At 74.2% G+C, this 40,495-nt stretch carries 41 protein-coding genes and 2 pseudogenes (1 of these 43 only partly in view); 24 read left to right on the plus strand and 19 right to left on the minus strand.

Features of this window, described 5'->3' with window-relative positions; genetic code table 11:
• The 6 genes from MUU72_RS23615 to MUU72_RS23640 form a co-directional block, all read left to right on the plus strand.
• Positions 1-538: the end of a lantibiotic dehydratase gene (locus MUU72_RS23615; RefSeq protein WP_248015377.1), read on the plus strand. Its footprint begins 2,420 nt before the window's first position; 538 of the gene's 2,958 nt are visible here — the last part of the coding sequence; its start codon lies off the left edge, out of view; its stop codon occupies positions 536-538.
• Positions 538-708, plus strand: a complete 171-nt coding sequence (locus tag MUU72_RS23620; protein ID WP_248015378.1) for a hypothetical protein — start codon at positions 538-540, stop codon at positions 706-708. The genes MUU72_RS23615 and MUU72_RS23620 overlap by 1 nt, the downstream gene beginning before the upstream one ends.
• A 97-nt stretch (positions 709-805) precedes the next feature.
• Positions 806-2,074 (plus strand): lanthionine synthetase LanC family protein, encoded by a 1,269-nt coding sequence (locus MUU72_RS23625; protein WP_248015379.1) that lies wholly within the window; start codon positions 806-808, stop codon positions 2,072-2,074.
• A 74-nt stretch (positions 2,075-2,148) separates the two neighbouring features.
• Complete coding sequence (locus tag MUU72_RS23630) at positions 2,149-2,352, plus strand: hypothetical protein (RefSeq protein ID WP_248015380.1); 204 nt, start codon at positions 2,149-2,151, stop codon at positions 2,350-2,352.
• 81 nt (positions 2,353-2,433) lie between these two features.
• Positions 2,434-3,603 (plus strand): macrolide family glycosyltransferase, encoded by a 1,170-nt coding sequence (locus tag MUU72_RS23635; RefSeq protein ID WP_248015381.1) that lies wholly within the window; start codon positions 2,434-2,436, stop codon positions 3,601-3,603.
• A 148-nt stretch (positions 3,604-3,751) separates the two neighbouring features.
• Entirely contained in the window at positions 3,752-5,236 is a 1,485-nt protein-coding gene (locus MUU72_RS23640; protein WP_248015382.1) for a carboxylesterase/lipase family protein, read from the plus strand.
• A gap of 34 nt (positions 5,237-5,270) precedes the next feature.
• On the opposite strand, the gene MUU72_RS23645 is transcribed toward MUU72_RS23640, so the two are convergent.
• The gene (locus MUU72_RS23645; RefSeq protein ID WP_248015383.1) at positions 5,271-5,759 is read right to left on the minus strand and encodes a hypothetical protein; all 489 of its coding nucleotides are present in this window, start codon (positions 5,757-5,759) and stop codon (positions 5,271-5,273) included.
• 187 nt (positions 5,760-5,946) lie between these two features.
• Here MUU72_RS23645 and MUU72_RS35665 point away from each other — a divergent pair, with 187 nt between their 5' ends.
• The 4 genes from MUU72_RS35665 (at position 5,947) to MUU72_RS23665 (ending at position 9,222) form a co-directional block, all read left to right on the plus strand.
• Positions 5,947-7,107 (plus strand): sensor histidine kinase, encoded by a 1,161-nt coding sequence (locus MUU72_RS35665; protein WP_248015384.1) that lies wholly within the window; start codon positions 5,947-5,949, stop codon positions 7,105-7,107.
• Complete coding sequence (locus MUU72_RS23655) at positions 7,100-7,756, plus strand: response regulator transcription factor (protein ID WP_248015385.1); 657 nt, start codon at positions 7,100-7,102, stop codon at positions 7,754-7,756. The genes MUU72_RS35665 and MUU72_RS23655 overlap by 8 nt, the downstream gene beginning before the upstream one ends.
• Positions 7,757-7,882: 126 nt before the next feature.
• On the plus strand, positions 7,883-8,182 hold the full coding sequence (locus MUU72_RS23660) for a hypothetical protein (protein ID WP_248015386.1): 300 nt from the start codon (positions 7,883-7,885) through the stop codon (positions 8,180-8,182).
• A gap of 215 nt (positions 8,183-8,397) precedes the next feature.
• On the plus strand, positions 8,398-9,222 hold the full coding sequence (locus MUU72_RS23665) for a cupin domain-containing protein (RefSeq protein ID WP_248015387.1): 825 nt from the start codon (positions 8,398-8,400) through the stop codon (positions 9,220-9,222).
• Here the strand turns inward: MUU72_RS23665 and MUU72_RS23670 are convergent.
• Complete coding sequence (locus MUU72_RS23670; protein ID WP_248015388.1) at positions 9,203-10,447, minus strand: MFS transporter; 1,245 nt, start codon at positions 10,445-10,447, stop codon at positions 9,203-9,205. The genes MUU72_RS23665 and MUU72_RS23670 overlap by 20 nt on opposite strands.
• A 55-nt stretch (positions 10,448-10,502) precedes the next feature.
• On the opposite strand from MUU72_RS23670, the pseudogene MUU72_RS23675 reads away from it, so the two are divergent.
• Positions 10,503-11,234, plus strand: a pseudogene (locus tag MUU72_RS23675) (helix-turn-helix transcriptional regulator); the annotation flags it as partial.
• Between the two features lie 563 nt (positions 11,235-11,797).
• On the opposite strand, the gene MUU72_RS23680 reads toward MUU72_RS23675, so the two are convergent.
• The gene (locus tag MUU72_RS23680) at positions 11,798-12,682 is read right to left on the minus strand and encodes a LysR family transcriptional regulator (protein ID WP_248015389.1); all 885 of its coding nucleotides are present in this window, start codon (positions 12,680-12,682) and stop codon (positions 11,798-11,800) included.
• A 141-nt stretch (positions 12,683-12,823) separates the two neighbouring features.
• Here MUU72_RS23680 and MUU72_RS23685 point away from each other — a divergent pair, with 141 nt between their 5' ends.
• Positions 12,824-13,930 (plus strand): YncE family protein, encoded by a 1,107-nt coding sequence (locus tag MUU72_RS23685; protein WP_248015390.1) that lies wholly within the window; start codon positions 12,824-12,826, stop codon positions 13,928-13,930.
• Between the two features lie 222 nt (positions 13,931-14,152).
• Here the strand turns inward: MUU72_RS23685 and MUU72_RS23690 are convergent, their stop codons facing one another.
• Entirely contained in the window at positions 14,153-14,935 is a 783-nt protein-coding gene (locus MUU72_RS23690; RefSeq protein ID WP_248015391.1) for a TetR/AcrR family transcriptional regulator C-terminal domain-containing protein, read from the minus strand.
• Positions 14,936-15,376: 441 nt separating this feature from the next.
• On the opposite strand from MUU72_RS23690, the gene MUU72_RS23695 reads away from it, so the two are divergent.
• Together MUU72_RS23695 and MUU72_RS23700 are read left to right on the plus strand one after the other, a co-directional pair.
• Positions 15,377-16,972, plus strand: coding sequence for an MDR family MFS transporter (locus tag MUU72_RS23695; RefSeq protein ID WP_248015421.1), 1,596 nt, complete (start codon positions 15,377-15,379; stop codon positions 16,970-16,972).
• Between the two features lie 230 nt (positions 16,973-17,202).
• A complete protein-coding gene (locus MUU72_RS23700; RefSeq protein ID WP_248015392.1) occupies positions 17,203-17,757 on the plus strand; it encodes a DUF6924 domain-containing protein in 555 nt (184 codons plus the stop codon).
• A gap of 69 nt (positions 17,758-17,826) precedes the next feature.
• Here MUU72_RS23700 and MUU72_RS23705 read toward each other — a convergent pair whose 3' ends face one another.
• Entirely contained in the window at positions 17,827-18,666 is an 840-nt protein-coding gene (locus MUU72_RS23705) for a helix-turn-helix transcriptional regulator (protein WP_248015393.1), read from the minus strand.
• A 331-nt stretch (positions 18,667-18,997) separates the two neighbouring features.
• Between MUU72_RS23705 and MUU72_RS23710 the strand changes: the two genes are divergently transcribed.
• On the plus strand, positions 18,998-19,222 hold the full coding sequence (locus MUU72_RS23710; protein WP_248015394.1) for a tautomerase family protein: 225 nt from the start codon (positions 18,998-19,000) through the stop codon (positions 19,220-19,222).
• Positions 19,223-19,291: 69 nt separating this feature from the next.
• Here the strand turns inward: MUU72_RS23710 and MUU72_RS23715 are convergent, their stop codons facing one another.
• On the minus strand, positions 19,292-20,431 hold the full coding sequence (locus MUU72_RS23715; RefSeq protein WP_248015395.1) for a DUF1152 domain-containing protein: 1,140 nt from the start codon (positions 20,429-20,431) through the stop codon (positions 19,292-19,294).
• Between the two features lie 251 nt (positions 20,432-20,682).
• On the opposite strand from MUU72_RS23715, the gene MUU72_RS23720 reads away from it, so the two are divergent.
• The gene (locus MUU72_RS23720) at positions 20,683-22,065 is read left to right on the plus strand and encodes an STM4012 family radical SAM protein (RefSeq protein WP_248015396.1); all 1,383 of its coding nucleotides are present in this window, start codon (positions 20,683-20,685) and stop codon (positions 22,063-22,065) included.
• A 112-nt stretch (positions 22,066-22,177) separates the two neighbouring features.
• On the opposite strand, the gene MUU72_RS23725 is transcribed toward MUU72_RS23720, so the two are convergent.
• Complete coding sequence (locus MUU72_RS23725) at positions 22,178-23,110, minus strand: DMT family transporter (RefSeq protein WP_248015397.1); 933 nt, start codon at positions 23,108-23,110, stop codon at positions 22,178-22,180.
• 309 nt (positions 23,111-23,419) lie between these two features.
• A complete protein-coding gene (locus MUU72_RS23730) occupies positions 23,420-24,028 on the minus strand; it encodes a TetR/AcrR family transcriptional regulator (RefSeq protein ID WP_248015398.1) in 609 nt (202 codons plus the stop codon).
• A 61-nt stretch (positions 24,029-24,089) separates the two neighbouring features.
• Between MUU72_RS23730 and MUU72_RS23735 the strand changes: the two genes are divergently transcribed.
• The gene (locus MUU72_RS23735; protein WP_248015399.1) at positions 24,090-25,454 is read left to right on the plus strand and encodes a flavin monoamine oxidase family protein; all 1,365 of its coding nucleotides are present in this window, start codon (positions 24,090-24,092) and stop codon (positions 25,452-25,454) included.
• Positions 25,455-25,838: 384 nt separating this feature from the next.
• Here MUU72_RS23735 and MUU72_RS23740 read toward each other — a convergent pair whose 3' ends face one another.
• Complete coding sequence (locus tag MUU72_RS23740; protein ID WP_248015400.1) at positions 25,839-26,885, minus strand: CPBP family intramembrane glutamic endopeptidase; 1,047 nt, start codon at positions 26,883-26,885, stop codon at positions 25,839-25,841.
• Between the two features lie 238 nt (positions 26,886-27,123).
• Positions 27,124-28,395: an MFS transporter gene (locus MUU72_RS23745; RefSeq protein ID WP_282504504.1), complete on the minus strand. Its 1,272-nt coding sequence runs from the start codon at positions 28,393-28,395 to the stop codon at positions 27,124-27,126.
• A gap of 73 nt (positions 28,396-28,468) precedes the next feature.
• Here MUU72_RS23745 and MUU72_RS23750 point away from each other — a divergent pair, with 73 nt between their 5' ends.
• The 3 genes from MUU72_RS23750 to MUU72_RS23760 all read left to right on the plus strand — a co-directional run bounded on the left by MUU72_RS23750 (position 28,469) and on the right by MUU72_RS23760 (position 31,197).
• The gene (locus MUU72_RS23750) at positions 28,469-29,224 is read left to right on the plus strand and encodes a DeoR/GlpR family DNA-binding transcription regulator (RefSeq protein WP_248015401.1); all 756 of its coding nucleotides are present in this window, start codon (positions 28,469-28,471) and stop codon (positions 29,222-29,224) included.
• Between the two features lie 2 nt (positions 29,225-29,226).
• Complete coding sequence (locus MUU72_RS23755; protein WP_248015402.1) at positions 29,227-29,871, plus strand: HAD family hydrolase; 645 nt, start codon at positions 29,227-29,229, stop codon at positions 29,869-29,871.
• 411 nt (positions 29,872-30,282) lie between these two features.
• A complete protein-coding gene (locus tag MUU72_RS23760; protein ID WP_248015403.1) occupies positions 30,283-31,197 on the plus strand; it encodes an SDR family oxidoreductase in 915 nt (304 codons plus the stop codon).
• Positions 31,198-31,207: 10 nt separating this feature from the next.
• Here the strand turns inward: MUU72_RS23760 and MUU72_RS23765 are convergent, their stop codons facing one another.
• Positions 31,208-31,471, minus strand: a complete 264-nt coding sequence (locus tag MUU72_RS23765; RefSeq protein WP_248015404.1) for a hypothetical protein — start codon at positions 31,469-31,471, stop codon at positions 31,208-31,210.
• Complete coding sequence (locus MUU72_RS23770; protein WP_248015405.1) at positions 31,468-32,376, minus strand: LysR family transcriptional regulator; 909 nt, start codon at positions 32,374-32,376, stop codon at positions 31,468-31,470. Before MUU72_RS23770 ends, MUU72_RS23765 begins: the two co-directional genes overlap by 4 nt.
• Before the next feature lie 123 nt (positions 32,377-32,499).
• Here MUU72_RS23770 and MUU72_RS23775 point away from each other — a divergent pair, with 123 nt between their 5' ends.
• On the plus strand, positions 32,500-33,432 hold the full coding sequence (locus MUU72_RS23775; protein ID WP_248015406.1) for an EamA family transporter: 933 nt from the start codon (positions 32,500-32,502) through the stop codon (positions 33,430-33,432).
• Between the two features lie 81 nt (positions 33,433-33,513).
• Here MUU72_RS23775 and MUU72_RS23780 read toward each other — a convergent pair.
• The 3 genes and pseudogenes from MUU72_RS23780 to MUU72_RS23790 all read right to left on the minus strand — a co-directional run.
• Positions 33,514-33,907 (minus strand): annotated as a pseudogene (locus MUU72_RS23780) (transposase); the annotation flags it as partial.
• Between the two features lie 155 nt (positions 33,908-34,062).
• The gene (locus MUU72_RS23785; RefSeq protein ID WP_248015407.1) at positions 34,063-34,809 is read right to left on the minus strand and encodes a maltokinase N-terminal cap-like domain-containing protein; all 747 of its coding nucleotides are present in this window, start codon (positions 34,807-34,809) and stop codon (positions 34,063-34,065) included.
• 68 nt (positions 34,810-34,877) lie between these two features.
• On the minus strand, positions 34,878-35,366 hold the full coding sequence (locus MUU72_RS23790) for a nitroreductase/quinone reductase family protein (RefSeq protein WP_248015408.1): 489 nt from the start codon (positions 35,364-35,366) through the stop codon (positions 34,878-34,880).
• A gap of 86 nt (positions 35,367-35,452) precedes the next feature.
• Between MUU72_RS23790 and MUU72_RS23795 the strand changes: the two genes are divergently transcribed.
• Entirely contained in the window at positions 35,453-36,019 is a 567-nt protein-coding gene (locus MUU72_RS23795) for a TetR/AcrR family transcriptional regulator (RefSeq protein WP_248015409.1), read from the plus strand.
• Positions 36,020-36,049: 30 nt separating this feature from the next.
• Here MUU72_RS23795 and MUU72_RS23800 read toward each other — a convergent pair whose 3' ends face one another.
• Both MUU72_RS23800 and MUU72_RS23805 read right to left on the minus strand, forming a co-directional pair.
• The gene (locus tag MUU72_RS23800; protein ID WP_248015410.1) at positions 36,050-36,232 is read right to left on the minus strand and encodes a 2'-5' RNA ligase family protein; all 183 of its coding nucleotides are present in this window, start codon (positions 36,230-36,232) and stop codon (positions 36,050-36,052) included.
• A gap of 293 nt (positions 36,233-36,525) precedes the next feature.
• Entirely contained in the window at positions 36,526-37,353 is an 828-nt protein-coding gene (locus MUU72_RS23805) for an aminotransferase class IV family protein (RefSeq protein ID WP_248015411.1), read from the minus strand.
• A gap of 95 nt (positions 37,354-37,448) precedes the next feature.
• On the opposite strand from MUU72_RS23805, the gene MUU72_RS23810 reads away from it, so the two are divergent.
• On the plus strand, positions 37,449-37,835 hold the full coding sequence (locus MUU72_RS23810) for a MerR family transcriptional regulator (RefSeq protein WP_308403857.1): 387 nt from the start codon (positions 37,449-37,451) through the stop codon (positions 37,833-37,835).
• A gap of 155 nt (positions 37,836-37,990) precedes the next feature.
• Here MUU72_RS23810 and MUU72_RS23815 read toward each other — a convergent pair whose 3' ends face one another.
• Positions 37,991-38,305 carry a hypothetical protein gene (locus MUU72_RS23815; protein WP_248015412.1) on the minus strand — a complete coding sequence of 105 codons (315 nt, stop codon included), beginning with the start codon at positions 38,303-38,305 and terminating at the stop codon, positions 37,991-37,993.
• A 69-nt stretch (positions 38,306-38,374) separates the two neighbouring features.
• Here MUU72_RS23815 and MUU72_RS23820 point away from each other — a divergent pair, with 69 nt between their 5' ends.
• Positions 38,375-39,106 carry a helix-turn-helix domain-containing protein gene (locus tag MUU72_RS23820; RefSeq protein ID WP_248015413.1) on the plus strand — a complete coding sequence of 244 codons (732 nt, stop codon included), beginning with the start codon at positions 38,375-38,377 and terminating at the stop codon, positions 39,104-39,106.
• 201 nt (positions 39,107-39,307) lie between these two features.
• Here the strand turns inward: MUU72_RS23820 and MUU72_RS23825 are convergent.
• On the minus strand, positions 39,308-40,495 hold a 1,188-nt coding region (locus MUU72_RS23825), incomplete at its 5' end, for an Ig-like domain repeat protein (protein ID WP_248015414.1).

Here is a 40,495-nt window from a genome sequence, read left to right on the forward strand (position 1 = left end):
CCCCGGTGCCCGGCGGGTACCGCGGCTGTCGGTCGGCGGGGAACTGGTCGTCAGCCCCGCCCAGTGGCGCATCGCGGCGGACGAACTGTGGGCGCCCGGCGCCCCGGAGGCCGACAAGGTGGTGGCGCTGGCGCTGCTGCGCCGCTCCCGGCGGCTGCCCCGCTTCTGCTTCCTCCGCGCGGCGCCCGGCGCCAAGCCGGTACCGGTCGACCTGGTGGCGCTGCCCGCCCTGCGGACGCTGGAACGGCTGCGCGACGCGGCGCCCGACGGCCACCTGATCGCCGAGGAGGCGCTGCCCGGGCCGGGCCGGTCACCGGTGCGGGACGCCCTCCACCACGGCGCGGCGGTCGCCGCACAGCTCCAGCTCAGGGTCCCCTGCGACGCGCCCCCGGCGGAGCTGGCCGCCCGCGCCGCCGCGGCCCTGCGCGACCCGACCGGCCCGCCCGCCCCAGGGACGGGCCCGCAGACCTCCCCGGACGCCCGTACCGACGGGCACCCGCCGGGGTGGAACCGCACACCGAGAAGAGGAGGGTCCTGATGCCCACGACCATCGAACCGACCGACCTCGACAACCTCATCGGCGACCTGGACACCCGGATCACCGAGACCGAACTGCCCAGCGCCCAGGCGTACACCGAAGGGTGCTCCGGCGTCTGCACGGTGATCGTCTGCGACACCGTGCTCGTCTGCTCCGGAGTCATCTGCTGACGCCGCGTCAGAAGCTGACGGCGGGCGCCGGCAGCTGACCAACGAGCCGTCCGGCCCCGCGCCGGACGGCTCCGCGCACGAGAGGAGACCCGACACCATGCTCCGGACCTCAGACCGGCAGACCCGCAGACGGGCGCACGCGTTCCAGGACGCGGTGGAGCTGCTCGACCGGTGGACCGAACGGTCCGGCACCGCCCGGGCACCGGACCCGGCCGCCGGCCACCCCTCGGACCCGGGCGTCCCGGTGCTCGCCCGCCTCGTGGCGGAGCGCGGCGATCCGGCCGCCAGAGCGACGGCGGTCCGCGCCACCGCGCAGTGGGCCCGCACCGCCGGACGCGGGAGGAGCCACCCCGGCCTCTACGACGGCGGGCTGGCCGGAACCCTGGTGGGACTGCGCCAGGCCGCCGCGCTCCACCCGCAGCTGCACCGGGTCGCCGACCGCCTGGCCGGCCGGCTCCACGAGCGGACCCTGGCCGGCACCGCGGACACCGTCCCCGGTGCGGTGACCTTCCGCGACTACGACCTGATCCTCGGTCCGGCCGGCACCCTGCTCGCGCTGAGCACCGCCGCCCCCGACGACCTCGGCGACCCGGACGGGCCCGGCGGCCCCGGCCCGTCCCGCGCCCGGGCCCTGGAACGGCTCGCCCGCCCGCTGGCCGCCCTGTGCGAGGCCCCGGACCTCGGCGGCCTGCGCACGCACTACCCCGGCCACCCCCAACTGGGCTGGCTGCACGGGCGGGTGAACACCGGTATGGGCCACGGCGTCGCGGGCGTGCTCACCGCGCTCGCCGCGGCCGTGCGCCGGTCGCCGGGCGGCGCCCCCGAAGCGGCGGGCGCGCTGGGCAGGGCGAGCGGCTGGCTGCGGCGGCAGGCGTTCACCGACGCGCGGTCCATCCGCTCCTGGGACGGCGCCGGTCCGGCGGCCGCGTCGCCGGAGGGCCCGCGCCGCCGCCAGGCGTGGTGCTACGGCGCCCCGGGCGTCAGCTGGGCGCTGTGGGAGGCGGCGGACGCCTGCCGGGACGAGGCGGCGCGCCGCTTCGCCACCGACGCCTTCACCAGCCTGGCCGCCGGGTACCACGAGGAGTTCCATCTCTTCGGCGACCACCCCGGCGACCGCCTGGGCCTCTGCCACGGGGCCGCCGGCGTCCTGGCCGTCGCCGACGCGCTGTACCGCCACGCCGGGCTGCCGGCGGCCGGCGTGCTGCGGGCGCGTCTGCTCGACCACCTGGACCGCAGGCGGGACGAGATCCGGGCGCTCGGCGCGGAGCGGACGGCCCTGCTCGGCGGCGCCGCCGGCACCCTGAGCGCCGTTCTCACCGCCACCGGCGGCGACCGCGGCTGGCTGCCGTGCCTGGGCTTGCGCTGAGCGGCGGCCGGCACCCGCCCGCACCGCGCCGGACGGTTGCGTAACCGCGCAGGTGAATGACCGTTAACCCGGCCATGGGTGATATGAACGACCGGCTGCTCAGCCTGGTGGACGGTGTGGTGGATCTGGACGAGGAGCGGCTGCCGCTGCTGACCCTGCGGGAGGCGCGCGCGGCCGTCGAACTGCTGCGGCTGCTGGCCTCCGGCAGCGGCGAAGGCTCGCACGCGGCACGGCACTTGGAGCGCAGCCTCGTCCGGCGGCTGCCGTCCGAAGGATGAACCCGCGGCCGCGGGAGGGGATTTGCGTACGTCCCAGGGGCCGGGACCCGGGCGAAATCCGTGATCGGTAGGATTTTCGGCATGGCGAAACACCTGTTATTCGTGACCCTCTTCGGTCACGGGCACGTCAATCCCACGCTGCCGCTGGTCGAAGAACTCGTCCGGCGCGGCCACCGCGTGGACTACGCCACCAGCGCGGAACACGCCGAGGTGGTCACCCGGGCCGGCGCCCGCTGGGTCGAGCTGCCGTCGATCGGACCGATCGAACCGCCCACCGACTTCGGACCGGAGACCTTCGCCCGCTTCGCGCGGCACGTCTTCGCCGGTATGCGCGCCGCCTACCCGGTGCTGCGCGACCACTGCGCCACCGAGGGGGTGGACGCGGTCTGCTACGACGGGATGAACTGGCCGGGCCGGGTCGCCGCCGAGCAGCTGGGGCTCCCGGCCGTGCGCTGCCTCCCGCACCTCGCCTCGAACGAGAAGTACTCGCTGTTCGCCCAGTTCGTGGACGCCGCCGACGGCGCGAACCCGTTCACCGACGCGGTCGGCCCCGACTGCGCGGACTTCACGGCGGACTTCGGGGTGGCCCTCGACCCGGCGCAGATGGACGCCCCCGAGAAGCTCAACCTGGTCTTCATACCCCGGGACTTCCAGCCCGAGGGCGACTCGTTCGACGACAGCTACCACTTCGTGGGGCCCTCGGTCGGCAGCCGCGAGGACGAGCCGTGGTCGCCGCCGGAAGCGGACAAGCCGGTGCTGTTCATCTCCCTGGGCACGGTGTTCAACGACCGGCCGGAGTTCTACCGCTCCTGCATCGAAGCCTTCGCCGACGGGCCGTACCAGGTGGCGATGACCGTGGGCGGGGTGGACCCGGCCGCGCTCGGGCCGGTCCCGGCGAACTTCGACATCCGGCCCCGGTTCCCGCAGCCGGCGGTCCTCCGGCGGGCCTCCGCCTTCGTCTCGCACGCCGGGATGAACTCCACCATGGAGGCGCTCTACTACGGCGTCGGCCTGGTCACCGTGCCGCAGATGCCCGAGCAGGCCGCCAACGCCGGCCGGGTGGCGGAACTCGGCCTCGGTGAGCGGCTGGACGCGCACACCGTGACCGCCGCGGAGCTGCGCGCCGCGGTCACCCGGGTCGCCACCGACCCCGCGGTGCGCGCCAACCTCGACCGGATGCGGGAGGTCGTCCGGGGGAGCGGCGGTGCCGTGCGCGGCGCCGACGTGATCGAGGAGTACCTGGGCCGCTGACCGCCCGATGCCGCGGTGCCCCGCCGGCCGTCCCCGGCGGGGCACCGCTCCCGCCTGCCGCCCGCCCGCGGTCCCGCTGGCCCGGACCGCGCCCGCCGGGATAGAACGGCAGCAGGACAGGGACCAGCGCGCCACGAAAGGTGAGCAGATGACGCAGGACAGCGACCAGGTCGTGGCCACGGACCGGGGCCGGGTCCGGGGCCGCACCGAAGGGGAGACGACGGCCTACCGGGGGATCCCCTACGCCGCGTCCCCCGTGGGCGAGCTGCGGTTCGCCCCGCCGCGGCCCTGCCCGCCCTGGCCCGGCATACGGGAGGCCGGGCACGCCGGACCCGCCGTACCCCAGGGGCCGTCCCGGCTCGAAGCCGTCATGGGCCCCCGCACCCCGGACTGGGCCGAGGACGGCTGCCTGACGCTGAACGTCTGGGCCCCGCGCGCGGCCGGTGCGGACGGCAGGCCGCGCCCGGTCCTGGTCTGGTTCCACGGCGGCGGCTTCAGCAGCGGCTCCGGAGGCTGGGACTGGTACGACGGCGGCAAGCTCGCCGCCCGCGGCGACATCGTCGTGGTCACCGCCAACTACCGCCTGGGCCCGTTCGGTTACCTCCACCTCCCGCAGATCGGCGCGGACAACCTCGGCTGCCGGGACCAGGCCGCGGTGCTGCGCTGGGTGCGGGACAACATCGCCGCGTTCGGCGGCGACCCGGACACCGTGACGGTCGGCGGCCAGTCCGCCGGCGCCTTCTCCGCCCTGTCCCTCGCCACCGACCCGGCGACCGCCGGGCTCGTCCACCGCGTCCTGCTCCAGAGCGGACCCTGGGGCCTGCCGCCGCAGGACCCCGCACTCGCGGCCGAGAACGCCCGGGCCTACCTCCGCCTCCTCGGCGTACCCGGCGACACCGACCCCGGCCCGGCCCTGCGCGCCCTGCCCGTCGAGGAACTCCTCGCCGCCTACGGCACGCTGGCCGCCCAGCTCGCCGGGCAGGGCAGTATCGCCCCGGCGATGTACCCGGTGCTCGGCGGCGCCGGCACCGCCCTGGCCTGGCCGGACGCCCTCGCCGCCGGCGCGTTGGACGGCAGGCCGCTGCTCATCGGCACCACCCGCGACGAGATGACCGCGTTCCTGGGGCTCAACCCGGCCATCCGCTCCCTCGACCGGGCCGGCGCCGTCGGCTTCCTGGCCCGGCAGGCCCCCGGCGACGGCGCGGCCGAGCGGCTCTACCAGCAGTACGCCGACCGCCTCCCGGACGCCACCCCGGGCCGGATCGTCATCGCCGCCGTGACCGACGAGCAGTTCGGCGCCGGCGCCCTGGAGATCGCCGACCACCACGCCACCGCCGGCCACCCCACCTACGTGTACCGGTTCGACCGCGCGGCGCCCGGCGCGGACAACCCCCTCGGCGCCTGCCACTGCGGCGAACTTCCCTTCCTCTTCGGCACGTTCGACAGCTTCCGGGACAGCCCCATGCTGGGCCGCCCGGACGCCGCCGCCCGCGCCCTCGGCGACGCCTTCGCCGACGCGGTCGCCGGCTTCGTCGCCACCGGCGTCCCGCACGGCATCCCCGCCTACGCCCCGGGCACGCCCGGCCGCGTCCGCCACTTCCCGCCGGCCCCGGCGGGCGGCGACCCGCGCTGACCGCCGCCCGCGTCCGCCGCCGACGGGCCCCCGGTCAGCGGCCGGCCGGGCCCGCCGCGGCGGCCGGCCCGCGCAGGCCCGCCGCGGTGGCCCGGGCCACCAGCACCCACTGCTGTGCCAGCAGCACCACACCGAAGTAGCCCAGCACCGTCACCGCGCCCAGCCCCGCCGCCACCGCCGTGTCGATCAGGAAGTGCTGCCCCAGCCCGAGGACCCACAGCGCCGCGGTGAGCGGGGTCCCGCGCCGCACCACCCGGCCGTCGCGCACCGCCAGCCGCACGGTGTAGGCCCGCACCGCCGCCAGCGCCACCCCGATGACCAGGCTCGCCACCACCAGCGCGCCGTCCCGCACGGACAGCGGGTGCAGCGTGGCGTACCAGCCGGTCTCCACCGCACCGATGGCGAGCAGCACCAGACCGGCCACCGGCCGCTCCCGCAGCGGCCGTTCGCGCAGCTGCCGGGACAGCAGCCACAGCAGTACGGCGGCGGTGAGAAGGAGATTGCTGGTGATGGGATCGTTCATGGCCCCCGGCTTCCGGTACGTGGCACGGCGCGCGGACCGGCGTCCGCGCGCGGGCGGGAAGCGCCCGCCCGCCTCCCACTGTGCGCCGCGGACCCCGCCCGGCGGATCAGCCACCGGGGTGGAGAAAAGGGTGGAGATCGCGGTACCCGGGAGCCAGGTCCCGGGCCGCTGCCGCCAAGATGGCGGGGTGCGGAACGAACACGACATACGCGGGCCGAAGGCCGGTGGCTTCCGGGCCGGCCTCGACGCCGCCCGGCTCCGCCGGATCGCCCTGAACGCCCTGGCCATCGGCTTCGGCGCGGCCTTCTACCACCCGTCCGAGCACCCGCCGGGCGTCACGGCCGCGTTCGGCGTCCTGCTCGGGCTGTGGGCGGTGACCGCCGTCGTCCGCCACGTGCTGGTCCGGCCGTGGCCGGAAGGGGTGTGGAGCGTCCTGCTGATCGGCGGCGCGGTCTGCGCCGGGCTCAGCCCCGCCGACCCGTCCGCGCCCGCCTTCGTCGGCTCGGCCGGGCTGTTCCTGCTGGTCTCCGCCGTCGATACGCCCGCGCCGTGGATCGCCGGCGTCCTGACCGCGGGCATCGCCGGGTTCGTCCTCGCCCACGGCACGGCCGGCGGCGGACCCGGGGTCGGCGTCGCGGTCCTGATCTCCGCCGTGACCGGTTTCGGCTTCGGCTTCCTCGCCCGGATGAACGGCCTGGACCGCCGAACCGAGCGCGAGACGGCCGAACAGCGGGCGGCGAACGCTGTGTTGGCCGAACGCGCCCGGATCGCCCGGGACCTGCACGACGTCCTCGCCCACTCGCTCGGCGGCCTGGTGATCCAGCTGGACGCGCTGGAGGCGGTCTCCGCCGCCCGCGGCACCGACCCGGACGTGGTGACCCGGGTGCGCACCGCCCGGGAGATGGCCGCGGACGGCCTGGTGGCCGCCAAGCACGCGGTGGACGCGCTGCGCCGCCTGCCCGCCGGGATCGACGCGGCGCTCGGCGAGATCGCCGCGGGCGTCCGCGCCCAGGGGATGACGGTGGACGTCGAGGTCCGCGGCGAGCCGTCCCGGGTGCCGGGCCCGGTGGGCGAGGTCCTGGCCTCGCTCACCGTCGAGGCGCTGACCAACGCCCGCAAGCATGCCCCGGGCGCCCCGGCCGGCGTGCTGGTGGAGGCCGGCCGGGACGCCGTACTGCTGCGCGTCACCAACCCGTTGGCGCCGCCCGGGACGGTGCCCGAACCCCGCCTCGCGGGCGGGCACGGCATTCCCGGGATGCGGGAGCGGGCCCGGATCGTCGGTGGCAGACTGTCCGCCGGCGCGACGAACGGAGAGTGGACCGTGGAATGCCGGGTGCCCCATGCCTGACCGACCCATCCGGGTGATCGTCGCCGACGACCAGGCCGCGGTGCGCGACGGGCTGGTGACGATCCTCGCCCACGAACCCTGCATCGAGGTCGTCGGCGCCGCCGCCGACGGCGCCACCGTCCTGGACCTGGCCCGCCGCCTGAACCCCGACGTGGTCCTGATGGACCTCCGGATGCCCGGGACCGACGGCATCACCGCCACCCGCGCCCTGTCCGCCCTCGACCCGGCCCCCGCGGTCCTGGTGCTGACCACCTACGCCGACGACGAGTCCATCGCCGGTGCGCTCACGGCCGGCGCGGCCGGCTACCTCACCAAGAGCGCCGGACGCGCCCAGATCGTCTCCGCGCTCACCGCCACCGCCGACGGCCACCGCACGTTCGCCCCCGAGGTCGCCTCCGCCATGGTCCGCGGCCTGACCCACCGCACCGCCCTGGAACGGCTCGCCGCCGCCCACGCCCTGACGGTGCAGGAGACCCGGGTCCTCCAGTTCCTCACCGAACGGCGCACCAACCGCGCCATCGCCGAGGCCCTCCACGTCTCCGTCGCCACCGTCAAGACGCATGTGAACAACCTCTTCGGCAAACTCGGCGTCACCGGCCGGGCGGAGGCCGCGGCCCTGGTCGAACGGGTGCGGGAGCAGGGCCTCTGACGGACCGTCGGCGAACGCCGGCCGCCCGGGGCAACCACCGGCCGGTCCGCCCGCGTCAAGGACAGTGATCACGGGGAAGACCGGCCCACCGTGCCACCCCTGCCAACCCCCACCAAGGAGAGCCCGGTGACCGACAAGCAGACCGACAGCCCCGACCACCCTCCGGTCGCCTACGGCCCCTGGTGGGCGGGCCTGGGGCCGATCGGCGGGGCCCTCGTCCTCGTCCTCGGCCTGGGCCTGGCGGCGTACGTCTTCCTGTGGGGGGAGGGCACCCTCGGCGACACCCGCCTCTACGGGGCGGCCAAGTGCGTCGCCATCGGCCTCGTGGTGCTGGGCACCACGCTGCTCGGCCGCCGACGCGACCGCAAGCGGTCCGGCGACGCTTCTCCGGACGCCGACGGCAACGGCGACGGCGGAACGGCCTGAGCCCGCGAACCCCCTGACCAGGGCGCTTTGACGCGGTCTCGGCGCCCTGCTAGACATATTCGCGAAACGGAATCGGATTCCTCTTCCGGCTGTTGGCCTCCACTCCTTCCCTCCTCCCTCTGTCTCTTCTCCCTCCTTCTGATTCCGTGCCGCGACCGAACGCGCAACCACTCCCCGCAACCACTCCCCGATACGCACAGCGAGAGGACCGCCGGATGCCCGAGGACCGCTTCTTCCTGCTCGACGCGGGCGCGTCGCGCCCCACCCGCGTCCCCCTGCCGCCGCACACCGCCGCCAAGGCCGCTGCGGAGGACACCGAAGGCCGCTTCAGCCTGCTGGAGCACCGCACCGACGACCCCGGGGCTCTCCGGCTCGACGGCACCGCCGACGCGTTCCTGTACGTCCTCGACGGCGACCTCGGCATCGACACCGGCGGCCGGACCCACCACCTGACCCGCGGTATGTGCGCCCTCGTCCCGCGCGGCGCCGCCCCCGCCGCGCCGCGCAACCTCGGCGGGCCCGGCGCCCCCCTGCACGTCCTCCAACTGACCGCGCCCGGCGGCCCGGACGGCGGCCCGGACGACCCCGGGCGCTTCTTCGTCCTCGGCCGCGGCCAGGCGCGCCCCGGCCGGGTCCCGCTGCCACCCGCCTTCGCCGTGAAGGCCCGCACCACCGACACCGGCGGACGCTTCTCGTTCCTGGAGGTCACGGTGGCCCAGCCCGTCCCGCGCCACACCCACCACCTCGCGGACGAGTGCGTCTACGTCCTCGACGGCGAACTGGCCGTCGAGTTCGGCGGCCTCGTCCACACCGCCGGGGCGGGGCAGTTGGTGCTGCTGCCGCACGGCGTCCCGCACGCGATCCGCCCGGGCTCCACCCCGCCGCCCCGGGTCCTCCAGATCTCCGCCCCCGGTGGCTGGGAGTGCGTGGTGGAGTCCCTGATCGAGCACCGCACCGAGGTCAGCCGGGCCGGCCGCCTCGACCCGGCCGCGCTCAACCGCTACACGCGCCGGTACTCCGTCACCTACGAGGAGGAGTGACCGCGGACGAGGGCCTCCCCGCCGCCCGGGGCGCGGCGGTCAGCGCGGCCGGCGGGACCGGCTCCGGCAGCGTACGGAAGAGCAGCCAGCTCACGGCGGGCAGCGCGATCAGCGGCGTCAGGGCCGTGCGCAGCGAGGTGGCGTCGGCGAGCGCACCGATCAGCGGACTGGCGAGCCCGCCGACGCTGACCGTGAGCCCGAGCGTGATCCCGCTGGCGGTGCCCATCCGGCTGGGGAGGTAGTCCTGCCCCAGCGTGACCTGCAACGAGAACGGGACGTACAGGCCGATCGAGGTCAGCGCCACGAACAGGTAGACCACCGGCCCCGGGGCGAGGACCACGCCCGCCACCGCGGCGACCGCGAGGAGGTAGGACCGGCGGACGACCGTGACGCGGTCCCAGCGGTTCGCCAGATTGCCGCCCAGTACCGTGCCCACCGCACCGCCGAGGTACAGCACGCACAGCGCCGCCGTACCGGCCGCCGGCCCACCGCCCGTGCGCTGCCGCACGGAGAACGCGAGGAAGGTGCTCAGACCGGTGAAGACGAGGGAACGGCAGACCACCGCCAGGGACAGCCGCACGAAGGACGCCCGGTCATCCCCCGCCTGCCCGGCGCCGTGCCCAACCGGCTCCGGCGGGGCGGCAGTCGCCCCGGCTCCCGCCTCGCTCGTACGGGCCTTCCCGTCCAGCATGCGCAGCACCGGCAGGCACAGCACGCTGCCGGCGAGGGCCGGTACCACCAGCAGGGGGGAGCGGTGCAGCCCGCCGGTGGACACCACGGCGGTGACCAGGAGCGGCGCGGTCGCGAAACCGAGGTTGCCGCCGAGGGAGAACCACCCCATCGCGGTGTGGCCGCCCCGGCTCGCGAGCCGCGCCACCCGGGCCGACTCGGGGTGGTACGCCGCCACCCCCACGCCGGAGACCGCGACGAACGCCAGCGTCCAGGCATAGGAACCGGACAGGCCGCTGAGCGCGATGCCCAGTCCGCCCAGCACCGTGCTCACCGGCAGCAGCCAGGGCAGCGCCCGGCGGTCGGTGAGGGCGCCGAACAGTGGCTGCACCACCGACGACAGCAGCGACGCGGCCAGAACGATGCCCGAGGCGGCGGCGTAGGAGTAGGCGCGTTCGGCGACGAAGAACGGGACGAGCGAGGCCACGGCGCCTTGATAGACGTCCACGCAGGCATGCCCGACCGACAGCAGAAGGATCGAGGTGTTTCTCGGCACGGCCACCATGCTCACCGCCGGGCACCCTGTCGGGCTTCCGATAAGCTGCCAACCCATGCCGACAATCCGCCACCAGCCCGTCGCGCCGACCCGCACCCGGTGGCTGGCCCCCGGCGGAGCCATCGACCCCCACCGCCACGACGACCACCAGATCGTCTACGCCGCCCGGGGCGTGCTGGCCGTCACCACCGACGCCGGGACCTGGGTCGCGCCCGCCACCCGGGCGATCTGGGTGCCGGCCGGCGCCGCGCACGCCCACCAGGCCCACGGCGAGCTGGAGTTGCGCCTGGTGGGTCTGCCCGCCACCGACAACCCGCTGGGCCTGGACGAGCCGACCGTGCTCGCCGTCGGCCCCCTGCTGCGCGAACTGATCCTCGCCTACACCCGGGCCCCGCACGACGACAGCCCGGAACGCGGACGCCTGCGGGCCGTCCTGCTGGACCAGTTGCGGGCCTCGCCCCAGCAGCCCGTCCACCTGCCCGCCCCCAGGTCGCCCCGGCTCCGGGCGCTGTGCGACCTCCTGCGCGCCGACCCGGCCGACCCCCGCACGCTGGCCGCCCTGGGCCGGCAGGTCGGGGCCAGCGACCGCACCCTGTCCCGGCTGTTCCGCAGCGAACTGGGCATGACGTTCCCGCAGTGGCGCACCCAACTGCGCCTGTACCGCGCCTTGGTCCTGCTGGCCGAGGACACCCCGGTCACCACGGTGGCGCATCTGTGCGGCTGGGCCTCCGCCAGCGCCTTCATCGACGTCTTCCACCGCACCTTCGGCCACACCCCGGGAACCCACGCCGCCCGGACATCCCTGCGGGCAGGCAGCCGCTGGAACTCAATGCCCGGGGGAGGCGCGGTGGCGGTAGGAGTGCGCGGCGACGGCCAGGCCGATGCCCCACACCAGGAACCGCGGGATTCCGTAGACGACGATCCAGGGGCTGAAGATGCCGTTGTCGCTGACGTCGTCGACCGTCCGCGCAGCGGCCCAGACGGTGTAGAGCAGGAGGAGGGCCGCGACCGTGAAGGCCGTGGCGGTCAGCGTCCGGCGCGGAACCCTGCGCCCCGCCAGTAACGGAGTCCAGCCCGGGAACACCAGGCCCCACGGCCGGACCAAGCTCAACGCCAGGATGCCCGCCAGCAGGGCCAGGCCACTGAGTACGAAGAGGTAGGCGGCTCGGACGGCCCAGCGGGGTGGGGGTGGAGCCTCCACGACGGTGGCCCCTGAACGGGCGGCGGTGCACGCGGACCTGGCCCGGTCCTGAAGCACCGGACCGGACCTAGGGGGTGTCCGCAAAGTCCCGTCTGCCGTCCGGCGCCCGGCCGCCCTCCGGGCGAACGACGCGACTTTACGGACACCCCCTAGGCCACCACCGCCGCGGCCAGGCGGTCGCGGAACCAGCGGTGTCCCGGGTCGGTCGCGTTACGGGGGTGCCAGGCCATGCCGAGGTCCAGCGCGGGCAGGTCCAGCGGGAGGGGGAACGTGCGCAGGCCCAGGGCGGCGATCGTGTCGGGCAGCCAGTCGGCCAGGACGAGCGTGACGAGGTCGGTGTCCCGGGCGAGCAGCATCGCGCTGGTGTGACTGGGCACGACGGCCGCGATCCGGCGCCGCAGCCCGTGGGCGGCGAGTGCACGGTCGATCGGCCCGAGCCGTTTGCCCTGCCGGGAGACGCCGATGTGGTCGGCCGCGGCGAACCTCCGGGCGTCGATCGGTCCGTTGAAGAGCGGGTGCCCGTCGCGGGCGACGCCCACCGGCGTCATCGTGGTCAGCCGCCGGGTCCGGATCTCCGGGTCCAGCTGTCCCAGGACGCCCAGCTCGACGTCCACCCAGCCCTGGCGCAGCGCCGGTCCGCCCTCCAGGGCCTCCGGCAGGAACACCACGTCCACCTGCGGCGCCTCGGCGCGGAGCCGCTCGGTCAGGGACCCGGCCAGGCCCACCAGCAGCAGGTCGGAGGTCTGCACGGTGAACGTCCGCTGGAGCCGCGCCGGATCGAAACCGGCACCGGGCCGCAGGACGCTGTCGCAGCTGCGCAGCGCCGCGCTCACCTCCTCCCGGAGCTCCAGGGCGCGCGGTGTCGGGACCATCTGCTGGCCCGCGCGGACCAGCAGCGGGTCGCCGATGATCCGGCGCAGCCGGGCCAGGGTGCGGCTGGCTGCCGCGGGGGAGGTGCCGAGCCGTTCCGCGGCGCGGGTCACGCTGTTCTCCTGGAGCAGGGCGTCCAGGGCGCGCAGCAAATTGAGATCCATCGCCCCTCCTGAGCTGCGTCTTTACGCTTACGGCAATGAAGCGGTGCCTATCTTTGCATTGCGGTGGAATCTGCCGCAGCCGAGAGTGGAGAGGTCCGCGAAAACGTGCGACGCCCCCTCACCCCGAACGAAGGAGCCCCGGTGCAGCAGTCCCCGCACGAGCCCTCGCCCGCGTCCTCCCCTGGGTCCCCCCGTGCCGGCCGCGAAGGCGACGTGCTGGCCGTGGTCAGCCAGGGCGGACCGACCGTCTCGTTCTTCGACGCGGCCTCCGACCGCCACCTCGGCACCGTGGAAGTCCTCGCCGAACCCCACGAGTTGTGCTTCGATCCGACGCAGCGCCTGCTGTGGTGCACCACGACCTACCGCGCGGGCTATTACCACGCGAACGCCGGACGGCGCACCGAACTGACCGTCATCGACGCCGACACCCGCCGCATCGTCGAGGTCATCGACCTCGCCCCGGAACACGGGCCGCACGGCCTGGCGCTGGATCCGGCGCGGGGCCGCCTCTACGTCAGCGTGGAGGGCGCGGCGGACCGGCCCGGCGGCGTCGTGGTCATCGACACCGGGACCCGCCGGCCCGTGGGCCGGATCGACACCGAGGCCCCCGGCCCGCACTGGTTCGCCATCGACCCGGCCGGCCGGCGGGGCTACGCCACCAACAAGGAGGCCCCCTTCGTCTCGGTCGTGGACCTCGAACAGGGCGTCCTCATCGAGAAGATCGAGGTGCCGGGCAGCGAAGGGCTCGCCGTGTCCCCGGACGGCGCGCGGGTCTACGTCGCCGCGCCCTACGCCCTCTTCTCCGCGCCCTCCGGGACTTCGGAGGGCGGCGGGGGACGACCGGCCGCCGGGATCCGGGTCATCGACGCCCGGACGGCGACCGTCGTCGACACCCTCCCCACCGAGAGCGCCGTCCTGCCGGTGCATCTGACCTCGACGGGCAAGCTGCTCGCCGGCGAACTGCGGATGGCGCCGGACCCGGCCTCCCGGCTCGGCCGCCAGACGACGGGCCGCCTCCGGGTCTTCTCCGCCGCCACCCACGAGCCCCTGGCCGAACTGGCGGTGGGCCGCGGACCGTTGACCATCACCTCGTCCCCCGACGGCCGGATCGCCTACGTGGCCTGTGTCGCCTCGTCCACGGTGGACCTGATCGACCTGGACACGATGCAGAGCCTGTCCCGGCTGGACCTCCGCAAGCACGGCGAAGCCGGCGCCCACGGCATGGCGTACCTCCCCCGCCCGGCCTGATCGGCGGGCGAACCGGCCGTACTTGGCGCGGCGGGGCGCCGGTGACCTGGTCGGGAGTATCCGTCGGCCGGGCGCCGAGCACCGTACCGGAGGACACCGCATCGAGGTGGAACGCGAGGGGACAGGCGGTCACTTCTCGTTCCTGAAGGGCGGCTGTGCGGGCCTGCCCGAGCGCGGCGAGCGGTGCGCTGCCGCACTCTCGCCGCGCCGTCGGCCGGAGGGTCAGATTCCCAGGCGGGCGGCGATGCCTTCCAGGACGCTGTCGAGGCCGGTTTCGAAGCGCCATTGCGGGTCGTCCTTGCGGGTGGCCGTGCGGAGGTAGCGCTCGTAGGTGGGGTAGCGGCCGGTGCTCATCAGATAGCGCATCTGCGGGGCGAGGGCGTCCCGGACGTCGTCCGGGCGGGTCCAGCCTTCCTGGGCCATCAGCAGATACTGGGCGCACTCGGCGGTGACGGCGCCGTGGACGTAGGAGCTGACGGTGCCGACGACGGCCATCATCGCGTCGGCGCCGAGGCCCAGCCCGTCGAGTGAGGCGAGGGCGCGTTCGGCCGCCGCCATGCGGTGGGGGGTCAGCGCGCGCAGCGCCTGGGGCGAGGAGATCTGGGTCAGCCACGGGTGGCGCAGCATGATCTCGCGGGTGCACAGGGCGTTGGCGCGCAGGACGTCCCGCCAGTAGCGGAGTTCGTCGGGCACGGTCAGCTCCGCGTAGACCGCGTCGGTCATCAGGTCCAGCAGGTCGCCCTTGCCGGAGACGTAGCGGTAGGCGGCCATGGGGGCGACGCCGAGTTCGGTGGCCAGCCGGCGCATGGTGACCGCGTCGATGCCCTCGGCATCGGCGATCCGGACGGCCGCGGTGGCGATCTTCTGCGGGGTGAGCGCGGCGCGGGGCGCCGGGGCGGGCCGGTCCAGACGCTCCCACAGTGAAGGGGCGGGAGCCGTCGGGTCCTTGGCCCCGCCCACTTCCCCGGCCGCGGCCTGCTTCTTCCGTCCCTGCTGTCCTGCCATCCGAGGTGCCCCTTTCCGCCGAGCCCGGCCGCCGGCCTCGGCCACGTTCCGGGCTCTCTCCCGGGCCTCCCTCGCAGCCTGGCTGCCGTGCGTACAACGTATCAGCAGTGGACGCCGTACACGCCGGTGTGTACGTTGTATCTGCCCGATACGGCGTACACGCGCACCCGCCGAGCGTCGCATCCGTGCCGGTCGGCGGCGTCGGATGGGTCCGGCGCGTTGGTCGATGCCGCCCTGGACGGCGGTGATCGCAGGGAGGGGAACGTCATGGAAGTATCGCGCGGCGAGGAAGACGTGGAGAACGCGGCGTACATGGTGAACGCGACGAACGCGATGAACGCGATGAACGCGATGAACGAGGCGCACGTGGCGGGGCGTCGGGAGTCGGCGGACCCACCGCCCGCCTCATCGGAATCAGCAGGCCCACCCGGCTCGTCCCGGATGCCTTACCTCGGGGTGTTCGGGCTGCTGCTCGGGATGTTCCTGGCGATGGTCGACGGGATGATCGTGGGCACCGCGCTGCCCACGATCGTCGGCGAACTCGGCGGGCTCGCCCAGCTGTCGTGGGTGGTGACCGCCTACCTGCTGACCACCGCCGTGGCGACACCGCTGTGGGGGAAGCTGGGCGACCTCTACGGCCGCAAGGGCGCGTTCATGGCATCGGTCGCGGTCTTCCTGACCGGCTCCATGCTGTGCGGGCTCGCCCAGGACATGGCGCAACTGATCGCGTTCCGGGCGGTGCAGGGGCTGGGCGCGGGCGGTCTGATGGTGGGCGCCCTGGCGGTGATCGGGGTACTGGTGCCGCCGCGGCAGAGTGGCCGGATCCAGTCGATGCTCGGCATCATGATGCCAGTCGCCTTCGTCGGCGGGCCGCTGCTGGGCGGCTTCCTGACCGACCATCTGAGCTGGCGCTGGGCGTTCTACGTGAACGTTCCGCTGGGCGCCGCGGCGCTGGTGATCGTTGCCGTCGCGATCCGGCTGGACCGCGGCGGGCGGAGCACCCCGCGGATCGACTGGCCGGGCGCGCTGCTGCTGTCCGTCGGCATCCTGGCGCTGACGCTGCTGGCCAGTTGGGGCGGCGTCCGGTACGGCTGGGGCTCGCCGCAGATCGTCGGGCTGGCGGTGGTGGGGGTGCTCGCGCTGGCCTGGTTCGTCCGGGTGGAACGGCGGGCCGTGGAGCCAGTCATTCCGCCGCGGCTGTTCCGCAGCCGCAACTTCACCCTCGCCCAGCTGCTCAGCTTCCTGGTGGGTGGGGTGATGCTCGGCGCGACCAGCTATCTGCCCCAGTACTTCCAGTTCGTGCAGGGGCGGACGCCCACGGCCGGCGGTCTGCTGCTGCTTCCGCTGATGTTCGGGATGCTGGGTGTCCAGCTCGGCACCGGGACGTTGATCAGCCGGACCGGCCGCTACCGGGTCTACCCGATCCTGGGCGGGGGAGTGCTGACCGCCGGTCTGCTGCTCCTGCTGACGCTGGGCGTGGACACCGCCCCGGCGCTCGCCTCCGCGCTCGGTGTGGTCGCGGGCATGGGGATCGGCTTCGTGATGCAGAGCACCATGATCATCACCATGAACAGCGCCGAGCCCCGCGACATGGGCGCGGCCAGCGGGACGGTCACGCTGCTGCGGACGGTCGGCGGTTCGCTCGGCGTCGCGCTGCTCGGCGCGGTCTTCACCGACCGGCTGGCGGGCGAACTCACCGGTCGGGTGGGCGCGGAGGCGGCGCACCGGCTGACGACGGGCACCGGGACGATGACGCCGCAACTGCTGCACGGCCTGCCCGGCCCCCTCCGGGACGCCTACCGCGCGGCGGTCACCAGCGGACTGCACGGGGCCCTGCTCGGCGCCACGGTGCTGGCCGCCCTGGGCTTCGCCGCGGCCTGGTTCGTCCACGAGGTGCCGCTCCGCGAGACGGCCGCGGCGGACTCGCCGGCGGCGGACACACCGGTGAAGGGCCCGGCGGCGGCCGACTCGCCGGTGCCCGATTCGGCGGCGGCCGGTGGCCCGGGTGAGCGCGCTGCCGCGCGAGGTGGCGGCTGACGGGGCGTGGGGGCGCAAGGGGGCGGGGCGCGTTGGCGGGGCGTGAGGGCGCAAGGGGACGGGGCGCGTTGGCGGGGCCGGTGGTGACGGCTTCCACCACCCGGGCCAAGCCATCCGCCCCGGGCACAACCCCCGCCCGTGCCGCCTGACCGGCCGATCGGACAGGCCGCCACCCAGCTCTGACCTGGCAGATCACGCCTCCTCCCACCCACCCCCTTAGGGTCCACGGCATGGATCACGATCGACGACCGATACGCCTGCCCCGCTTGGACGCCATTCCCGTTCTCCGGACCGACTTCACCGACCACGCCGGTTGGGCGCGCCTGCTGCACGCCCTGGAGTTGCCCGTCACCTTCGACGAGAGCTCGCAGGATGTCTGCGACTACGACCGGGCCCTTTCGTATGTCACCCCGGTCGACAAGGAGAAGTACCGGGGCCTGCTGCTGGAGACGGTGCTCGCCGCCGCCCCCGACACCGGCCACGACCTGCCGTACGACCACCTCTATCTGGCCGACGCCGAGACCTTCGCCTCCGACGAGCTGCCGCTGCTCGGCATCGACATCCATGTGGACGACGCGGGCGATGAGCCCTGGCCGCGCGAGGAGCCGTTCCGTGTTCCGGCCCTGCACGTGGCCGGCGTCGAAATCAACGACAGCATCGCCAACGTGTTCTTCCGCGAATTCCACGACGCCGACTGGTCGGACTTCGAGGTGCATGCGGCGGGCCCAGGGACAGCCGTGTACGAGACGTTTCGTCAGATGGATCACCTGGATCGAGTGGAGTAGGAGGAGGGGGCGGTGGGTGCGGCGAGGACGAGATCCGTGGTGGTGGCCGTGCCTGACGGGGAGTGAGCCCTACACCGCGAAGTTTTGCGTTCCCACCACCGACAGCAGTTCCAGCTGGTCCGCGCCCGCGGAGCCGGGCGGTGCGGAGAACCACAGCAGCCGCTGCCGCCCGTCCTCGCTGAACAGGTTGTGACAGTCCAGCTCGATCACGCCGAGGGAGGGATGCACGATCCGCTTCCGGTCGACCCGGCGCAGCGCCACCTCCCGCTGCTCCCACAGCCGTTCGAACTCCTGACTGCGCTGCCGCAACTCCGCGACCAGCCCGGTCACGTCGGACTCCCCGGACCTGCGCGCCGAGACCGCACGCAGGTCCGCGACGAAGGCCCGTGAGTGCTTCTCGGCGTCCTCCGGCGGGTAGAGGCGGCGGGCCTCGGGGTCGGTGAACCACCGGTGGACGAGACTCGCGCCCCTGCCGCGCTCTTGCGGCGGCGGCCCGAGCAGGGCCAGCGCGAGTCGATTCTGCACCAGGGTCTCGTGCAGGTCCGTGATGATCTGGGCGGGTGTGGTGGTGAGCCGATCGAGCAGCCCGAGCAGGCCGGGCTCGACGTGGCCGAGCGGTCCGTGCGAGGGCGGAGCCGGGTGCCCCGCGAGGTGGAAGAGGTGATTGCGCTCGTCACTTGTCAGCCGCAGCGCGCGGGCCAGCGCGGTGAGCATCTGCGGCGAGGGTTGCGCGCCCCGGCCGCGCTCCAACTCGGTGTAGTAGTCGGCCGACGCGCCCGCGAGGCGGGCCACCTCGTCGCGCCGCAGGCCAGGCACCCGCCGCCGGGGGCCGGCCGGCAGGCCGACCTCGGTGGGGCGGATGCGGTCCCGCCGTGACTTGAGGAACGCCGCGAGCTCGTGAAGGTCCACCCGGCCATCCTCTCTTGCCCACTCCGGCGCAACCAGGGGTTGTCACCCCCAGGGTGAGCGCAGCCCTGGCTCCGCCCGGCGCCAGGCCGGAAGGTGGTACCGCCAAGCAGCGGGCAGCCAGCGGGCAGGCAGGGGGGGGGCAGTCAGGTGCAGGCAGTAGACAGTCACCAGGCAGTCACCAGGCAGTCCGGCAGAGGACCAGCAGACGCAGGAGCCAGGAGGCACATCAGCCCGACACATCGCTCAGACACACCATCCAGACACACCACCCGGACACCCCCCACACGCCACCCCCACACCACCCCGACACCTCACCACAAGGAGCACGCCCATGCCGTTCGCCACCTTCAAGGTCCCCGCCGGAACCCTCACCAGCGAGCAGAAGGAGAAGATCATCACCCGCACCACCGACCTCTACGCCGAGATCTACGGCGACTTCGCCCGACCGAACACCCTGGTGCTCGTGGAGGAGGTCACCGACGGCGGCTGGGGCATCGGCGGCCGGGTACTGACGCTGGCGGCGATCGAGGCAATGGCCCGGTCCGCCGAAAGCTGAGACGCGTCCGGCATCGCTCCGGGCAGGGGCGATGCCCCACGGACGGTCCCTCGTACGCCCTCGGTGCCGTTACCCCGCCAGTCGCCACAGGGGTGCGGCGTCCCGGGAGGGGGACGCCGTGCGGAGGTGGTCGCGGAGTTCGGTCCAGGCTGCCTGGTCGAGGTCCAGTTCCTCGATGATGCGGCGGGAGGTGACGTAGGAGATTCCGGCACGGGCGGTGCGGCGTTCCCACTGGGCGAAGCGGTCGACCAGGGGCGGTGGGGAGCTGGGGTGACCGGTGAGCCCGGTCATGGTCGGCGCGGAGCCGGCCGCCTCGCCGGGCCGCGTGCCTGGTGGGGCGGTGCGGGCCGCGCGGGCGCGTTCGCGGGCGATCTCGGAGAATCCGCATACCCGTTCACTCGCCCGCTCGGCCTCGGCGAGGTCCGTCGTTCCGATCAACTCCCTTGCCAGCGGGTTGAGTTCCCGTGCGCGAGCCGCCGTGAGCCGGTAGAGGGCGGGGCTGGTGGCGGTGAGGGTGACCGGGTGCGGGGCGTCCCGGGTGCCGCAGACCCCGCGGATCCCCCGGGCGGCCGCCACCAGCAGGGCGCTCGCCTCCGAAGGGTGCCAGTCGAAGACCCGCTCCACCGGCAGCGTGTCGGCGGTGGTCAGGGTGCGCAGGGGGGCGCCGAGCTTGGGCAGCAGGGCGGATTCGGGGACCTCGGAGTCGAGTCCCGGCCCGGCGACGTGCACGAAGGCGGGGAGCGCGGTGTGGGCGCAGGCGGCGAGCGCCAGGGCGTCCCCGAGGGGGCTGCGCAGGGTGGGTTCGGTGCCGTCGGCCAGGACGTCGCCGCCGACATCGACGATGTCGAGCCGGTCGGCCCCGCAGTACGCCGCGGCCTCCTCGATCTGCCGGGCCAGTCCCGTCGCGCCTTCGTAGGGGTCGAGCAGGCCCAGTTCGGGCCGCAGCCCGGCGGCCAGCCTGGGCAGCAGCGAGCCGGCCGGGGGGCGCGGTGCGGTGGCCGGGGTGACCAGGCGCAGCGTCGGGCCGGCCGGCACGGTACCGGTGAAGTCGGACGGCCGGCGCGGCCCCGGCACCGGGTCCACCACCAGCCGTTCCCAGGCATAGGTCAGTACGAGGGCGGGCTCGCCGGCCCCGTGGAGCGCGGTGTGCACCATCGCCGTCGTGATGGCGTCCCCACCACCGCCGGCCGCTAACAGGAGTCGCTTCATGGGCGACAGGGATATCCCAAAGCGGCAGCCGATTCCAGGGTGTCTCGGTTCCGCCCCGGCGGCCCGAGGCATGTGCCTGTGTCAGGTTTGGGGCCTTTGGGCAATCGGAGAAATCATCCAACTTCGGCCACTCCCGTAGCAGTTACTTCATGGGTTCGCCTCATGTCACCCCTGCCCCGTTGTCGACCAGGCTGTCCCCGGCGCGACGTGATCCATTCCGATGTGGCCGACCCGGAAGGAAATCCACGCAAGTGGCAACCTCGTTACCGCTCCACATATCGTCCTCCGCCCCCGAGGAGCCGACGACTCCCTACAAGCAGTACGTGTACGCCTATCCCCATCAGAAGGCGTACCGGCTCGGCACCGACCGGCCGCCGCTCTCCGAGGTCTGGGCCGGCGAGCGGCTCGACGCCCTCTCGCTCTACGTCCACGTCCCGTTCTGCGAGATGCGCTGCGGGTTCTGCAACCTCTTCACCCGCACCGGAGCTCCGGAGGAGGTCACCAGCGCCTTCCTGGACACGCTGGCCCGGCAGGCCCGGGTGACCCGCGAGGCGCTGGACGCCAACGGCACCCCGCGGTTCACCCTCGCGGCGTTCGGCGGCGGCACCCCGACCTATCTCACCGCGGACGAACTGGTCCGGCTGTGCGACATCTGCGAGCACGTGATGGGCGCGGACCTCAAGGCGGTGCCCTGGTCGGTGGAGACCTCGCCGGCCACCGCGACCGCCGACCGCATCGCGGTCCTCGCGGAACGGGGCGCCACCCGGCTGAGCATCGGCGTGCAGAGCTTCATCGACGAGGAGGCGCGGGCCGCCGTACGGCCGCAGAAGCGCTCGGAGGTGGAGGCCGCACTCGGCCGGTTGAAGGAGGCCGCCTTCCCGATCCTCAACATCGACCTGATCTACGGCATCGACGGCCAGACCGAGCAGAGCTTCCAGGTGTCGCTGGACGCGGCGCTCGGCTGGGAGCCCGAGGAGATCTACCTCTACCCGCTGTACGTCCGGCCGCTGACCGGGCTCATGGCCCGGCACGACAAGAGCGGCGAGCTGTGGGACGAGCAGCGGCTGCGGCTGTACCGCTTCGGACGGGAGTACCTGCTGTCCGCCGGGTACCGGCAGACCTCGATGCGCGTCTTCAGCCGCATCGGCTCCGCCGCGGTCGACGGCGCGGACGACAGCAACATCAGCGAGTACAACCAGCAGGCCGGGATGGTGGGTCTCGGCGTCGGCGCCCGGTCGTTCACCACCGGCCTGCACTACACCACCGACTACGCGGTCGCGGTGCCGGAGGTCCGGCGCATCATCGACGAGTACATCGCCACGCCGACCGAGAAATTCCGGCGCGCGCAGTGGTCGTTCCGGATGGACGACGGCGAGCGCCGCCGGATGTTCGTCCTGGGCATGCTGCTGGAGTCGGGCGGCCTGCCCGTCGAGCGCTACCGCGAGCGGTTCGGCAGTCTGCCGCAGGAGGACTTCGCCGCCGAGTTCGCCCTGGTCACCGAGCGCGGCTGGGTGGAGCGGGACGATGCGGTGCTGCGGCTCACCCCGGAGGGGATGGCCTGGGCGGACGCCATCGGTCCGCTGTTCTTCTCGTCCCGGGTGAACGAGGCCATGGCCACCTATCAGGACCGCTGACCCGCATCAGCGCCCCTGACGGGGGCTCGGTCTCCTCGCGCGCCATCGTCCCCGGCCGCGCGAGGAGACGCAACCCCCCGCCGCCCAGGGCCTCCGGGCCGGCCGGCGGCGGTCAGCTGCCGCCCTCCGCGGCCGGTACCGGGCCGGCGCGGCGCCGGGCCGGCAGGGAGACCACGACGAGGCCGCCCAGCAGGAGCACCGCGCCGAGCACGGCGGCCGCGCCCGGGCGCTCACCCAGCAGCGCCACCCCCCATACGGCGGCGACCAGGGGTTCGGCCAGGCTGAGCGTGCCGACCGTGGCCCCGCTCAGCCGCCGGACGCCCCGGGTGAACAGCAGGTACCCCAGGGCCGTCGTGGCCAGCGCCAGCCAGCCGATCAGGACCAGCGCGCGCGGTTCGGCCAAGCCCTGGGGGTGGGTGAAGACCCAGGGTGAGACGAGGAGTCCGGCGCAGAACACGCTCGTCGGGGCCGCGGTCGCGGTGTCCGCGCCGCGCGCCTCCAGTTGCTTGGTCGCCGAGATGTAGATCCCGAAGCCGGCTCCGGCGACGATCCCGAGCAGCACGCCCACGCCGTCGGTGGCCGCGCCGTCGGCCGGGACGAGGAGCAGCACGATGCCGACGACGGCGCCCGCGGTGCCGCAGGCCCATCGCCCGCCGAGCCGTTCGCCGGCCAGCAGCCGGCCGCACACCCCTGAAACGACCGGGACGGTGCCGAAGGTGACGGCGGTCGCCAGGGCCGCGCCGCTGCGGGCCACGGCCTCCAGGAAGCATGCCTGGAAGGCGGCCGTGACGGCGATGCTCACGACCGTCCAGCGCCAGGTGTGCCGCTGCCAGACAGAGCGGATGCCGGCCGGCCGCGCGGTGCACAGTCCCAGCACGAAGCCGCCGAGCAGCATCCGGCAGGCGCCGATCGCCACCGGGGACGCACTGGTTGCGGCGAGGATCTGCGCGGGTCCGACCGTGCCCCACAGGAACGCCGCCGCCAGGACCGGCGTCACCCCGCCCCGGAACACGGCACGCCGCGCCGTGGCCACTGTGCTCGTCACGCGATTCCATTCCGCAGGGCCGGGCAGGTTCCGCGGCACAACTCACCCCGGCGGCACACCCGGCATGTCCTGTCCCCGACGCTACGAGCCCGGGCAACCCGCACCCCATTGGGGGAAGCCACCAACTCGGCGCCACCGCCTTGGAGTTACCACCGGCGCGGCATCCCGTCCTCCGCCTGGCGCGCACGCCGGGCCAGGGCGCCCCCCCCGGCCGGTCGGCGGGTACCAGGGCGTGCCCTCGCGCGCGTCCTGCTGAGGGGGGAACGCGCCGGACGCCTTGGCGGGCGGCTTCGTCGGGCAGGTCCGCGGTCACGCCGACGGCGGACCGGCGTCGGTCACCACCCCGCCGATGAGATCGCGGACGAGGCCGGCCGCCTGCGCGCGGGCCTGTTCCGGCTCGTCGGTCTCCGCGATGGTGATGGACAGTTCGGTGAGCGCGCCGTAGAACGCCCGGGCGACCAGGTTGGCCGGGTGGGGCCGCAGGCGGCCGGCGTCGAGTGCGGCGTTGACGACGTCGAGGACCAGGCCGCCGAGGTGCAGATGGTCCAGCTCGCGCCACCGCTGCCAGCCCAGGGCGATCGGCCCTTGCAGGAGCACGATGTTCCGGTAGGGGCCTTCGGCGCAGACGTCCAGGAACGCGTCGACACCCCGGTGGGCGCGCTCGCGGGGATCGGATACGGGGGCGATCGCCGCCCGGATGCGTGCGGTGGCCTGCCGTTCCAGCTCTTCGAAGACGGCCTCGAAGAGTCCGGGCTTGCCGTTGAAGTGGTGGTAGAGCGCGCCCCGGGTCAGCCCGGCGGTGCGCACGAGTTCCTCTGCGGAGACGGCCGCGTAGTCCCGTTCGGTGAAGAGCCGCAGCCCGGTGTCGAGCAGGGTGCCGCGCGTGTTCTCCGCGTACTTCTCGCGCAGTGTTTCCATACGCCATGAATAACACATACGTTGTGTATGCCAGATGCATTGCGTATGAAGGGTGGACGTCATGGAGAAGTCGGTGGACGTCGTGGTCGTCGGGGCCGGGGTGGCGGGCCTGGTGGCCGCCCGCGACCTCGTACGGAACGGAGCGGACGTCGTGGTCCTGGAGGCACGCGACCGGGTCGGCGGCCGGCTCCTCAACGCGGAGCTGCCCGGCGGCGCCCCCATCGAGATGGGCGGTCAGTGGGTCGGCCCCACCCAGCACCGGGCCATCGAACTGATCGGGGAACTGGGTCTGCGGACCTACCCGACGTACGACGACGGCGAGCACATCGGGGAGGTCGGCGCCACCCGCTACCGGTACACGGGCCGGATCCCCAAGCTGAACCCGCTGGTCCTGGCCGACATCGGGCAGACCCGGTACCGCCTGGACCGGATCGCCCGCCAGGCGGCGGCGACCGATCCGTGGCGGGCGCCCGGGGCCGAGGGCCTGGATCGCCGGACCTTCGACACCTGGCTGCGCAGGACCGCGCGGACCGCGGGCGGGCGGGACTTCTTCCGGCTGGTCACCGAGGGCGTGTTCTCCGCCGAGCCCGAGGACATGTCCGCACTCTGGGCCGCCTTCTACGTCGGTTCCGCCGGCGGCCTCGACCCGCTGATCAACGTCGTCGGCGGGGCCCAGCAGGACCGCGTCGTCGGCGGAACGCAGCGCATCGCGCTCCAACTGGCGCAGCAACTCGCCGACCGGGTCGTCCTCGAAGCGCCCGTCACCGACATCGACTGGCAGCCCACCGCGACCTCGGGCGTCCGCGTCACCACGCGCAGGGGCCCGACCGTCCGCGCCCGGCGCGCCGTGATCGCCGTCCCGCCGCCGCTCGCCGCCCGCATCCGCTTCGCCCCGGGCCTGCCCGGTGACCGGGACCAACTCGTCCAGCGGATGCCGATGGGCCGGGTGATCAAGGTCAACGTCGCCTACGACGAGCCGTTCTGGCGCCACGCCGGTCTCAGCGGCCAGGCCAACAGCACCCGCCGCCCCTTCGGCACCGTCTTCGACAACACCCCCCACGACGGTTCCTGCGGCGTGCTCGTCGGCTTCCTCGAAGGCCGTCACGCCGACACGGGCTCCCGCATGGATCCCGCCGAGCGCCGGGCCCTGGTGATCGACGACCTCGTCGGCTACTTCGGCCCCAAGGCGCGCACCCCCCTCGCCTACCTCGAACGCGACTGGGCGGAGGAGGAATTCAGCCGCGGCTGCTACGGGGCCTTCGCCGTCCCCGGCACCCTCACCCGCTTCGGTCCGGCCCTGCGCCGCCCGGTCGGCCCCCTGCACTGGGCCGGCACCGAGACCGCCACCCGCTGGGCGGGCTACCTCGACGGCGCCGCCGAATCCGGCCACCGCGTCGCCGACGAGATCCTCCCCGCGCTCTCCTGACCCCGCCACATGAGCGAGGCCCCCACCATGCCCCCCGACCCCGCCACCGCTTCCGCCCCGACCTCGACGCCCTCGTCGAGCGCCTCGCCGCGGGCGAACGCGCCTGGACCCGTACGGGCTTGACCGAACGGCGCGCGCCGCTCCTCGACGTGGCAGCCGCCACCGCGGCCGTGGCCGAGGGGTGAGCGCGCGGCCCGGCCGGGATCAAGCAGCTCAACCTCGCCTCCCCGCTCGTCGGCGGGGAGTGGCTGAGCGGTCCTTACGCGCCGGAACGCACCCTCCTGACCGGCCTGGACCTCCACCGCCGCCCGCACCGGCCGGCTCCGTACCCGGTTCGCCGCCCGCCCCGCCGGCGAGACCTGCCCGCCCTCTGCGCCTCCGCGATCAGCGGCTGACCTCCGTCCCGTCGGCGACGGTGTGCGCCGCACCGACACGGCGCACACGGGAGGCAGACGGGGCGGAATGCGGCATGCCGTCCCGCGGCGCCGACGTGCCGGGTGTCGCGGGGGTACGAGGCGCATGTGCCGTGCGGGGCGGGTGAGTCGGAGTGGTGGGCGGGAGGCGGAGGCGGCCGGTGAGGGCCAGGAAGGTGACGAAGGCGGCGACGGCGATCCAGCCGGGCCAGCCGGTGAGTCCCATCCGCAAGGGGTCCAGCGGAGCGCCGGGATCGGCGAATTCCTTGACCATGCCGACGCTCGCGGTGCTGACGAAGGCGTGCGCCAGGACGGCGGGGAGCACCGAGTCCGAACGCAGCCGCAGCCAGGTGAAGACCGGCAGGATCAGCGTGCAGCTGACCACCATCGCGGGCACCGACACGTACCACGGCCGGCCCGGGTACTGGCCGCCCATCAGGAGGGTGGGCAGGTGCCAGAGCGCGAAGGCGGCGCCGGTGAGGAGGTAGGCCGCCACCAGCCGGTGGCCGCGTCCGGCCCGGGCCAGGCGCGGGAACAGGTAGCCCTGCCAGCCCAGTTCCTCGCCGAAGAACAGCGGCAGGGAGAGCAGGATCTGCACCAGCATGCCGGCCGCCCAGCCGCCCACCGAGCGCCAGTGCACCTCGCCCAGCGGGTAGGCCCCGGTGGCGCTGCCCAGGGCGAGGGCGGCCACCGTCAGCCCGGCGGGCACGGCAAGCCCCGCCAGGCACGCCCGCACGCCGCGCCCCCACGGCCGCGGCCAGCGCAGGGCCAGCACGTCCCGCAGCCGGCCGCCGGGCTCGACGAAGCGGATCACCAGCAGCGCGGCCAGGGCGGGTGCGAACATCGCGGCGGAGATGCAGACTTCGGCCAGTGTCCCGGTCTCCTCCCGCGCGTCACCGCGCTGGAAACCGCCGATCAGCAGCGGCGCCATCGCCAGCCACATGCCCAGGCAGGCGAGCACCAGGAACACCACCGGACCGCGCCGCCGGGTGGCCCCGTTCGTCAGGGAATGTTTCATGGTGACGACGCTAGGCGCACCCGGCGGAGGGGAGAATCCGGCCCGCCCCACCCCGTCCACCGGCGAGCCGCAGGGGAGGGGTGGGGCTGTCCCCCGCATGATCCCTGCTGCCCTTACCCGCGCTACGGCAGCCCGCGCGCCAGGGGAGGGAATTGCGGCCGGCGGACGGTGCCCGGCCGCGGCCTGCCCCGGCCACCGGTAGGCACCGGTCACCGGCAGGCACCGCTCCGCCCCGGCATCACCGGTCAACGCCGCGCGCCGGCTCGGGAGTTCCGGCGCGCAGGACTCCGGCCGCGGCGGCGGCCACGACGCAGCACGCCACCGGCAGGAACAGGGCGAGGTTGAGCGGTACGGCCTGGGTCAGGGGGCCGATGACGGCGGGGCCGGCGAGCATGCCGAGGTAGCCGAGGCCGGCGACCCGGGAGACGTTGGCGCCGGCGTGCGCGGGGTCGAAGTGGCCCGCGGCGCTGAAGAGTTGCGGTACGCACCCGGACAGTCCGGCGCCGAACACCGCCCAGCCGGCCAGGGCCAGCGGCACCCAGGGGGAGAGGGCCGCCGTGGTCAGTCCGGCGGCGGCCGCGGCGGCACCGCAGCGGAGCAGGGCGACCGGGCCGAAGCGGCCGGCCGCCCGGTCGGCCAGCAGGCGGCCGAGCGTCATGGTGGTGGCGAAGGCCCCGTACGCGAGCGCGGCGGTGGCGGCGGGCGCGTCCAGGACGGTACGGAGGTGCAGCACGCTCCAGTCGTTGGCCACGCCCTCGCAGAGCATGATCATCAGGGCCAGCGCGGCCAGCACCCAGATGGGACGGGGAGTGGTGCGGCGGGCCCGGGCGGCGGGCGGAGTGGTGGCTTCCGGGTCGGCCGGCCCGGGGGCGCGGGCTTCCGGGGCGGTGGCCGGCAGCAGTGCGGGGGCTGCCAGCGCGGCGACCGCCAGGCCGAGCAGCGCCACCGCCCCCAGGGTCGCCGCCGGCTGCCAGCCGAGGGCGAGGGTCCGGGCGCCGACCAGGGAGGCGAGCACGCCGCCCAGGGAGAAGGTGGCGTGGAAGGCCGACATGACGGGCCGCCGGTAGGCGTGCTCCACCTGGACGGCGTGGGCGTTCATGCTGACGTCCAGGCAGCCGTTGCCGAGGCCGAGCAGCAGCAGGGCCGCGCCGAGCGTCCAGGCGTGCCCGGCCAATCCGGGCAGGACCACGGTGAGGCTGCACAGCGCGGCGCTGCACGGGACGACGACCCGGGCGCCGAAGCGGTCGGTGAGCGGCCCGACGAGCTGCATACCGGCGAAGGCACCCGCGCCGAGCAGCAGCAGAAGCCAGCCGAACACCGCGTGGCTGACGCCCACCCGGTGCTCGACGCCCGGGATGTGGACGATCCACATCCCCATCAGGAAACCGTTGAGGGCGAAGTAGGCGAAGGTGGCCGCCCGTCCGGCCCGCAGGCGTGGTGCGGTCCCGGCGGTCGTCCGCCCGGGCTGCGCTGTGCTCGACTTCGCGGCCGTGCGCGTCGTTCTCTCCATGAGGCGAACATAACGAACGTTGAGCATGTTCGGAAGGTTGCTTTTCGAACAGTGGTGATGTTCAGATGGGGGCATGGCTGATAGTGCACGACTGAAGCGGATCACCGAGGCGGTACGGGACGCGGGGCGCGTCGGCGTCGCCGAACTCGCCGCACTCACCGGCGCCTCGGAGATGACCATCCGCCGCGACCTGGAGGCGCTGGCCGCCCAGGGCGTCCTGGAGCGCTACCGCGGCGGCGCCCGCAGCCTGCTGCTGCGCGGTACGGAACCGCCGTTCGCCCTGCGCGCCCAGGAGGGCCTGGAGGTCAAGCGGCGCATCGCCGCGGAGGTCGCCGGGCTGATCGCCGACGGCGAGTCCGTCGTACTGGACAGCGGAACCACCTGCCTGGAAGTGGCCCGGGCGCTCGCGCACCGCCGGCTGACCGTCATGCCGCTGTCGCTGCACGCGGTCAACGCCCTCACCGACGGCCCGCACCTCACCCTCCTCGTACCGGGCGGCCGGCCGCGCCCCGGGGAGCTGGCGCTGACCGGTCCGCTGGCCGAGGCGTCCCTGACCGCGCTACGTTTCGACACCGCCGTCATCGGCTGCTGCGGCCTGACCGCGGAGGACGGTCTGACCGCGTTCGACCTGGACGACGCCGCCGTCAAGCGCACCGCGATCGGCTGCGCCCGCCGGGTGATCGCGGTCGCCGAGGCGGGCAAGCTCTCCCGGACCGCCCTGGCCCACGTCGCTCCCGCCTGCGCGCTGCACGCCGTGGTCACCGACGCCGCCCCGGACGACCGCACGGACCGGCTGACCGCGGCGGGCCCGACCGTGCGGACGGTGTGACGATGCCGGCGACGCAAGGGACCGCGGCCGCCCCGGCTCCCGGCGGCACCGTCCTCTTCGACCTCTTCGGCGTCCTCGCCCGCCCGCAGTCGGCCGCCGGCCGGCGGCGCCTGGTCCGCGTGGCCGGGGCGCCCGAAACCGCCTTCTGGGACGCCTATGGGGACCTCCGCCCGCCCTACGACCGCGGGGAGACCGACGGTCCGGGCTACTGGCGGCAGGTGGCCGCCCGGCTGGGCACGCGCCTGGACCGGGCCCGGACCGCGGAGCTGATCGCCGCCGACGTCGAGAGCTGGAGCGCGGTGGACGGCGCCACGGTGGCGCTGGTCGGGGAGCTGGCCGCCCGGGGGACGACGCTCGGCCTGCTCTCCAACATCCCCGAGGAACTGGCCCGCCACTACGAAAGCCGCCATGCCTGGCTCGGCCACTTCCGGCTCCGGGCCTTCTCCTGCCGCATCGGGCACGCCAAACCCGCACCGGCCGCCTACCGCTGGTGCCTGGCGGCGCTGCCCGGTCCGCCGGAGCGCATCCTGTTCGTCGACGACCGGGAGGAGAACGTCCGGGCCGCCGAAGCGGCCGGTCTGCGCGGCCACCACTTCACCGGCGCGGAGCGGCTGCGCGCCTGCCTCGCCGACCGGGACGGCCGATAGGCCGTACGGGGGCGCCGACCGAGGGCCGGGGCCCGGTTGCCCGGGGTGCCCACGGTGGCGGGTTGGTCGGCAGGGACCCGCGGGCGGGCGCGGGACCCCGCCCCGCCCTGCGCCACCCCGCCCGATCCGGGCGGCCGGTGCATAACTGCCGGGCGTCCTGGGCAAGTCGGAGGGCCGGGGGCGTGAGGGCGGGCAGGACGAGGCCCCGCGTGGTCATGCGCGCCCCGCCCCCGCGTGTGACGCCGTTCGGCCGGTCCCGCACCTCTGGCACTGTGACGGGGGCCACATCGGCGCCACGGTAATACACGTCAGTAGATGGCGGGTTTCCGCAGCAGGATCGCAGCCGTCACGCCGCAGTAGCCGGGCAGTGGCACTTCGCCCAGAGACCACCGCGGAGACGGAAGGACGCACATGAACGCACCACTTACGGGGAAGGTCGCGCTCGTCGCCGGAGCGACGCGCGGCGCCGGACGGGGCATCGCGGTCGAACTCGGCGCCGCCGGGGCCACCGTTTACGTCACCGGCCGCAGCACCCGCGCACGGCGCTCGGAGTACGACCGCCCCGAGACCCTTGAGGACACCGCCGACCTGGTGACCGGGGCCGGCGGCCGCGGCATCGCGGTCCCCACCGACCACCTCGTCCCCGAGCAGGTCCGCGCCCTGGTGGACCGGATCGACGACGAACAGGGCCGGCTCGATGTGCTGGTCAACGACATCTGGGGCGGCGAGCACCTCTTCGCCTGGGACACCCCCGTCTGGGAGCACGACCTCGACAACGGCCTGCGCCTGCTCCGCCTCGCGGTGGAGACCCATGCCGTCACCAGCCACCACGCGCTGCCGCTGCTGCTGCGCAACCCGGGCGGACTGGTGGTGGAGATGACCGACGGCACCGCCGAGTACAACAGGGAGACCTACCGGAACTCGTTCTTCTACGACCTCGCCAAGACCGCCGTGCTCCGCATGGCCTTCAGCCTCGGCCACGAACTCGGCTCGCGCGGCGGCACCGCGGTGGCGCTCACTCCCGGCTGGATGCGCTCGGAGATCATGCTCGACCAGTTCGGGGTGACCGAGGAGACCCGGCGCGACGCGCTGGAGAGCGAACCGCACTTCGGCATCTCCGAAACGCCGCGCTACGTCGGCCGCGCGGTGGCCGCGCTGGCCGGCGACCCCGAGGTGCACCGCTGGAACGGGCAGTCGCTGTCCAGCGGACAGCTCGCCCGGGTCTACGGGTTCACCGACCTGGACGGCAGCCGTCCCGATGCCTGGCGGTACATCCCCGAGGTCCAGGACGCCGGCAAGCCGGCCGACGCCGCCGGATACCGCTGACCGCCCCACCTCACCCAGGACCGTGGCCGGCGTGCTCACACGCCGGCCCGCAGGGCCGCCGGAGCCCGGCCGCACCGGGCCCGGCCACGGTGGCGACGCGCCGGTCCGGCGCCTCGCGGACCAGCCACCCCAGCACGACGAGGCGCCGGGCCACCGCCGCGGCCGGCGCCCCGGCGAGGTGCCGGCGCGGACCGCTCCGGTCCGCGCAGCCCCGCACCGGCGGCCGCCGGGAACGCTCCAGCGGCAGCGGTCCCGGGGCACGCGCCGCGGTCACGGCCGGCGGTCCTCCGGGAGCGCCGAGCGGGCCGCGAGCAGGTCGGTGATCAGGGCGAGCGGGGGCCAGTTGAGGCGGCCGTGGCGGGCGACGGCGTGGGCGCGCAGCACCACGTCCGGCGCGTGGAGCGGGATCAGCCGGACGTCCGGGGCGGTGGGCAGACCGGCCGGCAGCAGGGCCACACCGAGCCCGGCGGTGATCATGCCCTGCACGAGGTCGAGGTTGTCGGCCCGGTGCGTGATGCGCGGGGTGAAACCGGCCATCGAGGCGAGGGTGCGGATGACCGTCTCGTCCGCGGTGCTGCGGGAGTTGACGATCCAGTCGTGCCCGGCGAAGCGGGCGAAGACCTCGGGCGCGGTCCCCGGCTGCGGGTCGGAACGGGCCGGAACGCCCAGGCCCCACCGTGCGGTCCACAGGCCGGTGGACCGCACCGCAGGTTCGGCGGTGGCCGGTGCCAGGTTGTAGTCGTAGGTCAGGGCCAGGTCCGTCTCGTCCGCGGCCAGCAGCGCCAGGGCCTCGGTGGGCTCGTGTTCGCGGACGAGGAGGTGCAGGCCGGGGTGGCTGGTGGCCAGCTCGGTGACCAGGGGCAGCAGATGGGCGCGGATCGCGGTGGCGAAGCCGGCGACCCGGACCGTGCCGCGCGGCTCGGCGCCGGGCGCGAGGTCGAGGTGGGCGGCTTCCACGGCGCCCAGGATGGTCACGGCGTGCTCGGCGAGCCGGCGGCCGGCCGGGGTGAGCCGGACCCGGCGGCCGTGCGGTTCGATCAGGGCGGTGCCCATCTCCCGGGCCAGCACCGCGATCTGCTGGGAGACGGTGGAGGTGGTGGTGCCGGTCGCCTCGGCGACCGCGCGCATCGAGCCCAGCCGGGCGAGCTCCACCAGCAACTGCAGACGGCGGGTTTCCATAAGGCCATTGTTCGCATTCCCCGAACGGAATGTCCATGAACAGCACGTGGACATGAACGATGCGCAGGGCATCTACTGGCCCCCATGAGTCCCTCCCGCCCCACCCGTCCCACAGAGCACACCGTGCCCCGCCCCCGTCGTGCCGCCGCCGGCCGACCGCGCCTGCGCGGCGCCGAGACCGGCTTCCTCATGGCGGTGGCCTCGATGACCTCGATCCAGCTGGGCCTGGCCCTGGCCGTGCCGCTGTTCGGCCGGCTCGGTGCGCTGGGCACGGCGGGTCTGCGGCTGGGCTGGGGCGGACTGCTGATGCTCGTCCTCATCCGCCCCCGCCTGCGCGCCTTCACCCGGCGGGACCTGCTGGCCTGCGCGGTGCTGGGTGCGGCGACCGCCGGGATGATGGTGTTCTTCATGCTCGCGGTCGCGCATCTGCCGCTGGGTACGGCGAGCGCGCTGGAGTTCCTCGGGCCGCTGGCCGTCGCGCTGTGCGGCCGGGGCGCCGGGCGCAAGGTGTGGACGGCGCCGGCCGCGCTGGGCGTCCTGCTGCTGACCGAGCCCTGGCACGGCGGCTTGGACGCCACCGGCCTGGTCTGCGCCCTGGCCGCCGCCGGCTGCTGGGCGCTCTACATCCTGCTGACCCAGCGCGTCGGCGACCGGGTCACCGGTTTCAGCGGCCTCGCCGTCTCCATGCCGGTCGCCGGTGTGCTCGGCGTCCTCGTCGCCGGCCCGTCCCTGGCCGGCCACCTGACCTGGCAGGCGCTGGGCACCATGCTGCTGCTGGCCGCGGTGAGTCCGGTGCTGCCGCTGGCGCTGGAATTCCTCGCCCTGCGGCGGCTGACGACCTCGGCCTTCGGCACGCTGATGAGCCTGGAACCGGCCATCGCGCTGCTGATCGGCCTGCTGGTGCTCGGCCAGACCCCGGGCCTGACGGCCGCCGCGGGCGTGGCGTGCGTGGTCGTCGCCGGTGCCGGCGCCACCCGGACCGGCGCGCGCACCTCCGGACCGGAGCCCGCCCCGGCCGCGGACGACCGGGAGCCCTGCCCGGCCGGAACCGGCTGAGGACCGCCCCCGCCGTCCCGTCCGCCGGGCTCGAGCCGCCGTCCGCCGGACGGGACGGCTCATCGGGCGCGCGCTCCACGGCCCGGCCCCGGAGCCGTGCTCGGTGCCGCGCCGGGCACGACTGGCTTGATGCCCTTTGCCCAGACCTGGCGGCGATAGCAGTCGGGGTCGTAGCCGCGGTCGGCGTAGACCTCCTTCGGTCGCTTGCGGGGCCGGTCACGTTTGCCGCGGATGGCGGGGACTGCTTCCCACAGTGGCATCAGCTGGGTGACGTCGTTGCGGTTTCCGCCGGTCAGGGTGACGGCCAACGGGATGCCTGTGGCGTCGCAGATCACGTGGTGCTTGGAGCCCGGCCGTCCCCGGTCGACCGGGCTCCGTCCGGTTCTGGGCCGCCCTCGAGCGCTCGTACGTGAGAGCTGTCGATCACCGCCCGCGACAGGTCCAGGCGGTCGGTGGCCCTCAGTTCGTCCAGCAGGTCTGCGCGGCGATCGCGAGCCGCAGGAACGAGAAGCCGCGCGGCGGTCCCTGCCCCCGGGCGGAGGGACGACACCGCGGGGCGGGGGAACGGGCCCGGCCCGGCACCGCGCGAGCGGTGGCCGGGGGCGCGTCCCCCGCCCCGGCGCTGTCCGATCAGCCGTCCGCCGCACCGCCGCGCAGCTCGGCGAACAGCCCGCGGTGCTCCGTGCCGTCGGCCGCCTGCCAGCAGGCGGTCAGCGTCGCCAGGAACTCCCGGTCCCCGTCCGACGCGACCGGCACCCCGCCCCCGGCCGCCGGCGTCAGCACCCGCGCAAGGCGCAGGCTGACGGACACCGCACGCCCCGGCTCCCCGTCCGCCGCCCCCTCCGGACCGGTCGCCACCCGCGTCTCCACGTGGACGTCCGTACCCTGCGGCCCGGTGACCACCCGCGGCGGCCGGACGGCCGACGACAGCACGCCCAGGCCGCCCGCGGCACCGGGATGCGCGCGGACCGACTCGTCAGGGGCGTCCGAGACGCTCTGCGCCTGGGCCTCCGCCCGCCCCTGGAGCAGCGCGAGCAACTGGCCGACGAGCACCGGGTCGTGCGCACCGTCGTAGACCCAGCGGCGCCCCAGCACCCCGTGCTCCATGGTGCCGATGAGGCCCTCCTCGGCCCCCTCCAGCGGCGCGCCGCGGTACGCGAGCGGTACGAGGTAGGCCACCTCGGCAGCCCCGGAGCGGTCGGCGGCCACCATGAACTCGATGCCCACCTCGCCCTCCGGGTCGTCGAGCCGGAAGCCGCCGGCCTTCGCGAGCTGCGGAGCCTGATCGGTGCCGGTGTACCACGGCTGACCGGGAATCCAGTCGGCCAGCAGTTCCAGCTTGGTGGGCTTGAGGGTGGTCTCGTGAATGACTGCCATACCGGCGAACGTTATCCGGTGCCCGCGCCCGGCATGACAGCGCATCGACACCGACCACCCGGCGCGGACTATGCGTCGACCGGGTCCAACCGCACTACGGCCGTCCTGTGGACGTGCCGTTCGATCTCCTCGACCGGCGCGTCCGGCTCGAACGGCAGCTGGGGGTCGCGGTATCCGGCCTGCGGCAGGTACACCGCCAGCGCCCTCGCGGCCTCGTGCCCCTCGACCATCACCGGCCGGCGCTCGGTGTCGCTGCCGTCGGCCGCGTCCCGCTCCACCCGGCAGCGCCCGGCCGCCAGCAGGTTCCGGATCCAGTCCCGCGACCGCGTCGACGAGCACAGGTACAGGCGCCCGTCGATGGCGGTGACGTTGACGCCGAAGGGCCGTGGCCGGCCGCTGCGACGCCCCACGACGTTGATGACCCGCACGACCGGCCGGCGGTCCCGGTAGGGCTCCGGCGTCCGGGCGCGGAGGTGCTCGATCATCGCCTGTGCGGTCGCGCTCCGGGCCCCGGCCCGCCCGGCGGCGTTCGCCTGCGCGGAAGCGTCCTGGTCCATGCCCCACCTCAATTCGGTCCGTCGGTCCATTTCGCCCGCGATACGATACGGTCCAACGGTCCGTTTGAGCAAGGGAGTTGGGTGGCATGTCCGAACGAGCGGATGCCGTCCGCAACCGCGCCGCGGTGCTGCGCGCCGCCGAAACGCTGTTCCGCTCGGCGGACGCCGACCGCGTGACACTGGCTCGCATCGCGCAGGCCGCCGGGGTCGGCAAGGCCACGGTGCTACGGCATTTCGGAAGCCTCACCGGTATGGTCGAAGCGGTCCTCGCGCCCCGCACCTGTGCGCTGCGGGAAGCGGCGCGCAGCGGACCGCCGCCGCTCGGCCCCGGCGGCCCGCCCGAGGAGGCCCTGCACTCCTTCCTCGACGCCCTCTTCGATTTCGTCCGCGACAACCGCGCCCTCATCCGCGCCCTCGAACACCGCAGCCCCGACGCCTACTACGCCAACCCGGCCAGCCAGTGGTGGCTCGCGGAACTCCGCCACCGGCTCCACGCCGCCCGCCCCTCGGCCGACAGCGACTACCTGGCCCACGCCCTCTTCACCGCCCTCCGCGCCGACGTCATGGACTACCTCCGCACCACCCGAGGCATGAGCCCGCAACGCCTGCGCCAGGGCCTCCACTCGCTCGTCCCGCCCCCGCCCCCCAACTGACCGCGGCCCTTACGGCTGTCGAGGGTCGGGCTAGCGCCCGGCATCTCCTTCCCGGAGTGCGAACGATGCGCGGGTCTGCCACGTCGTTCCGTCATGGACCATGAGGTCGACCGACGCGACCCGAGCCGTGAAGGGCAGTGTGCTGAGCACGGCGGCCTCGACCTCGTCCAGAGCCGCGTCGTCCTGACCGTCGGCGACGGTCAGATGCGGCACGACCTCGGTGAACTGCCCGCCGTAGGGCGGAGCTTCGGGCCTCCGGTGTGCCCACAGCGCCCGGTGGGTACCGGGACCCCTTCCCGTGCCGAGGGGTCGAACCGCTGTCGCCATTCCCGGACGGCTGGTTCCGCCTCGGGAACCTGGACGATGAGCCCGGTCCGGCCCGCCTGAAGGTGTGGTGTGCCGTCGTCTGTCATGACACGCCATGCTGCCACCCCTGGGGCCGGGGCCCGGTGCCCCGGCCCCGGGAGCGCAGGAGTGGGCCGCAGGGGATCGAGCCGGGGAGTTGGCTAGGGGGCGACGGCCGGTTCGGCCTGGTAGGCGCGGTGGAGGAGGTCGAGGAAGGCGGGTGCCTGGGGGAGGGGGAAGGAGTCGATGCGGCTGAGGGGTACGCCGGGGGTCCAGGAGTTCATGACGGCGGCACCGGAGAGGGCGGGGAGGTCGGCGGGGGTGATCTCCTGGGTGCGCTGGGGGACGCCGAGGCGGTCGAGTTGGCGGCGGACGATGCCCATGGTGGTGCCGGTCAGCATGGCGGCGTCGGGCCATACGACAGCCGTGCCGTCCCAGAAGACCAGGTTCCAGATGGTGCCTTCGGTCAGGCGTCCGTGCCGGTCGACGAACGCGGCGTCGTCGAAGCCCTGGGCGATGGCCTGGCGGAGGAAGTACGTCTTGGCCACCTCGCCGACGTGCTTGAGCTCCGGCAGGACCCGCTCGTAGGCGACCGTGGACAGGGCCAGCGGGCCCTCGGGTGCGGTGGCGGGCGGTCCGGTGCGCACCAGGAGTGCGGGCTCGGCCCGGCCCCCGCCCCGGGTGAATTCGCCCGCCGGGGAGAAGGCCGTGGCGGTCAGGGAGAGGTCGGCCGGGCCGGCCGCCAGTGCGGCCCGCAGCCACGAGCGCACCCGGTCGTCCGGCAGTGCGCGGCCGAAGAGTTCCACCGACGCGTGCCGCAGGCGCGCCAGATGCAGGTCGAGGCCGCGCAGCCGTCCGCCGCGTACCTGTGCGGCGGTGAAGTGGGCGTAGCCGGCGAACGCCAGCGGGGCCAGGTCGGCGGCCGTGGCCGCCTGCCCGTTCCGGTGAACCACGAAGGACGGGCGGTCGGTTGGGGCGTTGGTCGGCATGGGGGCAGTGCTCCGGATCGTTCGGGGTGGTGGGACGTCTCGCACCGTACGATCTGACATGGGTGTGAGATGCAAGTACCGGTGACGGGGGTCACATGATGATGAAGATCGGGGATCTGGCGCGGGCGACCGGCGTGAGCCCCCGCCTGCTGCGCTATTACGAGGAACAGGGGCTGCTCACCGCGTACCGGCGGGGCGGCGGCGGCCATCGCCGGTACGACGAGGACGCGCCCGCCGTGGTCGGCCACATCAGGGCGCTGCTGGCGGCCGGACTGCCCACCCGGGTCATCCGCGAGCTGCTGCCGTGCGTCGCCGGGCCCGGCCCGGAGCTGGAGCACTGCGCGGCGGGCACCCTGCGGGAGCAACTCCGCGATCTGGAGGCCAAGATCTCCACCCTTGAGGGCGCCCGGTCCGCGCTCACCGGTCTGCTGGCCACCACCGTCCCGGTGCGGAACGGCGAACGGCGGCAGGCGGGGAGGTGACCGGGCGGGGCCGGGCCGAGCCGGCGGCCAGGGCCGGTGGGCCGGGCGGGTGAGCGGTGGGGGCGCCGGGGATGCGATCACCGGGGCGGCTGCTTAGTGGTCCGGTTCGTAAGTTCTTCGGGGGTTGACGGTGGGGCGGTGTGGCTGGTGTCTGATCAGGTGCCGGGGGTGGTGAGGTGGAGTTGGCAGGCGCAGTCGAGTGCGTCTGCGGGGGTGCCGGTGGGCAGCAGGGAGTCCTGGTAGCGGTCGCTGCTGGCCAGGTAGAGGGCGAAGCCCCACCTGCCGACGGCGCCGGTGTAGCGCAGCCTCATCAGTTTGACCCGCTCGCCGTGGGTGAGTTCGGCCTTTACGTAGGCGAAGGCACCGCGGTGGCGGACGTGCAGCTGCTCCAGTTGCGGCCAGGCGGTGCGGGCCTGCTCGTCGAGGCGCGCCTCCAGGGAGAGGCGGGTGTGTTCCGAGGGCGTGGGCATGGCGGCCATCCTGCCTGAGGGGTCGGCTGCCGGGTGCGGCAGGCTACGGCCTGTCGTGATCCACTTCTCTTGATCGGCTTGTCTGCCTTGCCCGTTGCCTGCGCCCGTCCGATCTTCCTGCGTGCCGCCGAGCGCGAGCGGCTAAAGAAGATGGCTTACGGCCACAAGACCGAGTACCGGCTGCGGATGCGTGCGCAGGTGGTGCTGCATGCCGCACGCGGCCGTTCCAACGCGCGCATCGCCCGGGAGACCGGCCTGCATCTGGATACCGTGCGCTGCTGGCGCGACCGGTTCGCCGATCGGGGTCTGGCCGCTCTGAGCGACCGTGAGCGGTCCGGGCGGCCGCCGTCGTACACGCCGTTGCAGGTGGCCGAGGCCAAGGCGCTGGCCTGCCGGCTGCCTGCCGAGACCGGGGTACCGCTGGCGCGCTGGTCGTGCCCGGAGCTGGCCGCCGAGCTCGCCGCGCGCGGCATCACCGGCCCCGTCTCCGCCTCCACCGTGCGCCGCTGGCTGAGGGACGACGCGCTCAAGCCCTGGCAGCACCGCTCCTGGATCTTCATCACCGACCCCGGCTTCCGTGCCAAAGCCGGGCGTGTGCTGGACTTGTACGCCCGCACCTGGCAGGGCGTCCCGCTCGGCGCCGACGAGTACGTCATCAGCGCGGATGAGAAGACCTCGATCCAGGCGCGCTGCCGCTGCCACCCCACCCTCGCCCCGGGCCACGCCTACCCAACCACCCTCGCAGCCATAGCCACGGCCTCTAGGCAACTGACGCCATTTCACTTGATGAGTCTGCGGTAGCTGATGAGGGCGGCGGCTATGCCAGGCCGTCGCGACGAACGCGGGACAGGCGGTGAACCAGGTCCAGGAACTCCACCGTCTGGTCGATGTTCGCCGAGCCGCCGCCTCGCCCGTGGGGCGAAGCGGCGGCTGATGGGCGTCAACGCCGGCGGCTCTCATGATGCGGTGCCGCGCTGGTGGCCGCGGCTTCGGCATGTGCCGTCAGGCGGAGATGATTCCGGCGTGGGCGGTGGCGGGTTGGTAGGCGGGGCTGCCCGCGTAGGTGGCGTCGTATCCGCCGTTGAGGATGATCAACGGCAGTTGCAGGAGGGCGTTCCACGTGGCCGTTCCCTGGGCGTTGGTGAGGGAGGTGCCCAGTTGGAAGTTGCCCGTGCTGAAGGTGATGGCCTGCCCCGGAATGGGCTGCCCGGTGGTCGCGTTGGTCAGGGTGGCCGTCAGAATGCCCACGTGCGGCTGAGGCGGGAAGAGACTCACGATCGCGGGTGTGGCGGTCAGTGAGGTCGGGGCCGGCGTGGCGGTGACCTGAGTGGTGTAGGTGCCGGAGGATCCGCTGAAGTTGCCGTCTCCGCCGTATACGGCGGAGAGGATGTGCGAGCCGGTGCTGAGAGTCGTGGTCGTGAAGGCCGCGACGCCGCTCGCATTGACGGGGCCGGTGCCCAGGAGCGTGGCACCGTCGAAGAAACTGACGGTTCCGGTCGGCGTGCCGGCCCCCGGCGGATGGACGGTGACCGTCGCGGTCAGCACCACCGCCTGGCCAGGGGCGGAGGGATTGGGCGCGGCCGTGAGAACGGTGGTGGTGCTCGCCTTGTTGACCGTCTGGGTATCCACCGGCGACGTCGAAGAACTGAAACCGCCGCTTCCGTTGTACGTCGCGGTCAGCGCGTGCGAGCCGACGGCGAGGGTGGAGATCGGCAGCGTCGCCACGCCGCTTCCGTTCAGGGCACTGGAGCCCAGGGGAGTGACGCCGTCGAAGAAGCTGACCGTTCCGACCGGGATGCCGGACAGGGATGTCACCGTGGCGGTCAGGAGCTTCGTCTGGCCGAAGACCGACGGGTCAGGCAGGGAGGTCAGCGTGGTCGTGGTGGAAGCGGGCAAGGCCGGGGCCACCGTCACACTGTTGTCGCCGTTGTTGGTGATATAGAGGGTCGAGTTGTCGGGGGTGGCCGCCAGCTCGAACGGCCCCGGGCCGGTCGGAATGGTGCCCGTTGCGGTGTTGGTCGCCGTGGCGATCACGCTGACGGTGTTGTCGCTGTTGTTCGCGACGTAGACGCGCAGGCCGTCGGGCGAGGCGGCCACCCCGAGGGGAGCGGTCCCTACGGGTACGGTGGCGATCACGGTGTTGGTCGCCGTGGCGATCACGCTGACGGTGTTGCTGCCGCTGTTGGTGAC

Origin of the sequence: Streptomyces rhizoryzae (assembly GCF_023155275.1) — a bacterium.
Classification (GTDB): domain Bacteria; phylum Actinomycetota; class Actinomycetes; order Streptomycetales; family Streptomycetaceae; genus Streptomyces; species Streptomyces rhizoryzae.

What these genes read in the sequence shown, in the direction of transcription:
- MUU72_RS23810 (WP_308403857.1), top strand. Translation starts at nt 37,449, where the DNA reads ATGATGATGAAGATCGGGGATCTGGCGCGGGCGACCGGCGTGAGCCCC.
- MUU72_RS23630 (WP_248015380.1), top strand. Translation starts at nt 2,149, where the DNA reads ATGGGTGATATGAACGACCGGCTGCTCAGCCTGGTGGACGGTGTGGTG.
- MUU72_RS23730 (WP_248015398.1), bottom strand. Translation starts at nt 24,028, where the DNA reads ATGGAAACACTGCGCGAGAAGTACGCGGAGAACACGCGCGGCACCCTG.
- MUU72_RS23665 (WP_248015387.1), top strand. Translation starts at nt 8,398, where the DNA reads ATGCCCGAGGACCGCTTCTTCCTGCTCGACGCGGGCGCGTCGCGCCCC.
- MUU72_RS23740 (WP_248015400.1), bottom strand. Translation starts at nt 26,885, where the DNA reads ATGAAACATTCCCTGACGAACGGGGCCACCCGGCGGCGCGGTCCGGTG.
- MUU72_RS23745 (WP_282504504.1), bottom strand. Translation starts at nt 28,395, where the DNA reads ATGGAGAGAACGACGCGCACGGCCGCGAAGTCGAGCACAGCGCAGCCC.
- MUU72_RS23620 (WP_248015378.1), top strand. Translation starts at nt 538, where the DNA reads ATGCCCACGACCATCGAACCGACCGACCTCGACAACCTCATCGGCGAC.
- MUU72_RS23755 (WP_248015402.1), top strand. Translation starts at nt 29,227, where the DNA reads ATGCCGGCGACGCAAGGGACCGCGGCCGCCCCGGCTCCCGGCGGCACC.
- MUU72_RS23815 (WP_248015412.1), bottom strand. Translation starts at nt 38,305, where the DNA reads ATGCCCACGCCCTCGGAACACACCCGCCTCTCCCTGGAGGCGCGCCTC.
- MUU72_RS23805 (WP_248015411.1), bottom strand. Translation starts at nt 37,353, where the DNA reads ATGCCGACCAACGCCCCAACCGACCGCCCGTCCTTCGTGGTTCACCGG.
- MUU72_RS23655 (WP_248015385.1), top strand. Translation starts at nt 7,100, where the DNA reads ATGCCTGACCGACCCATCCGGGTGATCGTCGCCGACGACCAGGCCGCG.
- MUU72_RS23770 (WP_248015405.1), bottom strand. Translation starts at nt 32,376, where the DNA reads ATGGAAACCCGCCGTCTGCAGTTGCTGGTGGAGCTCGCCCGGCTGGGC.
- MUU72_RS23710 (WP_248015394.1), top strand. Translation starts at nt 18,998, where the DNA reads ATGCCGTTCGCCACCTTCAAGGTCCCCGCCGGAACCCTCACCAGCGAG.
- MUU72_RS23680 (WP_248015389.1), bottom strand. Translation starts at nt 12,682, where the DNA reads ATGGATCTCAATTTGCTGCGCGCCCTGGACGCCCTGCTCCAGGAGAAC.
- MUU72_RS23760 (WP_248015403.1), top strand. Translation starts at nt 30,283, where the DNA reads ATGAACGCACCACTTACGGGGAAGGTCGCGCTCGTCGCCGGAGCGACG.
- MUU72_RS23735 (WP_248015399.1), top strand. Translation starts at nt 24,090, where the DNA reads ATGGAGAAGTCGGTGGACGTCGTGGTCGTCGGGGCCGGGGTGGCGGGC.
- MUU72_RS23795 (WP_248015409.1), top strand. Translation starts at nt 35,453, where the DNA reads ATGTCCGAACGAGCGGATGCCGTCCGCAACCGCGCCGCGGTGCTGCGC.
- MUU72_RS23715 (WP_248015395.1), bottom strand. Translation starts at nt 20,431, where the DNA reads ATGAAGCGACTCCTGTTAGCGGCCGGCGGTGGTGGGGACGCCATCACG.
- MUU72_RS23700 (WP_248015392.1), top strand. Translation starts at nt 17,203, where the DNA reads ATGGATCACGATCGACGACCGATACGCCTGCCCCGCTTGGACGCCATT.
- MUU72_RS23635 (WP_248015381.1), top strand. Translation starts at nt 2,434, where the DNA reads ATGGCGAAACACCTGTTATTCGTGACCCTCTTCGGTCACGGGCACGTC.
- MUU72_RS23690 (WP_248015391.1), bottom strand. Translation starts at nt 14,935, where the DNA reads ATGGCAGGACAGCAGGGACGGAAGAAGCAGGCCGCGGCCGGGGAAGTG.
- MUU72_RS23645 (WP_248015383.1), bottom strand. Translation starts at nt 5,759, where the DNA reads ATGAACGATCCCATCACCAGCAATCTCCTTCTCACCGCCGCCGTACTG.
- MUU72_RS23790 (WP_248015408.1), bottom strand. Translation starts at nt 35,366, where the DNA reads ATGGACCAGGACGCTTCCGCGCAGGCGAACGCCGCCGGGCGGGCCGGG.
- MUU72_RS23695 (WP_248015421.1), top strand. Translation starts at nt 15,377, where the DNA reads ATGCCTTACCTCGGGGTGTTCGGGCTGCTGCTCGGGATGTTCCTGGCG.
- MUU72_RS23640 (WP_248015382.1), top strand. Translation starts at nt 3,752, where the DNA reads ATGACGCAGGACAGCGACCAGGTCGTGGCCACGGACCGGGGCCGGGTC.
- MUU72_RS23625 (WP_248015379.1), top strand. Translation starts at nt 806, where the DNA reads ATGCTCCGGACCTCAGACCGGCAGACCCGCAGACGGGCGCACGCGTTC.
- MUU72_RS23750 (WP_248015401.1), top strand. Translation starts at nt 28,469, where the DNA reads ATGGCTGATAGTGCACGACTGAAGCGGATCACCGAGGCGGTACGGGAC.
- MUU72_RS23785 (WP_248015407.1), bottom strand. Translation starts at nt 34,809, where the DNA reads ATGGCAGTCATTCACGAGACCACCCTCAAGCCCACCAAGCTGGAACTG.